Below are 40,763 nucleotides of genomic sequence, written 5' to 3' on the forward strand. Positions count from 1 at the left end.
TTAGAGTGCATATGTTTTCTTAACGTCCAAGGTGTTACGCCGCCAATACTCCACGCGGTCAATTCCATCAAACAGTGGTCAGCTAACACCACCTTTTTATTGAGCCCACTCGGCCAGCATATTTTTACAGGTTCTACCCTAGACGGTTTTTCCCTCCGACCAATGTCGTTAGGAAGTAGGTCAAAGACGTCAAACAATAAGGGGGACGCCATTGAGGCCCCTGTTTGACCAACATAGGGGGAACCATCAGGCCTTCCGACCCAAACACCTACCGTATAATCAGTACTCGTGCCTATTGCCCATGCATCACGAAAACCAAAACTGGTGCCAGTCTTCCAAGCAACGCTTCTGTTGTATTTCAGTATGGGGCGATCAACGGGTGGGGTTTGCAGCATCGTACGTACAATCCAAGCACTCTCTCTCGATAAGAGCTGTTCCACCAACATCAGGTCATGAGGTGTGAATCTTGGTAGGACTGATTTCCCACCACGGTTTAACGAACTGTAAAACATGACCAACTCTCGTAGCGTTGAGCCTCCTCCTCCCAAGGCAAGACTTAGATTTGAGTCAGGCAAACGGAGAGACGCGCCAAGAATTTCCATCTTTTTTACAAATGATTCAACCCCTAACTTGTCGAGTAGGTAGACAGGTGGAATATTTTTGGATCGTTGCAGGGCCTCGGTTGCACTGATTGCACCACTAAACACTTTGTCAAAATTCTGAGGCCTGTAGCCGGAAAAAGACATCGGTATGTCCATTAAAAGGCTTTGAGAATGGATCATGCCTTGCTCTAATGCGGCACCATAAATGAACGGCTTTAAGGTTGAACCAGGTGACCTTATTGCTTTTGTCATATCGACGTGCCCGTAGCTACGTTTATTGTCAATATCTAGTGAGCCCTTATAACCTAAGACTTTTCCGGAGGCATTCTCTAACACGATGATGGCAACCGATAGCCTTCCATAGAGCGATTCAAACCGTGTCTTGGCTATCGAATTGAGATTTTTCTGAAGCTGATCATCAATATACGTTTCAATAACGTCCAAGCCGCTATATTTTCGTTTTAGTTCTCTCGCAAGCAGTGGAACTGAACGTTTGATTGGTTGCCTTGCAGGCCGAACAGGTTCATCTTTCAACAAAAAATATTCATCAGATGTCAGTAAACCATTGGCCATTAGTCTGCGCAAAACCTTGTTTCGGGCTGCCATCGCTTTCTGTGGATATCTATCTGGACGATAAACACTTGGCCTTTGAGGTATCACAGAAAGCAAAGCCGCATCAGACAAATTTAACTCATTGGCCGATTTACCAAGATAACGTTGACTGGCCGCTTCTACCCCCTCGATGTTTCCCCCCATTGGAGCAAATGTCAGATACAGAGATAAAATATCTTCTTTTGATAACTGGTGTTCTAATTGCAAGGCTCTATAGATTTGGACAATTTTTCCTAAGTACGTTCTTTCGACGGGATACAAGATTCTCACGACTTGCATGGTCAGTGTCGAACCACCAGAAATAATCTTACCACTTGATATTCTCTGTATCAGCGCCCGAATTAAGGCTCGCCAATCGAAACCAACATGTGAAAAAAAACGTTGGTCTTCATAGTTTAAAAGGGTATTAAGATACACATCTGAGACGTATTGCGTTGTCACTGGGATTCGGAATATGCCTTGTTCATCCGCAAATTGTCTGAGTGTTTCACCTTCGCTAGAAACGACATTCACAGAATGACTTTTCGTGTATTCAGAGGGTAAAGGAAAGTAATAATTAAGAAGACTCCATCCTAGCACTGCTAAAGTCACAGTGCCGAGAATGAAGAAAAGCAAATACTTGAGGCGACGCATTAACGAACGATTTTAATCACTTTATTGCGCTCTTGAGTCAGCAAAAAGCGTTCAGGGGCATACATATCTTCAATGTAAACGCCGGGGACAATGGACTCACCGGCAGTTTCTGCACGTAAGACATAATAGAACACATAATTTCGTTGCGCTAAAAAGTCAGCGCCCACAACAAAGCGGTCATTTCGATACTCCGTGACTTCGGATGAGGTCGAAGTGAGATCAAGGGATTCTAGCACCTCTTTGGAACCTGTGAATTGAGGGTTTTCTAACACAAAGCCACCGGGCAGGTTGTCGACCAACATTCCACGCTTGACGCTTTGACTGAGTTTAAATTCGACCTTTGCAATTAAAGATTGACCGACATTAAGCGTCTTCCCTTTCCAAGGCTTGCCTTCCGTCGTCAGGTAAGTTCGAGTCACATGCTCAAAAGGTATCGTACTATTTAGAAGTTCAGTATCAGCATACCCGCTGACCGTTTCAGTCACATATAATGGGCTTGGAGACGTATTCTCATAGATATCATCTTGTTTCATTACTAAAGGCTCCGTAACAAACCGTGACGACGAATTCATCGAAATCGATACACCTTGGGCATTTTTGGATTCCAAATTAAGGCCCGCAACGGCCAAAGCAAACCGGTCTTGCGTACTAAAATATCGACGGTCATTCGCTAACTCAAAAATTTGCTCAGCAGACTGAATGCGTAGCTTTTCAAGAGCCGGAGTCAAAGAAGTCAGTTTTTCAAGTTCACTAACCACATTGATGATTTTCGCGTAGCCGGACAACTTACTGTCATAGTAATTTGAATAATCTACGACTTTAGAGGTTAACGTCTTTGAGGCAGCGTTAATATAGGTTTCAGCGGTTTTAAGATCCCCTAATATATAAAAAGTAGCCCCCAAATAGAGTGAATTGAGTGCACCTATCGTGCTTTTACCTTTCAAGTAAGTATTGGCATCGGAGTAAGACAGTTGACCATGTTTTGACAATACATAAGCAGCGTACTCCTTGTGGATTGAAAGGTTTTTATTGTAGATTCGCTGCTTCACTCTGCGTGACGTTGACTCAACGAGTTCGGCTTGCACAACCGTGGGGTAGGCCCCTTTTGCTGTGAAAAGAAAATCAGCCACGTAAGAAGTTAACCATAAATCTTCTCGGGAGCTTAGCCCCCAAAGCCCGAAACCACCATTCGGTTTTTGCGCCGTAGCCAACTTGGATACCGCTTTATAAATGATATCTTCTGGCGCTTCATCGACCTCGTTCAACTGTGGTTCGGCTCTTGAGATCAGGTCGGGTTCTAACCATGGAAACGCTTTACTGGTTGTTTGTTCGACACAACCATATGGGTACCTAAATAGCCCCTCAATGAAAGTATTTGTTTCAATGGACGGGTTGTGACTAAACGCAATGACGCTTTGGCTATCTCCAACCCTTTTCACCCCATCCCAACTTGCTTTGTTGATGACGATTCTATCTCCGGTGTTAAGGATGCGAGAGGTAACCTTTGTCACATATGGGCGAGTTGACCTTACCGGCACCTTCCAAGTACGCACCGCTTTATAGAGCGTACTATCAACCGATAAGCTGAGCTCTGAAACGCCGACTTGCTCTCCAACCTCGACGTCAACTGAGAAACCTATCTTATCATTTGGTAAAATGGTGAAACTTTTCGGATAATTATCTTTCAGTTTGAGGTGCGAACTAGCCTCTAGATTGAGTTTGACTGATTGTTTTGAATCGGTTTGATTTGATGCTTCAACATATAATTGGCTTTTATTCTCTGACGCAAAAAATCTAGGAACTGATAACTCCGCAACAATCGGTGCACTCACTTTTATGGCTTCAGAAGCAACACCAAATTTGTTGCCACTGACTACAATGGCCACGACTTCAACTTCACCGTTATAATCCGGCACAGTGACATCAATCATCGCCTTGCCTTTGTCATCAATACGAATTGGGGCAAGTACTTGATTAAACGTTTTGCTTTCAACAAGGTTACCCTGCACTGCTCTATCGTCTAAGCCTCCGTCCCCCCCATAGCGATGGGTGATATAGGAACTCGGTCTTGATTCAAATTGCCTCGAATACAAGTCAATCACATCGGCACTCAAACGTTTTTGGCCATAGAACCACTCAAACACATCTGGGATAGTGTAGTTTGATAGATTCAAGATCCCCTTATCTGCAATCGTGATCAAAGCGAAGGCATCCTTTGCTTCTTCAAGATTTGTTTGTATTGATAGCTTTTGACTGGTTAGCGGTTCAAATTTATCAGGCATGTTAAGATAGACTTGCACTCGACGATCATCTCGATACAGTTTGACCGGTTTGACTGAAAGCAAGCGCTTGGTGTACGACTCCTCAGTGTTTGTGAGAGTCGCAATCACATAGAGATCGTGTCTGGTTAGATTCTCTGGCAAGGAAATAGACATTGATGCGTGCTTATCCATCGACATCGTCTTGCGGGCGTAGACCTTATCCGCCACAAGTTCGACATTGAGTAAGCCCTTCAGAGGGCTTTGAACCTCTATGTCGATAGTGTCCTCCGACTGAAAGCTCTCCTTATTGAGGGAGAGATACAACTGATCGGGCTTGATAGGAATCTGCTTATCTCCCTCCTTCCAACCTACATAGAACGGAAAGACAGTACGTTGCCCGTCTGATGACGTCGCCGTCAATCGGTATTGTCCCCACTTAGCTGGGAAAGAATAGTTTTCGGTGTTCCGAGTCAAGCTTAACTGTTTGGATTCAACCACCCGCCATTTATCATCTCGCTCAAGGACCCAACCAGAGCTTTGATTGTGCACCCAGTAGTAACCACCTCGGTTTCTCTCAATGGATACGTCCACATCGCCAGAGAGAATTTGGTCTCCAGTTCCGCTCAGCAGTGCAAGGCTAAACTTCGCCTCTTCAAAGTACGAGAAACTGTCCGATTGTGGCCTGATCCCTACAACCGGTTTGCTATTTGATACTAGAATAGTATTTTTCCGAGAGGTGACACCACCTCCTGCTTCAAAAAGATAGCTATTGAGTGTGAGCAAAGCCGGTCCGACTAACTTTTCTTTCGGTATTGCGTCAATGTCAAACTCGATTTTACCCGAAGAATTGAGTTTCGTATCAATGGGCTTGGGTAAATCGGAATAGGCAAACCTTTTATTGGAACCAATAAAATAATCTTTATAGGCACCGGGGAAATGGGACAGATATTTTAGTGTCGGGTTCACCTGCAGACGATTACCATCAGCAACTTGACCGAAAAGGTAATGCCCTTCTGCCTTGACGGTCAATTGCGCACCCGCATCCATCACTTCCGATGAAACGACGTTGAGGTCCATCCGTTCAGGAACAAACTCTACCACCGTGAAAGTAAATGTCCCCAAGCTGAAATCGGAAGTTTGATTGACTTTTGCGCGAACAGACCATTTACCCAAATCAGCGGATGGTGGTAATGAGAAATTGACACTAAAAAACCCTTTCACCGATTCTTCCACAACCTTAGAAATAGCAACCGCACCATTTGGTTTGATTAATTCAAAGTACATCGCTTCTATGTCTGTCGTGGAGCCATCACTGTCTCTTACTAAGGTATTAATGGTGATGCGTTCTGACGGCTTAAATAAATCTCGATTAGAATAGACAAAGGCTTTGGTTTTCGTTTCGCTTTCTCCGTCAACATCGAAGTCACTCAGGTCCAAAGGAATCTCTTTAACAGGTAACACAGCAACTTTTGAGCCTGCTTCTACATAAAACACATCACTTGGCGCACGATTGGAATAAGTGAACTGAGCAAAACCATCCTCGATTGGGTGGCTGCTGCGTAGCCCTTGCTGAGAATACACGTGTAACTTACCTGACTTTAAAGGTTTATTGTTTTTTAAATCAATAACCTGAACAGAGGCGTCAGATTCAAAAACTTTCGCTTGCAAGCCCAATTCAGACAGCAAAACATGGAAAATGGAAGGCGAGTCAAATGAGTTCGACGGTTTGATGGCGATAACATACCAACCACTAGCCAGTGAATTTGGTAGCGTTAGATTGGACAGCTTCGATTGGTTTGGTAATCCCGGTGAGATTGGAAAGTTTAATTCTTCAGAATGGGTGAAGTTTTTTCTAAGCTTTTGAGCGCTCCATGTACCTAATCTTTTTGTGTAGAAATACTCATTGAATAACTCGGGGACATTATCCACTTTGAAAACGGACATGTTTATGCCGGCCGCATTGACCGACTCAATTGGGATAGCGCGATCACCTGACGCATTCACAAATGGGCCATTACCCAGAACTCTAACTGATGGGTCGGCTTCATAAATGGACACAACTTCTATCTTGTCGAGACCATCATGTGTGGTCCCTGCTAACGAAACTTCATAGTCACCTAGACCAAATGTGGTGGTCGAAAAATACTGATAAGTACGATCGCTAGACAACACCCAACCTACATTTGGAATAGCGGTATTATCTTTGATTACGGGCAAATTGACAGCCTTTGAAATTTCGCCTTCTAGGCTAACAATAATGCTCGCTTCATCGTTGATCGTTCCTTCTGATACCTGAGTCACTGTTATTGCGTATGCTTGATAGGAAAAGACAAAAAATATGGAGAGCAGCAGAGCGACTCGTGAAGTTAGAGTTGGCAGTTTCATCACATTATTACCAATGATTCATTTAGTAGAAGCTTTCATGTATACATTTGAGAGGCGGCCTACTGCGGGCGACCTTGTTTTTTCAGTGTCAAGACGGCTAAAAGTTAGCTTTAATCTTACTCATTAGGGCAATTAATTATTAAGACTTTTCGGACTAAAAAAGCACCTTAAAAAGGCTCGTATTGTAAGGCTCTAGACCCCAGATATAAATAGAAAAATGTTCGTTCTTGATTAAATATTACACCATGCTTAGCGTCTATATACAATAAATTTCTGTGACAAAACAATGATATCGCTGAATGAAATAGTGGTCACGAAGCTATCACTCAAAATACACTAACCGGTAGTTGTCGCCACTAAATTTTTCCGGTGGCTGTCGCCACTTACCAAGCTTCAGGCACAAAAAGAGCCGCAAGAAGCGACTCTTAATCGATCGCATGGTGTTGAAACAACCATAAAATGAAAATCACGATTTAAAAGGACAGATTTAAAAGGACAGGCACGCAGATTTAAAAGGACAGGCATAAGAAAACGGGGACAGATTTAAAAGGACAGGCACGCAGATTTAAAAGGACAGGCATAAGAAAACGGGTGTAAGACTAAACAAGATGCCTGTCCCTGTTAGACTAAACAAGATGCCTGTCCCTGTTAGACTCCCTGTCCCTGTCAGACTGTTCGAATCCCACACTTTGGCTGACTAGACGTTTATTTCAACTCGGCTTTCCTTTCTTTTCCAGCCACCAACACAGTAAACCCCCTACGCAGTAAGCCAGCAGATCTTTCCAATCAAACGTGGCCCCAAAAATCACCGTTAACGGTGATGACGGTTTGATACCAAACCAAGCGGACACTTGCACTAGTTGCCCTAACTCGACAATAAACGCAATCAACACCACCATTGAAACCAACCATTTGACGGGCATAGATAAGCAGCTCGCCAGTAAGTAGTAGAGCCAAACCACCACTAGAACATCACCGAATGTCGGGCGAATAAAGCTGTCTCTAACGTAAAGTGCGATAGCGACCAAAGCGATAAAACACACAAGGCTTTTCAGTCCATTTTTCATTGAAAAACGAAGGTGGATAAACGACTTTTCTTCAAGGGTATCGCTTGACTGACCAGTAAAAATAGGTTGCTTACGCGTCTTCATGATTAACCTTTCGGTTTCTTCTGCTTTCATATTTTGAGTATACCAGTCGACGTTACGCGTGATAACCATAGTGACGCTTAAAATAGCGAAGCACAGTAGCACCGACATTTTTGTTGCCAATGTCATTCGACGAACTATCGAAAAGAAATAACCACTCTATTAAAACGCTGTGATACTAACCTCATCTAAGAACATTTTGTTAAAACGCACATTCATTTAGCTACCTTTTGTTTGTTTTGATAGATAAAATACTCCCTTACCTGTATCCGGCGATAAGAACATTATGAGTGACAACAAAAAGAGTATATTTCCTAAAACATCCATGGCCTATGAGGCTGAAAAAAATACGTAACCAGTCACTCATACAAACGCTGATGGAAATACCTTTTTCCCAAAAACTTCAATTGCTTATGAGAATGAGGTGAAGTCAACTCGCGTGACACCTGGTATGGGGAAAGGATTCTTACCCCCACTAAAGAAAAATGCATTAGCTCAAAGCACCACCCCTTCACAAAGCTCAGCTGTAAGTATTTCTCCAGAAAATATGTATTGGCCTCCTTATAACTTTACGACAGGCGAATACATCAATACAAAAGACACGTGGAAATCAATGACGACCTCAACTGGAGCTCAAGTAATGATTAACTACGGTGTCAATGGTAAGGATGTCGTGTCTACTTCAATGGTGATAGCTCAGTTTAATATTCACGGCCTAAAGGCAACAAAGCTTGGGCTCAAAGCGACATTTGGTATGGAGATGTCTACGTATTACAACAAAATTGGTTCGGAGATGATTAAGTTTTCTGGTCACTCGGGCTTGAGACGGATATTAACGGCATCGGCCTATAAGTTAGACAATCCAAAAGTGGTGCAGTTAGGTATAGGGAAATACGGATTAGCCAACTCCATCAAATCCGGTACTGTCCTAACGATCTATATTGCTGCTGGCTATCGAATCCTAGATTATGCTCTCAACGATGAAGTTTTTTTGGCTGACTTAATTGGCTCACTCGCTACAGATATTGTAAAAATAGGCATTGCCTCGGCTTTCTCCGCTCTCGCTGGAGCTGGTGTAATGGCATTAACATCTTATGTCGCTGCTCATTTAGCTGTTGTAGTATTTGTCGGCCTTGCTACGGCGTGGCTCTTGAACGAGATGGACAACTACTTAGGAATAACCCCCGCTGTCATAGAGTTGCTTGAAAAGGCCCAACAAGAGGCAGCTGAAAAAGGTAGAGAGTTACAACAGGAGGCTTACGACGGCGTTTTGGATCTTATGGCAATGCTAATAGAAGGAGCTCTTGAAACGAGTAAAAAAGTGGTGGAGTCTGAAATTAAACATTTTGTTAAGAAATCAATTAATGATTTGGTTATGAAACCGCTATGAATACATATTTCCTTTTCAACAAGTTTAAAAGGGTCTACAAGATTGCATTATATACCGTAATCATGGCTTCTCTATCATTTTCTTGTCTTTATTTGGGACTCCACAAGGTAATGGTTTTAGATGACCCCTTTGGTAAAACAGAAACATACTCTCGCTTCGATTTTGCTGCGATACCTATGGGTATAGGTTTATTCATCGTAGTCATACTAGGGGTATTTTACGTTATTGCTGAAGAAAAATGGGAGGACCGTTTTGGACCGGCATTGCCACTTTCTTTAGTCGGACTTTTATTAGTTACTGTTTTAGTCACCGTAATAACACCTTCTATTTATGAAACAAGATATGAGAAAGCAGGACTTCTACCATGTAAAGGGATTCCAACAGGCCACCTCCCTCTATTTGCAAAGAAGTTTGCAACAGATCCTTCGCTTTGCAATGAATAACAGAAATTTTCGCGCAGCATTAACGAGCAAGATGGCATTGAGTTCTTAGGATATTATAATGAGTTTAGTCAAAGCATTTTTTCAACATAGAGAAGGCGGAACAGAGCTAGTAGAACATGAAGTAGATATAAATTTTCATCGTGAAGCTTTTGAAATTATTGACAATTTCCCTTGGGTCACGGAGCTCGACTTGACGGAGCAACTGGGCGAAGGTGGTGGATTTTTCTTTTTATTAGGGGACTTCAATGGAAAGTACGCGAGCTATCAATACACACCGACATCAGAAAGCGGTGGTTTATTAGATCTTGAAGTTGTTTACAAACCTAATTTCTTGAACATCTTTGGTCGCGGCTCTTTGTCAGTTAGTTTCGATTATGTCTCGGCCGAAGAAGCCAAACAAAAAATTAAAGAGCTGTTTGAGTATTCTATAGATTATCTCTACAAAAAATACAAAAAGTGAGCGAGGACAGGCATAAGAAAATGGGCGAAACAAGGTGCCTGTCCCTGTTAGTACTATTCATGTATTACAAACAAAAAACTTGAAGCTGCTATAAAAGAAATATACCCAGATAATGATTAATCAGCGTCCTAATATGGCGATTTACAACCTAAATCTATCAACCAGCTCATCAACTCTATCTTGCTCTAGGTTGATTCCTTCATATTGAGCGGCTAACTCAACTAACTGTTCGTGCGTTGGATATCTTAAGGTTCGCAAATCTGTGGCATTAACCTGAGTATGACCGTTCATCTGCCTAAAGTACTGGTCTACCAGTGTACTGTTTAGGAAAATCCATAAACCCTTTGCAAAGTCGTGTTCCAAAGGTTGGTTATTCGAGTGGAAGTAGTTCGTTTTGTTTTCAAAGCCAACTACTGGTACGTCTGCAACTTCTGCTGTGTACAGTGACGCTGCAATTCTTCGCTTCTCTTCTTTAGCCGTTAATCTACGCGTTAATACATACGTTCCATTTGGAACCATTAGCTTTTCTGTATCTACATTATTAAGCAATGAGTTTGGCTTCTTAGAGTCTTCTAACGGCCAGTGAATCTCACCTTGCTTTAAGTGTTGGGGAAAAATTAATGGTACTGAGTTTTCACATACATCTTGAACCAAGTTTTCTCTAGTTCTAAAATCCACGACTCGGCCTGTGCTTGCTTGAATACCCAAGTCTTCTAGAGAGCAAGGTAAACCGCCAGCAGTATGAGCAACATTCTGTTCTTCTTCGTTCGTTATGATATGAATGAATCGATCAGGGTTATTTGGATTAGCGACATCACTAAACGGCACTTCAAATATTTCTGGGTTAGGGTCTTCAGCGCATGAACTTGATGCTACTTGTACAATTTCTACTTGCTGTACACCTTTCTTTAGATGAAATATCACATTCTCTTGAAGCACTTTATCTGTTTTAAAAGCCGATTTACGGCTATTAAACACGTGAATTTTATTTAACGAACACTCATCAAGAATGAGCTTTCTGAAATCATTGAAATATGGTCCGTTACAAAAGCTTCTTGGAGTAATAGCGACTAATTCGCCACCTTCTTCAAGTAACTTAATAGCAAGGCCAACAAAAGCGGAATACAGGTTCCCTGTTTCAAAACCAATCTTTCTAATCTGCGAACGCTCTGGGCCTTTCGCTGAAATTTTAAGGTAAGGGGGATTAAGAATGGCCTTATTGTAAATTGGTACAAAGTTTTCTGATTGGATTTGTTCTACGGCCGATCGAATAAAGTCTTCCTGAATGACTTCCTTCTCCCAACCGATATTGCTTCGACTTGATAGCTCTAAACAATGAGTAAGAGTTTGTTCAAGATGCGAAACCATCACTTCATCAATTTCATAACATGTAGAATGAATTGAACGTGCTGTTTGTGCCGCTTTAGACGTAAAAGCTGCCGACAACGAACCTACACCAGCGCCTGCATCAAGTAAGCGAATATCACCAGACATATCATCAAACATACTCGCCAACAGGTTGGATACCGCGGATGAAGACATAAACTGACCAAGTTTACCCTTTAAATTAACGTCAAGTAGACCGTTCGCGGTCTCGCGAATTTCATCTACTTTACTATTGATATTAATCGGTTGGGCTTCTAGTACATCGGTCATTATGTGTTCATTTATACAGTGGTATTTCAGTTAGTATGTCAGATTGAATAACTATGATAAAGGTTTAAGCAGTGATAGGATGGAATAATACGTTAGCCATCATCATAAGGCGCTGTTTAACATGACAAAAGCAGATAAAATCCAATTCGCAATCGATGTTTTAAAAGCTCTTGGGCTACCTCAAGCTCAACTAAATGAACGAACAGCGTTAACGCTATTATCTTTGGCGAGGCTCGGGCCTGACACCGATTACGAATTAGCTTCTGACTCTATGATGACTACTCGCGATATCATGGATTTTATTCGAGATGAGTACGAAGTTGTTTATGCGGCTAATACTCGTGAAACAATTAGACGTCAAAGCCTACACCAAATGGAGCAAGCTTCTCTAATTGAACGAAACCGTGATGACCCAAAACGTGCCACCAATTCCCCTAAAAATAATTACTCGTTAAACATTGAGATTACTCGCATCTTAGGCGCTGGAAGTGATGGTGATTGGAAAGAGCTAGTTGAAGAGTTCAATGAAAGTGTAACGCTATTATCAGAACAATATGCTCGCAAGCGAGAGATGCACCAAATACCAGTGACTCTTCCCGACGGTAAAGAATTGACTCTTTCCCCAGGTGCGCACAATCAGCTTCATGCCGATATCATTCATGAATTTTGCCCTCGTTTTGTTGGTGAGGGAGGTAGAGTTCTTTATATCGGTGACACTGCGAGCAGCCGTGGAAAAGAAGGTGGCAAGTTAATGCACCTTGAAACAGAGTATTTGCAATCTATTGGCGTTCCACCTATGTCGCACGACAAGCTACCAGATGTTGTGGTTTATGACGAGAAACGTAAGTGGTTGTTTCTAATCGAAGCAGTAACTAGCCACGGCCCTGTTAGCCCAAAACGATGGCAAGAATTAGAAGATGCATTAGCAGGTAGTCCAGTAGGCCGAGTATATGTCACTGCCTTCCCAGATCGCGCAGAATTTAGAAAGAACGCTGCAGATATTGCTTGGGAAACTGAAGTATGGATAGCTGAAAACCCTGAACACATGATCCATTTCAATGGTGATCGTTTCTTAGGGCCACACGCTCAAAGTCCAAAAAATTAGTACTATAGCGAGGACAGGCATAAGAAAACGGGCGAAACAAGATGCCTGTCCCTGTTAGTACTAAGAAAAACCGCTCTGTACCTATCTCTGAATCGCTTTACAACGAAATCTATAAACCAATATCAGGAAAGCTGTTTGAAGAGTGCTAAACGCCTTTCTGCTACATTCTGAAGAACAAACTCGGTGTTGAACTACCTTCTGGTCAAGCTTCGCATGTTTTGCGCCACACGTTCTCTAGCCACTTTATGATGAATGGCGGCAACATTCTGGTACTGCGAGATATCCTTGGCCACGCCGCTATCAGTATGACAATGCGCTATGCCCACTTCGCACCTGATCACCTATCTGAAGCAATTATCCATAACCCTCTTTCTAACCTGTAACCTGTCGTCACAAAATTGTTTGCTCGGCTGTCGCCACTTGCCAAATTTCAGGTAAAAAAAGAGCCACTCTAAAGTGGCTCAATTCTTAAATTTTAAACAAGTGTTTTAAACGTTACTCTTTACCGAATACGTTGTTCTCTTGCTCTTGTACGCGGATGAACGTTGTACGCTTGGTGAGTTCTTTAAGCTTTGCTGCGCCGACGTATGTACAGGTTGAACGCACACCACCTAGGATGTCTGAAATGGTGTCGTTGACATCACCACGGTAAGGCAATAATACGGTTTTACCTTCTGCTGCACGGTACTTAGCCACACCACCGGAGTGTTTGGCCATCGCTGACTCAGAAGACATGCCATAGAACTTCATGAACATTTCGCCGTCTTTTTCAATGACCTCACCACCAGATTGCGAGTGACCAGCGAGCATCCCACCAAGCATTACGAAATCAGCACCGCCACCAAAAGCTTTCGCAACATCTCCAGCACAAGCACAACCGCCATCACCAATGATCATACCACCAAGACCATGAGCTGCATCGGCACATTCAATAATGGCCGATAATTGTGGATAACCCACCCCCGTTTTGACTCTCGTGGTGCAAACAGAGCCAGGGCCAATACCCACTTTCACGATATCTGCACCCGCTAGGATAAGCTCTTCACACATATCACCGGTAACAACGTTACCCGCAGAAATTGTCTTGGTTGGGAATTCAGCACGAACACGCTCCACATACTCAACTAAGTGTTCAGAGTAACCATTGGCAATGTCTATACAGATAAACTCTAGCTCTTCACTTAAAGCGAGGATTTGTTTGGTTTTTTCAAAGTCGCGATCTGACGTCCCCGTGGAAACAAACACTTTATTCAATGTCTCTTTGTCCGCCCCTTTAACAAACTCAGCCCACTGTTCGACGGAGTAGTGCTTGTGCATCGCCGTCATCACTTCGTGCTTTGCTAGCTCATTCGCCATTTCAAAGCTTCCGACCGAGTCCATATTCGCCGCGATAACAGGGGTTCCTGACCATTGACGACCACTGTGCTTGAATGTAAAATCGCGGGTTAAATTTACTTGAGAACGGCTTTTTAGGGTTGATCGCTTCGGGCGAAACAGGACATCTTTGAAGCCTAACTTAAGTTCTTGTTCGATACGCATGGTGCATTTCCTTGATTCATTTAGACGATGTGTCGCTCGCAATGTGTGTTGTAAAACCGTTGGCAGACGGCGTTACATTTTGTTCGGACACAAAAAAACCGGAGCGTTGGCAGACGCTCCGGTTTTCAGCATTATAGGCTGTGATTTATTTCTCGCAAGACTGATATTTTGATTTTTTTTGTGATACCATTTTGTCATCCTGCAAACCCAAATCTCACCTTTGACTAAGTCGTATTTCAGTCTTTTAAAAACAATCACTTAGCAAGACACATCGCCATCTGACATCTCGGCGCAACCGTTTACTACTTCATTAAAGCAACCTTATCTTCACCCTTATGCGATGCACGCCCACCCAATGTCAAAATAAGTCCTCGCCAACGCGTCGCCAAACAGGCCTTTTGTACCCGCATTTTTAGCATTTCACTCTTTTGCCCGATGACTCATCATGGATATCGTCGTTAGCTCATTAGTGATTATCGATATAGACCAAAGCTTCTGACGTGGCGTCCTGAATCGACAAAAACAAAGAGCGAATTTCTCCCGTCGGCGTTCGCATCGGGTTGAGGGTAATATTCTGGTACATAAATTCAGCTTGCTGCGTCACAGGACGCACATTACGACATTTAAACAAGTAAGGGCGTTGCTGCCAGGTAATAAAGCTCCGACACCCTAAGTCATAGACAGGTTTGGTTTTGAGTTTAAACCACTCTTCAGGAATTTCACCAAACAGTTCAAAAATGGTTTTATCAATGGCGTCATGGGCCTGAACGCCGCTATGGTGAGTCATAAAACCATTCCAGACTTGAACTTTGTACTCCCGATTGATCACGATCAAGCCCAGATCAACATTCTGTACCATGTCCACCATCCAATGGAACTGCTCAAATTCAGCAGGAAGATTGACCATCAGAAGTCCTCCATTAAATACGATAACTTGTCGTCGAGCAAAGGCAGAGATTCGTCAACAAACATAAACAATAAATCACAACGTATCGAGGTCTGATCAATGTTGTAGCTGACTTCAAATGTCATGGTTTTCTTAAAGGAGCCGGTGGTTGATTTAACAATGGAATCAATCGAAATGTGTTGACCTAAAAGCACGGGCGAGCTTTGGAAGAACCTCACCTCAGATTGCTCTCCCAGCCCATTGAGAAAGGAGCCAACCAAAATATTCGACACATCCATTAACAGCTCAAGCTCCTCAAGCTCTTCACTGTCAGCCGGCACCTTCATTAATTTTTTAAGATCCGACACGCTGGAGTCACTGAGAAGCACCAGAGCTTCACCTGCCACCCCTTCACCACTGAATCCCTGACAGACTCCAGAGACCTGATCATTGTCGGCCAAATCACGCAATGCCATGTGTAACTCACTGACTTCAAAAATATTCACATTCGGCAAAGGTAAATGGACAAACACATCAAAGTGACGCGCCAGTGCGTCCGCTGCACGGCCGATTGAAACATTGGCCACTTCCATATAAATATCCCGGCGGCGCAGCACGGGTAAATCCAGCGTCACTGGTGTGATAATTTGTGGCTGAGTCGGACGCTCAACCAGCTCTTTGAGTACCGCATTAAGCGCGTCTTTGTCGATCGGTTTTTGAATAAAACCTTTTGCCCCGAGTGCCATTACTCGTTCTTTGGCCTTGGGTTGAATATCGCCGGACACCACTACCACCGGAATACCAATACCGCGTTTTCCGATTTCTTCCAACGTCCCAAAGCCGTCCAGTTCCGGCATGGTTAAATCAAGGAACATTAACTTAAATTCATTTTGCTCCAATTGTTCTAGAGCATCCAAGCCGTGAACAGCAAAAGTAATGTCTGCATTCAGAGAAGCAGGAACAGAACGGGCCATCTGCTTTCGCGCTAGTGCAGAGTCGTCACAAATAAGGACAGGAAAAGACATGCATACACCTTCTGCCGTTTTGTTAGTAATAATATCAGTATAACAGATAGTTAGGTAAACAGACCTGACAGCCCGCGAATGCTTCTATCTATTCGGACAACGCGAAGTGCCACTCCGTCCCATGAAATCGCTACCAACTCGTTAAACACACAATCCACCACCAAAAAGTGCAAGCTAGTCATCGCTTGCTCTCAATTCAAAAGTATCTACGTCAAACCCAGAATCTTTATACGTCATCGCAATGTCTTTGAACTGCTTTTCAATTCGTAAAAAAGCGTCGACAATCATGGGTTCAAAATGACTGCCAGCCCCATCAATAATTATGCCTCGTGCGCGTTCATGGGCGAATGCTGGCCTATAAACACGCTCAGAAATAAGCGCATCATAAACATCGACTACCGCCATCAAACGAGCACTGAGCGGGATATCAGTACCCGATAAGCCCTCTGGGTACCCGCTACCATCCCATTTCTCCTGATGACTGTAGACAATATCTTTGGCCGTAGTAAGAAAATCACTAGTAAAGTCTAGGGTTTCTTCAACTCTCATTAACACTTCTCGTCCAAGACGAGTATGGCATTTCATCTGGTCAAATTCGTCATCTGTCAGCTTGCCCGGCTTGAGCAATACGCTGTCTGGAATACGCACCTTGCCGATGTCATGCAAAGGCGCAGACTTATACAATATGTCGATAACACTCGGCGTCAAATCAGCCGAGTAATGTGGGCTACGCGCCAGTTCCTGCGCCAACGCCTTAATGTAATGTTGTGTACGACGAATATGGTTGCCCGTCTCGTTATCTCTCGTTTCAGCGAGCGATGCCATGGCCCCAATAGTGGCATCCTGCAACATTTCTAGCTCATGAGTTCGCTCCTTCACGCGACTCTCGAGGACATCATTCTGGTGGCTTAACTCATACATCGCACCTTTTAACCTAAGGTGGGTATTGATTCGCGAAATCAGAATCGGTGGACTCACTGGTTTGTGAATAAAGTCAACGGCACCAGCGGCAAACCCTTTCTGCTCGTCCTCTACCTGAGAATTAGATGTCATTAAGATTACTGGAATGTCCTGCGTTTTCGGATCAGACATCAAGCGCTCACAGACTTCATAGCCGTCCATGCCTGAAATCATGACATCCATTAAGACAATATCTGGTTTCACCTGCTGACATAGACTGATTGCCTGCACACCCCCAGTAACGACCAATACTTGGTGATGCGGCTTCAACAAGCCACTCAATAACACACGATTTTCAGCGTTGTCATCAACAACAAGTACACTGGTTGGATGGTCATTCATTCTCTCCTCCAAACACGATATCGATGTCTAACGGGTACAAAATTTCGGCTTTGTTTTGGCGACCCTGCTTACGTCAACATCCCAGTCGTAAATCGGCTTGCAACAGGCATCAAAAACGTCAGATTCTCATAAAGTATTGAGGTACAAATAATGCTCGTCAAGGTAATCCATGACGCTGGTGCCCATATCACGCCGCAAAAGGCCGAGCGTTACACTCACCGTAATACTGTGAACATCTAAAATCTCTTGCCGATTCAGAGGGGTGGATCGATTCAAGGCAATTTATAGGGCAAAAAAAAGTGGTGAAATATAGTCGAAAATTTCCTGCTTTAAAGCACGTTATTCAGGCAAAGACGTGCCTTGTCTGCGCGCTTTTTCAAAATTTCAGCAAGGGCAGGTAAACGAATTGCTTCTCAGTGACGAGCCTTGCAGTGCATGACGCATCAGCCCAGCCTCTCATCGGGAACTCGAAAAGCGGATTAAGTAAAAAAAGCCTTCCACAGGGAAGGCTCTAACTCTTCAAATGGTGCTGAATGATTACCGACTCATGCGAACCAATGAGCGACCAAACAACCATTCCAGTTCTTTACCACTATCGGCGCCGTATTGCTCTTGCGTGGTCTTGTACAAACGTTCAATCCCATTAGCGGCAAATTCATGAGTGCTTTTCGACGACACAACATGGTGGAACAATAACTTCAGAATGGCACGAAACTCGGCGTTATCCAGCGCCGTCATCCAACTGTCTGAAAACACTTGTAAGCTGTTGTCAAAATCCAAATGCTCAACAAACATTTTGAAGATGCGACCTTCTAACGCTCCAATAAAATCCGTTTTCTTTGGGAAATGATGACTAATGCCCGTTCTCGACACACCAGTTTGCTGGCTTAAAGTCGTGTAAGACATTTTATCGTAACCCAGTCGTAATAGTTGGTCGACGACGGCGTCCATAATCTTCTGAATTGTAATTTCAGTATCTTCTTTACTACGCTTTGGCATGTTAAGGTTCTTCTCTCTGTAAATCCATCTAACTCAAATATGTCGACATTGATGCCTGTTTGAGATCTTTTAGTACCACCGCTTTCGTGTAAGGAAGCCCCGCTCACTATGATCAATCACATAAAAATGTGAGGATAATCATGTTATGTAAGATAACTTTTACAAGTTTTCACCCAGTAGTAATTTATAAAATCAGCAAGCAATACCGTTTATTTATATAATTTGGCTCACGATAATCATATAAAATGTCCCTGCTTACAACTGACTGCGCCTTATCCTGACTTGTAGAATACAGGGTAATTAGCAACAACATGACTGACATCACATTATTTGACAGGTTTATCAATTCATTATGATTGGTACTCTATACGATATAATATAGCATATGCTTATATATTCATTTGTTGGCCGTGATATTGTGCTAGACCCTCATTGACTAACCCTATAAAATAACCACAGTTTTTATAGGAGAATCGATCATGGAAACAAAATCACAGCACACTGACCTTTCTGAGGCATGCGGTTGCACAGGAGAAATCGGTCTCATCATAAAAGAAAGGGATACGATCGCTCACGTCACTCTTGTTTCTAACGACACCAAGCTATATGACGAAGAGTTAACTCGTTATCTGACGCTTGCAAAGCAGATCTGCCCAGAGGTCAAATATCAAGTGACCACTGCGCAAGACATCAATGTTAAGCACTCTGCCCAATTTGAGTTCAACGTCACCGCAGAAAAATTAATTTTTGAGCTAAAAGCGCGATCGTTGAGCCTTTAAACTAGAAAAACGGACCCAGTGTCCGTTTTTTCTTTTTATTCTGACGCCAATATTGACCGAGTCAGGCCCCATCACTGATACTGGCAGTAAACCATCAATTGGGCATTTATATGAAGCGACTTCTGATCATGACCGTGCTGGCTTTGTCACCCATGTCCGCGTACACAGAGCCCTTAGGCCATTATCGTATTCTTAACCATCTTGACAACTACGGGAATCTGGATTTGCGCAATAAGCCCTATACGGAGCTGCCTGCAGGCTTGGTCATCAAAGGCAATCTTAATATCGCCAAAACCCAAATCAAAACACTCCCTCAGGGCATTGATATTCAAGGGAGTTTGGATGCCTCTAACAGCCAGCTAAAAAAAATATCGAAAGGCGTCGCTATCAAGGGGTTCGCCAACTTACTCGGTTCACAAATCGTCCGTTGGCCAGCGGGGATCAAACTTGGTGGTTACCTTAACCTGACCGACACTCCCCTAACGAAGTTGCCGCCACGATTCAAAGTGAAAGGCGACTTAAGTGTGATAAGAACCCCCTTGGAACAGTTGCCTGAAGGTATTGTTGTCGAAGGTGATTTGTATATAGGGGGTTCAAAACTCACTGAATTTCCCAATACCATGACCGTCAAAGGGAATATTTTTCTTGGTGGTAATCGTATATCGAAATGGCCGACCACGCTGGATTTGGGCGGAGCGGTCGCCCCTTAAACATCGATGAAAAAGGGAAACGATGCCCCGAGCATCTCCTTGTGCTAACCGCATTTAAGCTTGGTTTTTTACCGGATTAGCATAACTGTCTATCAGGTAAGGCCGCGCTTCCAATGGCAGGTTATCCAATTTATCAGAGAGCACATCTTTGACCTGCTGACTGACGTCTTGATTGCCCGCCGCCAGTTGATTAATAGGGAAAAGCTTGTAGTGATGATGGATCTGGCGATCCAGTTCCTCAGCTAAGGCTTCAGGCGTTTCAAAACTGTCTTTGATAACATCGCCAAACGCCACATGAACTCGCCCTTTATTGCCAATGATGCCCTGAACAATGCTGTCAATATCTTCAAACTCGCTCTTGTCGTAGCGACCATGAGTGGCTTTTTCATACAGTTCCAGTGCCTTAGCCGAATCGCACGGATCATTTTCATAGGAAATTGACACTGGCACAATTCTCAACGACTGTATGTAGTCCGAAAACGTGAGCTTTTGCTTACGACCCTCAACATGAAACATTTTCAAAATCGCTGGGTCGGTAAAATCATTGCCGTCTTTGGCACGCCCTTCTCTTTGAGCAATCCAAATAGAGTTGCCCGTATCAAGTGAATGTTTGATGTATCCCGACAAAATACCCAGAGATTTCATCATTTCACGCGGACCTTTAGAGGAGCGTTTCACAATAAAACTTTTGTTGAGCTTCATTAACTCGGTTGCGCAGGGCTTTTTAAGCAGATTATCGCCAATCGCAATACGCACAGTTTTATGCTCGCTTTGATGCAAGCCATAATTAACCAGTGCCGGGTCCATTGCAATATCTCTGTGATTTGAAACAAATAAGTAAGACGTTGTTTTGTCGAGCTTATCTAAGCCAGAATACGTCACCCCTTGAGTGGTCGTATTGAGGGTTTTTTCAAGGTACTTTTTCACTTCCAACTGAATCGCTTCAACAGAGTCGAGCTTGGCCCATTTCATTTTCAAATAGACTTTGACCATTGGGGACATGATCGCTTTAAACCATTTGGCATGATTTTCAAATCTATGTTGAAGAATAGCACTAATAAATTCTTCATCGTGAATCAAGCGGTTGATCGCCGCCGGTATTTCTTCGTCGCTATAAGGACGAATTTCAACAAAAGGGTCAGTTTTCGAAGTCATTTCTCAATACTTATGATAAAAATCTGCGACATTCTACGCTGACTCCAGCATAATCACAGCTATACTTATCTCAGAACAAGTCAGGTCAGACCAGATTTACTCTCGACTCTGGGAGCCAAGTTGGCTTTTTCCAAAATAAACGTTTATCTTATCGGCCTTTGGCTACCAAACAGACGACCCATTGCATGCATTACGCTATCTCGCATCACCACCACGAGTTTCAATACCTGACGATAACACCTCGCAAACGAAGCCTTAAGCATCAGCTTTTCCGCGTAGAGAAAGGTCTGGCACTCGTGAGGTTCGGGAAATCAGAATATGCGGTTGAGCCAAACCAAGCTGTCTGGATTCCGATTGACGCTTTATGCTCGGTGACCTACTTTCCACAAACCAGTGTTCAGAAAATTGAGGTATCCTGTCGCGTTCGCCTGACATTGCCCAAGCAAGGTGGTTACGTGAGACTCAATGAACTGTGCCATGCTTTGTTGAATCGTTTAAAAATGACTGACCATGATACTCAAGCTCAACAGCGCCTGTTGGCTGTCGTACAAACCGAGCTCACAACACTCAAGCCCCAATTAAAAGAAAGCCGCCTCACTCAGTTAATCAATCTATGGTCTCCCCATTGTGACAGCTCGATGCCCGCAGATCTTCAATTGGCGTTGACCTTTCGTGAAGCCCATAAACGCTTGCAATCCGGTGTCAAAAAAAAGCAAGTTATTGCCGACTTGTTTGATAACAATGAACGCTTATACACCCAAATAGAAAAAACGGTGTTAGGCAGGTAAGCAGCAGGCGCACCGTATTGAACTCATCGGCGCGCCATCACTGATGGTTAACTGACTTTAAAGAAAGACAGTTCTTGATTTTGCTTCTCCGCTAATGAGGCCAGTTCGTCGGCCGCTTGCTGAGTCTGATCCACCGCGCCAACATTTTCATTGACTAAATCAAACATGGTGGTTGTGCTTTGTGCAATCTCTTCGGTCACACTGTATTGTTCCTGAGAGGCTGTCGCAACTAAGGTGTTGATCCCCGAAATCACTTGAACAGAATTAGAAATATCATCAAACGACGCTTTGACATTGTCCGACAACTCTACTGATTCTCGAATCGATGCCACATTGGCAATCATATTGTCATTCGCTTTCTCAGACTGAGCTTGGAGTTTAGAGATGATTTCCTGAATGTTCTGTGTCGATTCTTGAGTCTTACCGGCTAGATTACGTACCTCGTCTGCGACCACAGCAAATCCCCGTCCTTGGTCCCCAGCCCGCGCGGCTTCTATCGCGGCGTTCAATGCCAGTAAATTGGTTTGTTCAGAAATAGAGCTGATCACATTAGTGACTTCACCAATGTTGACGGCGCTGTTCTTCAACTCTTCAATCATTCCCGCCGTTTCCTGAACAGAATCATTGATACTTTGGGTTAAAATGATCGATTTATCCAAGGCTTTGTTGCCCTGCTGAACATTATCAATTGCTTTCTTGGTTTCGTCTTCGGCCTGAACCGCATTCGACGAGACTTCTTTTGACGTACTCGACAACTGGCTTATTGCCGTTGAAATCCCTTCAACGCGTGCCAAAGCTTCTTGTGTATTATCCGCTGTGGTCTTCATCAATGTTTTAAGCTCTGCCGATGACGAGCTGGTATTATCTGAAGATTGGGTTAATTCATGGATAAGCTTAGACAGCTGTTCAATCGATTGATTGTACGTCTCTTTGATCTTAGAAAACTCATTTTTGGATGGTTCAAGCATGACAGGCTTCAAGACCCCATTGGCCAGTTGCTTAATCGCCATCGACATTTCGCTGATATTTTTCGCAAGTAGGCTATTGATCACCATTAAGAAAAGTCCAGTGATAATACAACTCACAATCGAAAGTAAAATGACATTTCTCACCGACGCCGCTAACGATGACTTCAGTGACTGATAGCGGGACTGAAGAAAATCTTCCTCTGCGGACAAAATCTCGTTAAAAATCAACCGCATGTCATCAACGTACTTTCTTCTGTCTTGCTTGATGAAACGCACCACTTCATCGTTACTTGCCGACGCTCTGAGCGCGATACCTTTATCGATTTCAACCTTGAGCCATTCAGAATAGAGAGTATTAATTTTTCTCAACCTCTGAGACTGTTCATTGGTCGGGTTTTTCGCGAAGACATCATAGAGCCCTTTAAAATCATTACTGACATTTCTAATTCCGATATTATAGGGCATCAATGCATCTTGGGATTGGGTTAACATATAGCCCCGAAACCCCGTTTCTATATTTAGAATCTGTTCCAAAAGAGAGTTTATCGAGTCTTTAATTCCATAAGTCTTACTTACTTGTTCTTGATTTATTGTGACATTTTTGTTGGATTGACTAGCCAGTAACGCGACAGAGGTAAATCCCAACACGATCACACCAAGAGCAATAAATACCAGCATTTTCGTTGGGAATTTTTGTAACGCATTCATAATACACTTCCTGACACAAACTGAGTGATTTAAATATTAGACGATAGTTTCCGTATTAGAAAGGAGATTACATTAATATCAAACACGCAACCTCGGCCTTCTTTTTCGAACTATTAGCCATGGATTAATAGGAACATTTTTCGTCATTATCCCCATATTGTTGAGCGTCGCAGCCTCAAACGTACTGACCAGAAATTCGATTTAATTCATTTATCCAACCGTCTAAAACCCTGGTTACCGTAGATCGCTACGGCAATAAAAACGTGCAATTTTGTTGGTCGTTGACGGCGGATACAATCCAACCTTTGTCCGACAGAGAATTTGAACTCAAGGTGAATCTGGTCCATTCTCTGCCATAGAGTGCCATTCCGGCACATAAGGCTAAAAATCATGAAAACGGTACGTATCGATATTGTATCTGACGTTGTTTGCCCTTGGTGTATTATCGGGTACAAACACTTAGAAAATGCTTTAGAAGCACTTTCCGATAGGGTAAATGTCCAAATTCACTGGCACCCCTTTGAGCTTAACCCCGCCATGTCAGGCCAAGGGGAAAATCTCAGGGAACATTTGGCTGAAAAATATGGCGTTTCCGGCGAAGCCAGCATCTTAGCGCGTCAAACCCTCATCGATATGGGCAAAGAGCTCGGATTTGAGTTTAACTTCAGAGATGAAACCAAAATCTATAATACGCGCAAAGCGCACCAGCTTTTGCTTTGGGCTCAAAGCCAAAACTTAAAGCTGCCGCTTGAACTGGCGTTATTTCGCGCTTATTTTACCGATGGGCAAGACGTCAGCGACCCAGACGTCTTACTCGATATCGCTGAATCTTTCGACCTCGACAGGCAAACCTGCCAAGCGGTTTTGGACAACGTCAGTTGGGAAGAGACCGTCGCATCAACGGAGCGCCAATGGTTGGAAACAGGAATCAATGCCGTGCCGGCTATCATCATCGAACGTAAGCATCTGATCTCAGGCGCCCAAACCAGCGAGCTGTTGGTGGAAGCAATCGAAGATATTGCCAAATCACTAAAATGACCTTAAGTCATCGGTGAAAGGCGCTGGCGTAGCTTGGACAAGACGCCCCAGACCATCACTGTCAATAAACCCGATATCACCCCTATCGCACCATGGATCATCGTCGGCATCAATACCGAAATCAGGCTTAAATGGATAAAATGATCAGTTAACAACGTCACCCAGTGATGAAGCATCGACACATTGTGCACAATGATCCCACCCCCGACCAGAAACATCGCCGCGGTTCCTACTACGGTGAGAAATTTCATCAATTTTGGCGCAAACACAATCAACCCTTGGCCAAGTTTGGCACGGACACCTCGACCACCAGAGATGCGGTTAAGGTAAAAACCAAGATCATCCAATTTGACAATGCCAGCCACCAAACCATACACACCGATAGTCATCAGCACCGCAATAAGACTCACAACGATCACCTGAGTCATCAGAGAATGCCCTTGAACCGTACCCAGCGCTATCACAATAATTTCAGCTGAAAGAATAAAATCGGTTCGGATCGCCCCAGCCACCTTAATCCGTTCGTACTCTTCAATGGAGCCAGACGGTAAATCCTGATCCTCTTGCGCCTCTGGCGTCGGATGAAGGCATCGTTCAACCAACTTTTCTGCACCTTCAAAACACAAAAAAAGCCCACCAATCAGTAATAGAGGCATGATAAGCCAAGGAATGAACGAACTGATCAGCAAAGCGGCTGGCACCAAAAGACATTTATTACGAAATGACCCTTTGGCCACACTCCAGACAACTGGCAGTTCACGCTCCGCCGCCACACCGGAGACCTGCTGAGCATTGAGCGCCAGATCATCCCCTAACACCCCTGCGGTTTTTTTCGCCGCCACTTTGGACATCAAAGCGACGTCATCTAACACGGTCGCGATATCATCCAACAAGGTTAATAAACTTGCACCGGCCATCTTTTTTCACTCATAGACACTGTCACAATGTAACCAAATGTAACACCAGTCAGCCAAGACTTAAACTGAATTTGTGTCACGGTCAGCCCAGTGACCAAGATGCCCAATTGATCACAGAGATGGGGATTGATTCGACTTCGCCAGACACTTATGCTGTGACTCATCCATTCTATACAAGGACAAGTTGATGCCTGTTTCCCCTCCTTACTCTATCGGCACCACGGGTCAACCATGGCAAAGTGCGGAACGACAAGCATGGTGGCAAATGAACACCAAAAAGCGAGATTATCAACACGAGGTCATCACTGAGATTATGGCCTTAACGTCTCGATTTGATGTCGAGCAATATGGCGAACTCAGCTATCCGCCAGCACATTACCCGCTGTGGTGCATCAAAAGCCCATCATGGGATAAACGCAAGCCTATCGTGCTCATCACAGGTGGGGTTCATGGTTATGAGACCAGTGGCGTTCATGGCGCGCTGGCGTTCGCCGCCACAAAAATGGCCCACTATAGTGACCACTTTAATCTGGTTGTGGCGCCTTGTGTCAGCCCTTGGGGCTATGAAACCATTAATCGCTGGAACCCTCTCGCCATCGACCCTAACCGATCGTTTTATGCCAACAGCCCCAGTCAGGAGTCTGCCAACCTAATGGCCTTGGTTGCCTCCATCGGCCAGCAGATACTGGTCCATATTGATCTGCATGAGACAACCGATAGCGATGAAAGTGAGTTTCGCCCCGCGTTGGCCGCCCGTGACGGTATGGCTTTCCAGCCCGGAGAGATCCCTGATGGTTTCTACACCGTCGGCAATAGCGAGAACCCACAGCCACAGTTTCAAGCTGCAGTGATCAACGCCGTACGTTCGGTCACCCATATAGCGCCCGCTGACAAGCAGGGAGAAATTATCGGCTCTACCGTGGTTCAAGATGGGGTGATTAACTACCCTATGGCGGAACTTGGTTTATGTGGCGGCATAACGAACTGCACCTACACTACCACCACAGAAGTTTACCCCGATAGCCCAACCGTGACCGAGCAGGAATGCAATCTGGCTCAGGTGGCTGCCATTTGCGGCGGGCTCGATTTCGTGATCACTCAGTTATAGGTGGGTGTTTTTGAAGTGCTCCGGTGTCCGGCCGGCGTACTTTTTGAACATGGTGATAAATGGGCTGGCTTGTCGATAACCCAAGGTCAAAGCCACTTGTTTCACCGATAGCCCACCACGCAACAGATCTAGTGCATGCAGATATCTGACTCTCAAACGCCACTCAGTAAAACTCATGCCCAATTCAGCCTGACAATACCTCGCGAGCGTACGCTCGGTGGTATGAACTCTCGCCGACCATTCGCCAAGACTGGTATTATCAAGCGGGTTTTCCTCAATCGCCGTTAGGATCCCAGCCAAATATTTATGGTTTGTGAAGGGCAAAAAATGAGGTTGTGCATCCGGTATGGCCAATTGGTCAAGCAGGACCTGAATAAGCCGTTGGTCTTGTTTCGACACCGCGACATCAATCTTTCTGTGACGAAAATCTGCGATAATAGCCGCCGTGATGGCCGTAATTTTGAGTAAGCTCGTCCCTTCAGGGAACCCCTGAGTGAGTGCTGGAGCAATATTGAGTGAGCAATAAGACAGAGGCTTGCGATTGTAACTGGTATGCTCGACACCGGCGGGGACCCAAATCGCAAGATGTGGAGGCGCTAAAAAGCGGGTGCCTTGCGCTTCCATCTCCAAAATTCCACCACTGATTAACTGGACCTGTCCCCACGGATGGCTGTGAACACGCGTCTCTGTATTGGGCAAAAACGCGTCAAAGTTCATAAACACGTCCGATGGTGCGTGTTCAATCGGCAGTGACGGATGTAGGTGCTTGGCAGACTTTCTCAATGAAGACGTCCTGTCGCAGTGTCTTTTTATCGATACCTATTAATATACAGACTCAATCACAACTCGGCTACTGTCGTGAGACGATGGCAGGACACGCATCGCGCACCGTTCAGGCTCTCAGTAAACCACCTCCGCTCAACAATTCAGCCCTCTCAAGCCACTGATTCAAAGCCTAAGTTATTGTGAAGGCTTTCTTAAAACTCAAGCATAACCAGCGCTTTCACGCATAAACCATTGCTTTGCCCTCAGCAAACCGTAAAATTGAGCTCTCCATACAGACGAGGACTTTGTGAGTGAAAGCCATCAAGCGTCACCAAGAAATTATCGAACTGGTTCAGACTCAGGGCTTTGTGAGTACCGATGAGTTAGTCGAGCGTTTTAATGTCAGCCCTCAAACCATTCGTCGAGATCTCAATGAACTCGCCGATGAAGACAAGATTCGTCGCAGCCATGGGGGCGCCACCATTCCCTCTAGCTCTGAAAACTCTTCTTATCAGGCACGCCAGATCTCCTATCAAAAGGAAAAGGGGCAGATCGCACTAGAATTGGTTAAACACATCCCAGATGGCGCAACCTTGTTTATCGATATTGGTACAACGCCTGAAGCCGTCGCTAAAGCGTTACTTAGCCGTCACCAAAATCTTCGTATTGTCACCAACAATATTAATGTGGCGACCATCCTGATGTCGAAACCCGACTTTAAAGTGATTCTGGCTGGAGGTGAAGTACGCGGTAAAGACGGCGGCGTCACGGGAGAAGCGACCTTGGACTTCATCTCTCAATTTCGGCTCGATTTTGGGATATTAGGGATTTCTGGTGTCGACTATGACGGCTCACTGTTAGATTTCGACTACCATGAGGTGCGGGTCAAACGGGAAATCATTGAAAACAGTCGCTCGGTCCTGCTGGGCGTCGATCACAGCAAATTTGGCAGAAATGCAATGGTTAAGCTCGGCACCGTTGCCGATGTTGATTTGATCATTACCGACAGAAAACCGCCAAAAAGCATTGAGTCTTACGCCAAAGATCATGACACACTGGTTCAGGTGGTCAAGTAAGCTAAGCCCTCTGCCCTTAACCCGTTCAGAGGGCACAGCGCATCAGTTAACCACGTCCAGATCCGTCTCGGGCACGCAACAACAGGCCAGTACTACGCCGAGATGACGCTCATGATCCTGTAAGCCAGGGACATCGGGCTGGTTTACCTTGCCAGATTCAAGTGTAACCTTACAAGCACCGCACAACCCCGCACGGCAACTGTGAGCAATGGCGATGCCGGCATCCTCGGCTTGATCAAGCAACGGACTTTGGTTGTTGCCCGAAAAGACTTGGCCATTGACGCTTATCTGAAGTGATTGAAATTCTGGTTGACTGATTTTAGCTACCCCAAACGCTTCTTGATGATAGCGACTCTCCGGCAGGCCCTGTCTGATCAATAAGTCTTTCGCTTGCTGCATAAAACCGTCAGGGCCGCAGACAAACACCTGACGCTGCTCGACATTTTCAACTTGCTTCAGATGCGCATAGGAAAAACGCCCTTTTAAACCGAACCAGTCGATTGGCGGTTGCGATAAGGCAATCAGAACACGTAGGCGTGGATGCTGACGTTTGAAGTTATCAAGCTCCTGCTGGCAGGGTATGTCTTCTACACTACGACACTGGTGATAAAAGACCACATCGTCCACTTGGTCGTGATCGCTAAGATACCTAAGCATTGAAAGCATAGGAGTCACCCCACTGCCCGCAGACAACAATAGAATCGACTTTTTCGAACGATCGCCTAAATGAAAATCCCCTTGAGGCGCTTCACACGTCACCACATCACCGACATTCAAATGATCATGAAGCCAATGCGAGATCCTGCCACCCTCGATACGTTTTACCGATATGGCCAGACGATCTGGGCGAGATGGGCTTGAGGATAATGTATAACGACGAGTAAATCGCTGCCCTTGGATCTCAACGGAGATGGGGAGATGCTGACCGGGTTGGTAGCGAGGTGTTTCACTGAGCTCAGGTTCAAACCAAAACGTGACAAAATCACGAGCAATTTGCTCTCGCTCAACACACGTCAGATCAAAACGCTTAGGGGATCGGTCGGGATACGATTCTTTTTGCTTAAATTCAAGCACCTCAAGGGGATCACCCTGCCTGATCAGACCCTCATTTTTTGCGACAAGATTTTGACCGAAAAAGACCCCACCACGATCATTAGCGCGAAACTGCGAGAGAGTATTGAGCGGCTCCTTACTCGCACGAAACTCACCTGTCGACACATCAACCGTGGTAAGAATGCAACGTTCGCAAGGTTTGACGGCCTCAAACTCTACCTCACCGATGCGAATGCGTTTCCAGCTGTCTTCTTCAAAAGGTTGCTCGGTTGCAACAACAAGGTTGGCACGAAACTGATCCATAGAGTGCCGTTCAGGACTGCGCCGGTTAAGCTCGTTCAATGATCCCTCACCAATCAATAACATCGGGTAGCCATCGGCGAAACTGACGTTTCCTCCGACTTTTTGGCGCACGCGGTTCGATTGTTCACCACAAAACAACAACTCCACACGCTGCGCCAATAATTCACTGAACCAGTCGTCTGCTTCATCAGTCGTCGTGTAGGCTTCAAAGTTATCTTTCCAGACCTGTGCGGGCGATGGCTGCATCTTGAATTCCGCGTATCTCAGACGCAACGGTGTTTTGCCCTTGGCAACAAAGATCAACCCGTCGGGCGTCAGGCTCGACTGGACCTGAACCATATGCGGGTGCTTACGCGCCGTCACCATAGCACCGTCTGACATCGCTAGCATAAAGCGCCGATCAAACATCAGGCCCTGTTTTTCAACCCAAGACGATGACTGAGCAATCCCACCGATGGATTTAACCGGATAAACATTGATTTGAGAGAGAATGGGTGGTGACATTATTTTCCCTGAGCATAAATGGTTTTGCTTGGATTATACCTGACTTGACCCACGAATGTTCAACAAAGCCTCCCATCAGAACACAAAATCCTACTCTAGACCGACACTGCTAAGGCGGAAGGCTGTGCTGTATCGGTTGAGGTAAAAAGCAGTGGCCCAAATCATCGTGGTTCTGGTCATCTCCCTTGTTTTAGACAAAAAGGAGATGCATTGCTTCCCACTTTGCTCTATCATCCTGTCGCCTAAGCGTAAGCGTTTGCCTTCACAATTTTCGCTTCGCTTAGGCTCCAATCAGACAACTCAAATTATGGTGGGAGCACAATGACAACACTGACGATCACTCGTCCTGACGACTGGCACGTTCATCTTCGTGATGGTGAGGTTCTTAAAGATACCGTCCGCGATATTAGTCGCTACAATGGCCGCGCGCTTATCATGCCCAATACTGTTCCACCAGTAACCGATACCGAGATGGCACTCGCTTACCGTGATCGCATCATGGCTCAGCAGCCCAACCCGTCATTTGAACCGTTGATGGCACTTTACCTGACCGACAACACAACCCCACAACAGATTCGACAGGCCAAAGCATCAGGCGCAGTCGTCGCTGCGAAGCTCTATCCAGCGGGGGCGACCACCAACTCGGATTCCGGGGTGACTTGTGCCAAAAATATTTATCCGGTCCTGAAAACCATGCAAGAGGTCGGGATGCTCCTGCTGGTTCATGGCGAAATCACCCAACACGATGTCGACATCTTCGATCGTGAAAAAGTGTTCCTCGACTCAGTCTTAGCCCCCATCGTCGAGGACTTCCCTAATCTTAAGATTGTGCTCGAACATATCACAACCAGTGAAGCGGTGCAGTTTGTTCGCAACGCCAACGACAACGTAGCAGCAACAATCACCGCCCATCATTTACTCTACAATCGTAACCACATGCTGGTCGGTGGGATAAAGCCTCACTTTTATTGTTTACCTATCCTCAAACGTAATTCTCATCAACAAGCGTTGATTGAAGCGGCCACCAGCGGTAGCAAGAAGTTTTTCCTAGGCACAGACTCCGCGCCTCACGCTAAAGGGATGAAAGAAGCCGCCTGTGGTTGCGCTGGCTCATACACCGCGCACGCCGCTCTGGAGTTGTATGCCGAGGTGTTTGATAACGTGGGTAAACTGGACAAGCTTGAAGCTTTTGCCAGCCACAACGGTCCCGACTTTTATGGTCTAGCGAGAAATGAAGACACGGTCACACTAATCAAACACGCTTGGCCTGTTGCCGAGACGATGCCATTTGGTCACGACATAGTGGTGCCGATACGGGCAGGCGAGATGATCGAATGGCGCGTAACATAACGCCAATCTCTATACTGGGCTGACCTCGGTCAGCCCGGTAACCGGAGTTATTCCTTATGTCTAAACACCCACCAATCAACCGCGCCAAATACTACGATCGCGGCTGCCGCCAGCGGAAAACACAGCGCAATCACTAATAGCGTCCCCACTCCCACCTTCCACAGCCCATCCTGAGCAAATCGCGGCGGGATCCCCATGCGCGTTTTACCCGATGGACGGCGAATCCACCACATCAGTAAACCAAGCAATGAAATCGCGATAAACGCAAGGCAAAACAGGGTATTCGCTATCTTGTTCAATAAACTCAAATCCCCCTGATGCAAAGACACTCCTGCCGCCATCAGCTGGGCAAGCCTCGTATAGTCTTGCCAAGTAACCTCAAGCACTGCCTCTCCGGTATACTGATCAAGGTGGGTCGTCCTATCCAATCGAGGGTCGGTCACCTGACCGGCCATTGAATTCGCCGCCAAGGTGTATACCCCGCTTTCAGACTGAGGTAAATACAGGGTATATCGGTCAAAACCAAGCTGGTGAGCTTGTCCGACAATACGATCGATACCAACCTGCTGGTTCGCTTTATAGGGGGAATGAGTCACACTGGTTTGCTCAGCACCACCGTGAACATGGACTTGAGATTGCGGCATCGCCGCTTGTTCAAGATTCCACGGTATGGTCTCTTCGCTGCCCGTATTGAGGCTTGCATGTGTCACGACCGACTCTGGTTTTTCACCCCAGGTGTAATAAGTGGGAAAAGTATTCCATGCCTGCACCAGCTGGCTACCCCAAACGCCTGTCCAAGCTAAACCAGAAATGACAAAAAACAACATCACGAGTGACAAACAGCCCCCCAAGTTAGCATGCAGATCACGCATCATAATCCGTCTGCCGGATGCAAAGCGCACCCTCAAAAAACCGGCTCGGCTTGCCTTATCTCTTGGCAACCATAGAAAAAGCCCGCTCACCAGCAGTAATATCGTCAAACTAGCAGAGATCTCAATGAAATGATCACCCCATGATCCCAGCAGTAATGTACCATGAATCTGATTGGCCCATTGATACCAACTGTGGCTTCGGTTAATTTGGCCTAACACCTCCCCAGTGTATGGGTTTACGGTGACAAACACCGACTGTCCTGATGCCAATTTGACACTGAACTTGTTGGCTATTTCGGGTGATGTCGCGGGCAAGTACTGCGTCACCTGTGCCAATGGATACGCCGCCTCAACTTGATGTAATTGTTGGGACACTGGAACGGATTGCTGAGCTGGCGTAATGACCAGCACCTCCTGATAGCGAATGTGTTCAATCTCTTGATCAAACAGCATCACTAAACCGGTGAGACTCAACATCAACATAAAGGGAATCACATAAAGGCCGGCATAGAAATGCCATCGCCATACCATAAAATAACGTGCTTTTTGGGTGTCTTTGTCACGATGAAGACCTGCTAGGTCTTGTGGTGACGTCCGTGTTTGGTCGCCCAACATTTTGCTTCCTTATTGATTACGCGCAGCAAAGATACCCACCCCAACTATCGGGTGTTAAACATAAGCGTACCTTTGCTAAATATTGCTTTAATAGCCAGACAAACGCCTGACAATCTTAGAATGATCTATCCAAGACTCAATCGAGGAGGCGCGCGGACGATGGCCCATTGATAGCGAGTGTTTAACGCCAAAAAAGCGTAACTATCAACTGGGGCAAAGGAACATAAGGTCAAGACAACGGGGGTGAGAAAGCCATCCTGATGAAAAGAAGAATAATGAGCAAAGGGGCAGGGTTTACTATGACTGGGATTGGGTGTCCCCTCCTCGATTTGGACCAGCTCGAAACCATTCAACGTACATAGCGTCGCCCAAACACCCGCGTTGGCGCCATATGCGTTGATCACTGGCATTAGACTTACCAGCAGCCAGCTCACCATACTGGCACACAACATCAAGCAATTAAAGGTGGAACGGGACAAGGAGGAGGTTCTCAGTATCGGGCTTGAACATAAACGAGTGAGCGGACCACGATGGCAATCGTCTGCCAACCGAAACTTAGCCATATCAAACGCAGCAAAGTAGAAACAATATCATCACCTTTTTTTACAAGAATCACAATCGGCCAGCCCCCAGATCTTTGCATCATCTGTGACATTATTCACGAAACACTCATTAGCTCACCAAATCTAGGAAATATTCTTAGCTCGACTAGGCCCCTCTCTCAAGCCATGCGCCTGACCTGAACATACACTTAGCGCCATCAAAGATAGGTCACTCTGAGCTGACACATCGCCAGAATGTATTATTTGCTTTGCTTTTAACATCAAGCCGAGCTCTAAGGATTCACCATGTTGAAATTTCTAGAACAAGTTCGCAAACCGACCCTCAACCTCCCTGTCGAGGTTCGCCGTAAAATGTGGTTTAAGCCATTTCTCCAGTCCTATCTGGTGGTGTTCATTGGCTACATGACCATGTACCTGATCCGCAAAAACTTCAATATTGCCCAGAATGACATGATCTCGACCTACGGTCTCTCAATGACCGAACTGGGTCTGATCGGCCTTGGTTTTTCCGTCACTTACGGCATAGGTAAAACCGTCGTTTCCTACTACGCCGATGGCAAAAATACCAAGCAATTTCTGCCCTTTATGCTGATTCTGTCCGGTCTGGCCATGCTGGGATTCAGTTTCAGCATGGGTGGCGGTAGCATTAGTTTATTTCTGATGATTGGCTTTTACGCCCTGAGCGGTTTTTTCCAAAGTACAGGTGGGCCATCAAGCTACTCAACCATTACAAAATGGACACCGCGCAATAAACGAGGAACCTACCTAGGGTTATGGAATTTATCCCATAATGTCGGTGGCGCTGGGGCCGCTGGGGTGGCGCTGTTCGGCGCGAATGTCTTATTCGATGGCCATGTTGTGGGTATGTTTATCTTCCCTTGTGTGATTGCGATCGTGGTTGGCTTCATTGGTATGCGTTTTGGTAGTGACTCTCCTGAGTCTTATGGCCTTGGTAAGGTCGAGGAGTTATTTGATGAAGAAATCAGCGAAGAGGATAGCGCTGCAGAAGAACATCAGATGACCAAAAAGGAAATCTTCGTCAAATACGTGTTAAAAAACAAAGTGATATGGCTGCTGTGTTTCGCCAATATCTTTTTATATATCGTACGGATTGGTATCGATCAGTGGTCGACCGTCTACGCCTACCAAGAACTTGGTTTGTCAAAGGAAACCGCGATTTCAGGCTTTACCCTCTTTGAAGTTGGTGCTCTGGTCGGCACCTTGATGTGGGGATACTTGTCCGATTTGGCCAATGGTCGCCGTGCCCTTGTTGCCTGCTTTTCTCTCGCTCTGATCATTGTCTCTCTCGAGTTCTATCAGCACGCGACCAGTGAATTTATGTATTTGGCGTCGTTGTTTGCACTTGGCTTTCTCGTCTTTGGCCCTCAGTTGCTGATCGGTGTCGCAGCGGTGGGCTTTGTCCCGAAAAAAGCCATCAGTGTTGCCGATGGTGTGAAAGGGACCTTTGCTTACCTGATTGGCGACAGCTTTGCCAAACTCGGGCTGGGGATGATCGCCGATGGGACGCCAATCTTTGGTCTAACTGGTTGGCAAGGCACTTTTGCCGCGCTCGATACCTCGGCCACCATCTGCATTGTTTTGCTGGCTTTCGTTGCTATCGCTGAAGAACAAAAAATTCGCAAAGAGAAAAAGGCCCGCCTTAAGACTGCCGCGTAACCCTACCCCCCTTTGCGCTGTCTGTTATCAATGGGTTACCTGAACCTCAGATAAAGACAGCGCTTTTTTGTTCCATTCTCTGGTGGCTCGTTGTTAAACTAAGCAATAGAATTGTTTCTTGTGGGGGATCCATCATGATTAAGGTTGCGATTGTTGACGACCACGTCATCGTACGCTCTGGATTTACCCAGTTGCTCAGTCTTGAAAGTGATATTAACGTCGTCGGCCAATACGGCAGTGTCGAGGACGCGAAAAAAGGGCTGTTAACGCATCAGGCCGACGTGTGTATTTGTGATATTTCCATGCCCGATGTCAGTGGCTTTGCCTTGCTTGACAGCCTGCCCTCCGGCCTTGCCTGTATTATGCTCAGCGTTCACGATTCTCCGGCGATGGTGGAAAAAGCGTTGGAGGCTGGGGCACTCGGCTACCTAACTAAGCGCTGCAGTCCCGAAGAGCTAATCCAAGCAGTGCGTACCGCCGCTCAAGGCGGGTGTTATCTCACCCCTGATATTGCTCTCAAACTGACCAGTCCAAAGAAAGAAAACGCGCCCCTCCACCTGTTGACCAAGCGGGAAAAGCAAGTGTGTGAATTGATTGCAACGGGGCTGGAAGTCAAAGTCGTCGCCTGTCAGTTAGGTTTAAGTCCAAAAACCGTCCATGTTCATAGAGCCAATGCCATGGATAAGCTCGCGGTCAAAAACAATGTCGAATTGGCCAAACTGTTTAATCAGGCGTTACCGTTCTGATGCGACGTTATCTCGCCAATGCGGCCTGCACTTGGTTAATGATCCTGTGCGGCTGGTTTTGCTTGTGGGTCATCTCATTTTACTTTGTCAATGATGCCAAACTGGCGGTTCTCTTTTTCCCTTTCGCCTTGCGTCTCGGCGTTACCTTGCATACCCCGATAAAACATTGGCCGGCGATTTATGGCGCCGAGTGGATGTTGACCTTTGCCCTCGCTCTATTGCTTGATCAACCGCCGTGGTTTGATGTGTGGCTCGCCAGTGTTGCCAGTATTCCACTCACTGCTTTTGCGTGCCGATACTATCACGGCACTCAGGCGCAAAGATTATGGGTGCAGGCCGCCACTGTGCTGAGTTTATCAGTGCTTAACTTAGCCTGCGTTGGCGATACAATCACGTCGTTGAGTTTTGTGTGGCTGATCAGTCTCACAGGCGGGCTGATGTTGGTGCCTACTTGCTATCTGATATGGAACTATTTGTTTGAAAACACTTGGCAGCCGTTGACTTCATCCATGATCAACCCCGCCTTAGTCATTAAATGTAAACCGTTGATGGTATTAACACTGTTGTTTTCCACCAGCTTTGTATTGCAGCTCACGTTACCGGATGAGTTGCGACGATTCGCGCCTTTTTGTCTTGCCATACCGATCATTTTTCTTGCTTTTCGTTACGGGTGGCAAGGCGCTATACTAGGAACCTTGGTCAACAGTATTGCTTTGATTGCGGCAAGAAGTGGCGTGTCGGGCCTTGAAGTTACCGACCTGCTGCTCTCGATTACCGCACAAACTTTAACGGGTATTTTGTTAGGTGTTGCGGTCCAAAGGCAAAGAGATCTCAATCAACAGTTGCGTCACGAGTTGAGCCGAAATCAACATTTGGCGCGTCAATTAGTGACCGCGGAGGAAACGGTACGGCACGAGGTCGCAAGAGAGCTCCACGACGAAATTGGCCAAAATATCACCGCCATTCGCACTCAGGCCAACATCATTAAACGAGTCACAAACCCAGATCTCAGCGCTCAATGTGCCACCACCATCGAATCTTTATCCCTGAATGTCTATGATACAACCAAAGGCCTTCTGACTCGGCTCAGACCGATAGCGCTCGACGAACTCGATTTACATGAAGCATTAACCCAATTGGTCCGAGATATGGAATTCACTCAGCAGGGGATTCAGGTTACCTTGAATCTTGGTGGTGAAAATACCGCCAACCTCAACGACACAACGAGGACCACCTTATATCGAATCTGTCAGGAAGCCCTCAACAACATACATAAGTACGCACAAGCCAAAACGGTGAGACTTGACCTTCACACTGGCCACCTGATTCGTTTGACTATTATTGATGATGGTATTGGTTTTCAAACGGATAAACCAAAACAGGGTCTGGGGCTAAAAGGGATGAGGGAAAGGGTCCAAGCATTGGGAGGTCAATTTTCTCTATCCAGTGTCCAAAATAAGGAGTGTAATCAGTCTGGCACCACAATCCACGTCCAATTACCTGGAAATATGAGTGACGATTTATGTCCGAGATGATGTCTCCCTCTCGTCACGATATTCGGGCACGCTACCAATACTGGCGTCTCCATATTATGTTGGGCATGTACTTGGGCTATGCCGGTTTCTATTTCACTCGTAAAACGTTTAACTATGCGACGCCTTCCCTTATCGCAGACCTCGGACTGGACAAAAGTGATATTGGCCTGATGGGCACCTTTTTTTATCTGACCTACGGTGTATCAAAATTTGTGTCGGGCATCATTTCAGACCGTTCTAATCCACGATATTTTATGGGAATAGGTCTATTGGCAACGGGCATCATTAATATTCTGTTTGGTCTGTCGAGCTCGCTCTATGCCCTCTTTGCTCTTTGGGTCCTTAACGCATGGTTTCAGGGCTGGGGTTGGCCTTCGTGTTCCAAATTACTCACGACTTGGTATTCACGCTCTGAACGAGGCCGGTGCTGGGCCCTGTGGAACACCGCTCATAATGTTGGCGGTGCCTTAATTGCACTGCTCGTTGGGTATCTGGTGCTTAATTTCAGCTGGAGAGAAGGTTTTATCGTCCCTGGTCTGCTCGCCATTGTGATTGGGATCTTTCTTTGTTTAAGACTCAGAGATAAACCCACCAGCATGGGTCTTCCAACCATTGGACAATGGAGAAACGACCCACTAGAACTCGCTCAGGAGAAGCAAGGGTTAGGATTAAGCTCCACGGAGATCCTTCGCACCTACGTGTTCAACAATAAGTACATCTGGTTACTCGCATGCAGTTATGTCCTCGTTTACATCGTCAGAACCGCGATCAATGACTGGGGTAATCTTTACCTCACCGAGCAACATGATTACTCGCTCATCACCGCCAATGGGGCGTTGTCTTTGTTTGAAATCGGAGGACTGATTGGGTCACTGGTCGCAGGCTGGGGATCCGATAAATGGTTTGGCGGCAATCGCGGCCCAATGAATCTGATTTTCGCCATCGGCGTGTTTCTGTCTGTGGCAGCATTGTGGCTGATGCCGGTCACTCACTTTATCTTCCAATCCGCCGGGTTCTTTGCAATTGGTTTCTTTGTATTCGGTCCACAAATGCTGATTGGTATGGCGGCAGCCGAGTGCTCACATAAAGACTCAGCCGGCGCCGCAACCGGATTTGTGGGCTTGTTTGCTTATATGGGGGCCGCCTTGGCTGGCTACCCTTTAGCCTTGATCATCAATCAGTTTGGTTGGACTGGCTTTTTTGTCGCCATTTCAGCGTGCTCGGCCGTTATCGGGTTACTGTTGCTGCCCTTTTTATACGCTCAGGGCAAAAGTGACACTCAGTCGGATGCCGATTAACCAAACAGCTTACTCCAAATACTGGGGTTGCGTTTGTCGTGATATTCAATCCGTAATTCATCGACTTGTCTTAGCGACGCTTTCGCCGCCGTCAGGTCTCCCGCATCGAGTTGCTTTTCGACCGTGTCTAGCGCGAGCGACAGTTTGTTAAACCCTTCAAGATAGGTCTCCCACTTTTCTGGAGGATAGTCACCGCGTTTAGCCTGTTCGATTAAATCAGAAAGATGGGTGACCGCTTCCTGCATATCACTGATTTCGGTAGCCTGCGCAGCTTGATTAAATTCCATTTTCATTTGTTTCATGGTTGACTTGAGGTCAAAGCTTGCAGCAAAAGTCTGTACTGAAAGCATCAGAGCCACAGCAGGAAGTAAGGTTTTGATCATGGTGTAAAGTCCAAAGGTAAGAGAAAATAAGTGTACTGAAATTATGGAGTACACTTTAGTGAAAAAGTGTTTCAAAGCATAATGTGGCTGAACGCGTCGATAGTAGGATGACCACGTAACGCCAAAAATTGTAAAAACTGCTTCACAGAGTGCGTGATGATCCGCTGAGGTTCAATACCTAACGTGTCAATCAACCTTACCACCTCGTTCAAATGACCGACATCATGGCAAAAATGGCATCACTGCCCGTTGTGAAATACACGCCCAACGCTTACCCCATACGCGCAATCTCATAACAGCGTTCAACACTACCGACTCGGCTGTGCCCTTTAAGCGACGTATTGTTCAGTTCAATCGCGACATTGTGTTGTTGGGCACACCTTAAAACAGATTCAAAATCAAAGTCAAAATTTGGATTGCCTAAATGGCCCAACGCATCAATTCGACCGCTGCAAATCGTATTAAGCAACGCCTGAGTGTGCGTATGTTTGTCAACTGGACGAAAAACAGGTTCATGGAAGCTGGCGATTGCCTAATCTAATCGATATTTTTGTTTGATGACAGATGAATGTCAACCTCACCCTCAACATTAAGAATATTCGACTCAGCGCCTCGAATCACCGCCACAGCCTCTAAGAAACGAGGTAGACACGCTGGTTGGAGAAAAACCAACAATGGGGTGCTTCAGGCATGGATTCGGTGTGATCGGTGGTGCACAACATGTCCAAGCCGTTTTGTTTTGCTATTCGTACGTTTTCAATTAGAGTCCTGTAAGCATGCCCACTGGCATAAGTATGGGTATCCACTACAAGCTTCATCAGCCCCCCCCTCTGGCAGGATAGTTGTCACTGTTAAAGTTTAACCAGTTTGGGGTGGTAAGAGTAAATTGTGTCTCGTATTCCAGCAGAAAGAAAAGAAGCCATACTGAAGAAACTACTGCCTCCATACTCAATGTCAGTGAGCCAGCTATCAAAAGAGGAAGGCATTAGCACCGCAACCCTGTATCATTGGCGGCAGCAACTCAGACGTTCTGGAGCCGCAGTGCCAAATAGTAACACTTCATCAGAGCAGTGGTCTGCTCAAACCAAACTTGCCATCGTCGCTGAAACTTACTCAATGACCGAACTCATCAGGGAAAAATGTGCTGTGGTAGAACACCACTTGAAACATTGCTTGATGGAAAATCGATTTGGGCAGAAAAGAATTTAGCTCAAATCTAAACTGACAGTCACCGATAGAAAAGCGGGTAACTGTCAGATCAAGTCTGAGCTAGTACAAATTAGACTGTGAACACCAAACGACTTTGTCGTATCTTAATTACCAAGCGATTCTGTCGTAGTCGCTAATTACCAAGGGAAATTGACGGTGGTCTTTAACCGTGCTTTTTAAATGTTTACTTTGAACAT

32 protein-coding genes and 2 pseudogenes (1 of these 34 cut by a window edge) are annotated in these 40,763 nt (G+C 45.6%); 16 read left to right on the forward strand and 18 right to left on the reverse strand.

Annotation, left to right across the window (positions count from 1 at the left end; all coding sequences use genetic code 11):
• From pbpC to HLM86_RS12975, 3 genes are all read right to left on the reverse strand, one after another.
• Nucleotides 1-1,847: the 5' portion of a penicillin-binding protein 1C gene (gene pbpC, locus HLM86_RS12965; protein ID WP_076590566.1), read on the reverse strand. Its footprint begins 277 nt before the window's first position; 1,847 of the gene's 2,124 nt are visible here — the first part of the coding sequence; the start codon lies at nt 1,845-1,847; the stop codon falls past the left edge of the window.
• Nucleotides 1,847-6,493, reverse strand: a complete 4,647-nt coding sequence (locus tag HLM86_RS12970) for an alpha-2-macroglobulin family protein (protein WP_170883785.1) — start codon at nt 6,491-6,493, stop codon at nt 1,847-1,849. Before HLM86_RS12970 ends, pbpC begins: the two co-directional genes overlap by 1 nt.
• A 710-nt stretch (nt 6,494-7,203) precedes the next feature.
• Entirely contained in the window at nt 7,204-7,644 is a 441-nt protein-coding gene (locus HLM86_RS12975) for a ribosomal maturation YjgA family protein (protein ID WP_076590593.1), read from the reverse strand.
• Nucleotides 7,645-8,065: 421 nt separating this feature from the next.
• Between HLM86_RS12975 and HLM86_RS12980 the strand changes: the two genes are divergently transcribed.
• Genes HLM86_RS12980 through HLM86_RS12990 form a run of 3 tightly spaced genes read left to right on the forward strand, consistent with a single transcriptional unit; the run spans nt 8,066 to nt 9,934 of the window.
• Complete coding sequence (locus HLM86_RS12980; protein WP_367947047.1) at nt 8,066-9,031, forward strand: hypothetical protein; 966 nt, start codon at nt 8,066-8,068, stop codon at nt 9,029-9,031.
• A complete protein-coding gene (locus HLM86_RS12985; RefSeq protein WP_170883786.1) occupies nt 9,028-9,474 on the forward strand; it encodes a DUF2079 domain-containing protein in 447 nt (148 codons plus the stop codon). Before HLM86_RS12980 ends, HLM86_RS12985 begins: the two co-directional genes overlap by 4 nt.
• A gap of 58 nt (nt 9,475-9,532) precedes the next feature.
• Entirely contained in the window at nt 9,533-9,934 is a 402-nt protein-coding gene (locus HLM86_RS12990) for a hypothetical protein (protein ID WP_170883787.1), read from the forward strand.
• 141 nt (nt 9,935-10,075) lie between these two features.
• Here the strand turns inward: HLM86_RS12990 and HLM86_RS12995 are convergent, their stop codons facing one another.
• Nucleotides 10,076-11,590 (reverse strand): Eco57I restriction-modification methylase domain-containing protein, encoded by a 1,515-nt coding sequence (locus HLM86_RS12995; protein ID WP_170883788.1) that lies wholly within the window; start codon nt 11,588-11,590, stop codon nt 10,076-10,078.
• Between the two features lie 121 nt (nt 11,591-11,711).
• Here HLM86_RS12995 and HLM86_RS13000 point away from each other — a divergent pair, with 121 nt between their 5' ends.
• Both HLM86_RS13000 and HLM86_RS13005 read left to right on the forward strand, forming a co-directional pair.
• A complete protein-coding gene (locus HLM86_RS13000) occupies nt 11,712-12,695 on the forward strand; it encodes a BsuBI/PstI family type II restriction endonuclease (RefSeq protein ID WP_170883789.1) in 984 nt (327 codons plus the stop codon).
• Nucleotides 12,696-12,754: 59 nt separating this feature from the next.
• A pseudogene (locus tag HLM86_RS13005) lies at nt 12,755-13,078 on the forward strand (tyrosine-type recombinase/integrase); the annotation flags it as partial.
• A gap of 112 nt (nt 13,079-13,190) precedes the next feature.
• Here HLM86_RS13005 and HLM86_RS13010 read toward each other — a convergent pair.
• The 5 genes from HLM86_RS13010 to HLM86_RS13030 all read right to left on the reverse strand — a co-directional run bounded on the left by HLM86_RS13010 (nt 13,191) and on the right by HLM86_RS13030 (nt 18,446).
• Nucleotides 13,191-14,234, reverse strand: coding sequence for a GMP reductase (locus tag HLM86_RS13010; RefSeq protein WP_170883790.1), 1,044 nt, complete (start codon nt 14,232-14,234; stop codon nt 13,191-13,193).
• 466 nt (nt 14,235-14,700) lie between these two features.
• Entirely contained in the window at nt 14,701-15,141 is a 441-nt protein-coding gene (locus tag HLM86_RS13015; RefSeq protein WP_076590571.1) for a hypothetical protein, read from the reverse strand.
• Nucleotides 15,141-16,145, reverse strand: coding sequence for a response regulator (locus HLM86_RS13020; protein ID WP_076590572.1), 1,005 nt, complete (start codon nt 16,143-16,145; stop codon nt 15,141-15,143). Before HLM86_RS13020 ends, HLM86_RS13015 begins: the two co-directional genes overlap by 1 nt.
• Before the next feature lie 174 nt (nt 16,146-16,319).
• A complete protein-coding gene (locus HLM86_RS13025; protein WP_076590573.1) occupies nt 16,320-17,447 on the reverse strand; it encodes a response regulator in 1,128 nt (375 codons plus the stop codon).
• A gap of 537 nt (nt 17,448-17,984) precedes the next feature.
• A complete protein-coding gene (locus HLM86_RS13030) occupies nt 17,985-18,446 on the reverse strand; it encodes a TetR family transcriptional regulator (protein WP_076590574.1) in 462 nt (153 codons plus the stop codon).
• A 479-nt stretch (nt 18,447-18,925) separates the two neighbouring features.
• Between HLM86_RS13030 and HLM86_RS13035 the strand changes: the two genes are divergently transcribed.
• Nucleotides 18,926-19,225, forward strand: coding sequence for a DUF406 family protein (locus HLM86_RS13035; RefSeq protein WP_170883791.1), 300 nt, complete (start codon nt 18,926-18,928; stop codon nt 19,223-19,225).
• A gap of 152 nt (nt 19,226-19,377) precedes the next feature.
• Complete coding sequence (locus HLM86_RS13040) at nt 19,378-19,935, forward strand: leucine-rich repeat domain-containing protein (protein ID WP_390226260.1); 558 nt, start codon at nt 19,378-19,380, stop codon at nt 19,933-19,935.
• Between the two features lie 54 nt (nt 19,936-19,989).
• Here HLM86_RS13040 and HLM86_RS13045 read toward each other — a convergent pair whose 3' ends face one another.
• Nucleotides 19,990-21,090, reverse strand: coding sequence for a 1-acyl-sn-glycerol-3-phosphate acyltransferase (locus HLM86_RS13045; protein ID WP_170883792.1), 1,101 nt, complete (start codon nt 21,088-21,090; stop codon nt 19,990-19,992).
• 185 nt (nt 21,091-21,275) lie between these two features.
• On the opposite strand from HLM86_RS13045, the gene HLM86_RS13050 reads away from it, so the two are divergent.
• Nucleotides 21,276-21,878 (forward strand): cupin domain-containing protein, encoded by a 603-nt coding sequence (locus HLM86_RS13050; protein ID WP_170883793.1) that lies wholly within the window; start codon nt 21,276-21,278, stop codon nt 21,876-21,878.
• 47 nt (nt 21,879-21,925) lie between these two features.
• Here the strand turns inward: HLM86_RS13050 and HLM86_RS13055 are convergent, their stop codons facing one another.
• Nucleotides 21,926-23,554, reverse strand: coding sequence for a methyl-accepting chemotaxis protein (locus HLM86_RS13055; RefSeq protein ID WP_170883794.1), 1,629 nt, complete (start codon nt 23,552-23,554; stop codon nt 21,926-21,928).
• A gap of 390 nt (nt 23,555-23,944) precedes the next feature.
• On the opposite strand from HLM86_RS13055, the gene HLM86_RS13060 reads away from it, so the two are divergent.
• On the forward strand, nt 23,945-24,592 hold the full coding sequence (locus tag HLM86_RS13060) for a DsbA family oxidoreductase (RefSeq protein WP_170883795.1): 648 nt from the start codon (nt 23,945-23,947) through the stop codon (nt 24,590-24,592).
• 2 nt (nt 24,593-24,594) lie between these two features.
• Here the strand turns inward: HLM86_RS13060 and HLM86_RS13065 are convergent, their stop codons facing one another.
• A complete protein-coding gene (locus HLM86_RS13065; protein WP_076590581.1) occupies nt 24,595-25,509 on the reverse strand; it encodes a DUF808 domain-containing protein in 915 nt (304 codons plus the stop codon).
• Between the two features lie 187 nt (nt 25,510-25,696).
• Here HLM86_RS13065 and HLM86_RS13070 point away from each other — a divergent pair, with 187 nt between their 5' ends.
• Nucleotides 25,697-26,617, forward strand: coding sequence for a M14 family metallopeptidase (locus HLM86_RS13070; RefSeq protein WP_170883796.1), 921 nt, complete (start codon nt 25,697-25,699; stop codon nt 26,615-26,617).
• On the opposite strand, the gene HLM86_RS13075 is transcribed toward HLM86_RS13070, so the two are convergent.
• Nucleotides 26,612-27,400 carry an AraC family transcriptional regulator gene (locus HLM86_RS13075; protein WP_076590583.1) on the reverse strand — a complete coding sequence of 263 codons (789 nt, stop codon included), beginning with the start codon at nt 27,398-27,400 and terminating at the stop codon, nt 26,612-26,614. The genes HLM86_RS13070 and HLM86_RS13075 overlap by 6 nt on opposite strands.
• Before the next feature lie 293 nt (nt 27,401-27,693).
• On the opposite strand from HLM86_RS13075, the gene HLM86_RS13080 reads away from it, so the two are divergent.
• Nucleotides 27,694-28,458, forward strand: a complete 765-nt coding sequence (locus tag HLM86_RS13080) for a DeoR/GlpR family transcriptional regulator (protein WP_076590584.1) — start codon at nt 27,694-27,696, stop codon at nt 28,456-28,458.
• A gap of 42 nt (nt 28,459-28,500) precedes the next feature.
• Here the strand turns inward: HLM86_RS13080 and HLM86_RS13085 are convergent, their stop codons facing one another.
• Entirely contained in the window at nt 28,501-30,318 is a 1,818-nt protein-coding gene (locus HLM86_RS13085; RefSeq protein WP_076590585.1) for a hybrid-cluster NAD(P)-dependent oxidoreductase, read from the reverse strand.
• A 321-nt stretch (nt 30,319-30,639) separates the two neighbouring features.
• On the opposite strand from HLM86_RS13085, the gene pyrC reads away from it, so the two are divergent.
• Nucleotides 30,640-31,668, forward strand: a complete 1,029-nt coding sequence (gene pyrC, locus HLM86_RS13090; protein ID WP_076590586.1) for a dihydroorotase — start codon at nt 30,640-30,642, stop codon at nt 31,666-31,668.
• Between the two features lie 47 nt (nt 31,669-31,715).
• Here the strand turns inward: pyrC and HLM86_RS13095 are convergent, their stop codons facing one another.
• A complete protein-coding gene (locus HLM86_RS13095; RefSeq protein WP_076590587.1) occupies nt 31,716-33,155 on the reverse strand; it encodes a PepSY-associated TM helix domain-containing protein in 1,440 nt (479 codons plus the stop codon).
• A 125-nt stretch (nt 33,156-33,280) separates the two neighbouring features.
• On the reverse strand, nt 33,281-33,607 hold the full coding sequence (locus HLM86_RS13100) for a hypothetical protein (RefSeq protein WP_076590588.1): 327 nt from the start codon (nt 33,605-33,607) through the stop codon (nt 33,281-33,283).
• A 396-nt stretch (nt 33,608-34,003) separates the two neighbouring features.
• On the opposite strand from HLM86_RS13100, the gene uhpT reads away from it, so the two are divergent.
• The 4 genes from uhpT to HLM86_RS13120 all read left to right on the forward strand — a co-directional run bounded on the left by uhpT (nt 34,004) and on the right by HLM86_RS13120 (nt 38,974).
• Nucleotides 34,004-35,395, forward strand: coding sequence for a hexose-6-phosphate:phosphate antiporter UhpT (gene uhpT, locus HLM86_RS13105; RefSeq protein ID WP_170883797.1), 1,392 nt, complete (start codon nt 34,004-34,006; stop codon nt 35,393-35,395).
• Between the two features lie 134 nt (nt 35,396-35,529).
• Nucleotides 35,530-36,141, forward strand: coding sequence for a response regulator transcription factor UhpA (gene uhpA, locus HLM86_RS13110; protein ID WP_076590590.1), 612 nt, complete (start codon nt 35,530-35,532; stop codon nt 36,139-36,141).
• Nucleotides 36,141-37,676, forward strand: coding sequence for a signal transduction histidine-protein kinase/phosphatase UhpB (gene uhpB, locus HLM86_RS13115; RefSeq protein ID WP_076590591.1), 1,536 nt, complete (start codon nt 36,141-36,143; stop codon nt 37,674-37,676). The genes uhpA and uhpB overlap by 1 nt, the downstream gene beginning before the upstream one ends.
• Entirely contained in the window at nt 37,676-38,974 is a 1,299-nt protein-coding gene (locus tag HLM86_RS13120; RefSeq protein WP_290313420.1) for an MFS transporter, read from the forward strand. The genes uhpB and HLM86_RS13120 overlap by 1 nt, the downstream gene beginning before the upstream one ends.
• On the opposite strand, the gene HLM86_RS13125 is transcribed toward HLM86_RS13120, so the two are convergent.
• On the reverse strand, nt 38,971-39,357 hold the full coding sequence (locus tag HLM86_RS13125; protein ID WP_217702180.1) for a cytochrome b562: 387 nt from the start codon (nt 39,355-39,357) through the stop codon (nt 38,971-38,973). The genes HLM86_RS13120 and HLM86_RS13125 overlap by 4 nt on opposite strands.
• 71 nt (nt 39,358-39,428) lie before the next feature.
• Nucleotides 39,429-40,175: pseudogene (locus tag HLM86_RS13130) on the reverse strand (phosphatase).
• Between the last annotated feature and the right edge of the window lie 588 nt (nt 40,176-40,763).

It is taken from the genome of Vibrio ostreicida (assembly GCF_013074385.2).
In the GTDB taxonomy this organism is placed as follows: Bacteria; Pseudomonadota; Gammaproteobacteria; order Enterobacterales; family Vibrionaceae; genus Vibrio; species Vibrio ostreicida.

Excerpts from the sequence above, each read along its gene's own strand:
- HLM86_RS12970 (WP_170883785.1), bottom strand. The coding sequence starts at position 6,493 with ATGAAACTGCCAACTCTAACTTCACGAGTCGCTCTGCTGCTCTCCATA.
- HLM86_RS12975 (WP_076590593.1), bottom strand. The coding sequence starts at position 7,644 with ATGAAGACGCGTAAGCAACCTATTTTTACTGGTCAGTCAAGCGATACC.
- HLM86_RS12985 (WP_170883786.1), top strand. The coding sequence starts at position 9,028 with ATGAATACATATTTCCTTTTCAACAAGTTTAAAAGGGTCTACAAGATT.
- HLM86_RS12990 (WP_170883787.1), top strand. The coding sequence starts at position 9,533 with ATGAGTTTAGTCAAAGCATTTTTTCAACATAGAGAAGGCGGAACAGAG.
- HLM86_RS12995 (WP_170883788.1), bottom strand. The coding sequence starts at position 11,590 with ATGACCGATGTACTAGAAGCCCAACCGATTAATATCAATAGTAAAGTA.
- HLM86_RS13000 (WP_170883789.1), top strand. The coding sequence starts at position 11,712 with ATGACAAAAGCAGATAAAATCCAATTCGCAATCGATGTTTTAAAAGCT.
- HLM86_RS13010 (WP_170883790.1), bottom strand. The coding sequence starts at position 14,234 with ATGCGTATCGAACAAGAACTTAAGTTAGGCTTCAAAGATGTCCTGTTT.
- HLM86_RS13015 (WP_076590571.1), bottom strand. The coding sequence starts at position 15,141 with ATGGTCAATCTTCCTGCTGAATTTGAGCAGTTCCATTGGATGGTGGAC.
- HLM86_RS13020 (WP_076590572.1), bottom strand. The coding sequence starts at position 16,145 with ATGTCTTTTCCTGTCCTTATTTGTGACGACTCTGCACTAGCGCGAAAG.
- HLM86_RS13025 (WP_076590573.1), bottom strand. The coding sequence starts at position 17,447 with ATGAATGACCATCCAACCAGTGTACTTGTTGTTGATGACAACGCTGAA.
- HLM86_RS13030 (WP_076590574.1), bottom strand. The coding sequence starts at position 18,446 with ATGCCAAAGCGTAGTAAAGAAGATACTGAAATTACAATTCAGAAGATT.
- HLM86_RS13035 (WP_170883791.1), top strand. The coding sequence starts at position 18,926 with ATGGAAACAAAATCACAGCACACTGACCTTTCTGAGGCATGCGGTTGC.
- HLM86_RS13040 (WP_390226260.1), top strand. The coding sequence starts at position 19,378 with ATGTCCGCGTACACAGAGCCCTTAGGCCATTATCGTATTCTTAACCAT.
- HLM86_RS13045 (WP_170883792.1), bottom strand. The coding sequence starts at position 21,090 with ATGACTTCGAAAACTGACCCTTTTGTTGAAATTCGTCCTTATAGCGAC.
- HLM86_RS13050 (WP_170883793.1), top strand. The coding sequence starts at position 21,276 with ATGCATTACGCTATCTCGCATCACCACCACGAGTTTCAATACCTGACG.
- HLM86_RS13055 (WP_170883794.1), bottom strand. The coding sequence starts at position 23,554 with ATGAATGCGTTACAAAAATTCCCAACGAAAATGCTGGTATTTATTGCT.
- HLM86_RS13060 (WP_170883795.1), top strand. The coding sequence starts at position 23,945 with ATGAAAACGGTACGTATCGATATTGTATCTGACGTTGTTTGCCCTTGG.
- HLM86_RS13065 (WP_076590581.1), bottom strand. The coding sequence starts at position 25,509 with ATGGCCGGTGCAAGTTTATTAACCTTGTTGGATGATATCGCGACCGTG.
- HLM86_RS13070 (WP_170883796.1), top strand. The coding sequence starts at position 25,697 with ATGCCTGTTTCCCCTCCTTACTCTATCGGCACCACGGGTCAACCATGG.
- HLM86_RS13085 (WP_076590585.1), bottom strand. The coding sequence starts at position 30,318 with ATGTCACCACCCATTCTCTCTCAAATCAATGTTTATCCGGTTAAATCC.
- pyrC (WP_076590586.1), top strand. The coding sequence starts at position 30,640 with ATGACAACACTGACGATCACTCGTCCTGACGACTGGCACGTTCATCTT.
- HLM86_RS13095 (WP_076590587.1), bottom strand. The coding sequence starts at position 33,155 with ATGTTGGGCGACCAAACACGGACGTCACCACAAGACCTAGCAGGTCTT.
- HLM86_RS13100 (WP_076590588.1), bottom strand. The coding sequence starts at position 33,607 with ATGTTGTGTGCCAGTATGGTGAGCTGGCTGCTGGTAAGTCTAATGCCA.
- uhpT (WP_170883797.1), top strand. The coding sequence starts at position 34,004 with ATGTTGAAATTTCTAGAACAAGTTCGCAAACCGACCCTCAACCTCCCT.
- uhpA (WP_076590590.1), top strand. The coding sequence starts at position 35,530 with ATGATTAAGGTTGCGATTGTTGACGACCACGTCATCGTACGCTCTGGA.
- uhpB (WP_076590591.1), top strand. The coding sequence starts at position 36,141 with ATGCGACGTTATCTCGCCAATGCGGCCTGCACTTGGTTAATGATCCTG.
- HLM86_RS13120 (WP_290313420.1), top strand. The coding sequence starts at position 37,676 with ATGTCTCCCTCTCGTCACGATATTCGGGCACGCTACCAATACTGGCGT.
- HLM86_RS13125 (WP_217702180.1), bottom strand. The coding sequence starts at position 39,357 with ATGATCAAAACCTTACTTCCTGCTGTGGCTCTGATGCTTTCAGTACAG.